A 57,671-nucleotide genomic window follows, 5' to 3' on the forward strand; every position below is an offset into this window, starting at 1 on the left:
CCTTGCCGGTCCCAAATTGGTTTCAAAAGACTCATGATAAAATTTATAAAGGTGGATCTATTGGTCAAACAATTAAAAACGATGGATTTTCATTGACCAAAGAAGATATCTATTTTGGTCTTACAAAATTGCCAGAATTTGCAAAAGAAAAAATGCAAACAGATCAAAAATCAGTTGCTGTTTATATATACCGATCGATTGTAAAAAATCAGGAAAACTCTGAATCTGTAGATTACTGCACGATCACTGAGATTTATAGTCCTTTATATCTAACTCTTGGGGACCTACAGCTGTTATCTCCAGAAGGAACTCAAAAACACCAAGTTATAACGGAATCAGCGCAGAAATATCTAGACGATTTAAGTTCTCTAGATCAACTGCTTATGCCAGAAAAGCATGGAGTAAAAGCATTTAATGAAGGTAATTATGAAAAAGCGGCTGCTATTCTTATATCTACACCTCAAATATTATTTGGAAATTCAAATTCTACTGCTCAAGGAATTGAAAATAATCCATCACAAGATACAAGTTTTCAATTTCATTGAAAATTACCTATGAGTAAAAATAAGAATTAAGTGTCACAGGGGTAAGACTCTACAGCCAGGAAAAAAAAGTTTAAGAATCTTTGCAAATTTGTTTTTCTATCTCTTTCACATGCTTGCTCCCATTGAGTATCGCTTTTCCTAACCAGAAAAAGCATACTTCATGCGTCATTTTTTCTGCATTTTTTTCTAAAATCCAAGATTCAACTTCCTGCAAAATATCACTATTTATATTTTTTTTGTCCCATTGTAGAAAAAAAGCAATGAGCCATTTCATCTCAATACTGCCTTGAGAAGGCAGTAGAATAGATGTTGTTTTAACCTCTTTTTCAAAAGGTATATTTAGGTCATGCAGTGCTGACTCTATATCATCTGCAGTATAAAATTGCTCATTGTGGTTGCCTATATAATCCTTGAAACGTGATTGAATTTCATAAATTCCAAGGCGTCCTCTTAAGACAATTAACCCTGACTCTCCAGCATCTGCTATTTTTTTAACGATATATGGTAAATCCAAAGACCAATAAAGGCATTGGGAGGCGATAACCCAATTGAAATACTCATTGCGGGGGTTTTTTAAAAAATAGCTTTCAGCAGTTCCAACAAAGGTGTTTGTTTGAACGGAAATGCTAAACTGGTTTTTGGAGTATTCTAATAAAGCATCTGCGCTTGGTTCTACTCCTGTTATGCTGACTTTCGCTGGCATTTTACTGGCATAAGCATCAATTATTCTTTTAATTAATTTGCCATCATGACAACCTAAATCCAAAATATTGAGCTCAGATGAGGAGGGAGAAAAGCGAGTACTTATTAAGTCAATAAGTATCGATTTTTCACTTGCATTAGCAAAATAGGTTTTGAAAAACTCATTGTTATCATACATAGACATTTTTTTAATCCTTATCTGTTTAGGTCAATATAAACATGGTTTGGCGGCTGTAACCAATTGCTCTTTGGATAATTCACTCCCAAGGTTTCAATGAATTGAAAAGATAGCGCTTTGCGCGAATAGCTTGAATTATTTATTGGGCTACAATGAACAAAATTGCCATGAAATAATAATGCGTCCCCAGCTTTAACCTCCAAAGGCGTATAACAATAATTCTCGCTAACAAAATCAGGAATATGGACATCATTGAGTGCCTCAAATTGTCTGGTTTTAAGTTGGTGATTTACCCGTGAAACCCATTTCAAGGGCCAACGATTACTGCCCATAACCCCATACATGCACCCATTTTCTATAGATGCATCTTCTAAAGCTAACCATAAAACAACTACCGAAGTTGGTTCAGTATAGGCAAAAGCTGATTCTTGATGTGGCCTGACTTCACTGCCTAAACCATGAGGGTGCTTAGGAATATAAACACTTAAATGACAAATTGGTTTTCTAAATCCTATACCTTTAAAAATCGATTTAAGCATGGAGTTTTTATAAACCGTGTTTTGCATCATTGAATATTTTTCTATGAGATGCATACCATGCCCAATTCTATTAACGACTCTTACATCATCTATCACTTCATAAAATACATGTGCTTTGTGACTGGATGATTGAAAATATGGTTTAGTGACATATTCTTTTGGTTCTGATTCTGGTTTCAACGGATTTTTAGAATAAAAGCAAACGATTTCATTATTCCAATTTTGCGCGATATCCAATTCCGCATCTTTTTGGATTTTTTCAATTTCATTCAATAACTCAGGTAGTTCCACCTGATTAAGGTACTTTTTAAGAACAATAATGCCATTTTGGTGATAACTGTTAATTGCGTGATTTAAATTGGATTGAAGATCAAAAAGAGTATATTCTTTTAATGCATTTGAATTGCTACTTGTTTTCATCGTTACCCCCTATTTGCAAGAGTAACAAATGGACGTATAACTTTTATGTCTAAATCAGGGTGTTTTTCCCGCTTTATGGTGTGATTCAACGGGATAATCGCAATCTCCGTGGATGCACTAGCTTCCGCACCAATGAGATGACCGCCAAAAATTTGGAAATTATTATCAGCAATAGCTGCATGAATGTGTACAAACAAATCCTCATTAGCCAAGGTTAGATTGCCCGTCAAGGAAGCAATTTCATAGGTTCCCTGAAACAATCTCTTGGTATGTTGTTGCGTATTGCGATGATAATAACCCAAAGTGATATTGGATATCGCACCAATAGCTGTAAAAATTGCGGATTTTAAATTAATAGAATGTGAATAATTGATGATGCTTTGAAATAAGTTTTCGCCTTCTTTTAAGCTTAATATAAAAGGCGAGTTTTCGAATTGAGACACGATGATGCTCCTATTGAGTTAACAATAAAGAGCCATCACCAAAAATCTAAGTGACGTGTTCGATCAGGACGGCTTAAAGAGTACCGAACACTAATGATTTTCTTAAGCCAGATTTAATCAACTCTAATTTCTTATGTCAAGAGCTAATTAAGCTTAAAGCAAGGCCTTTGCATGAAATACTTTCTTGATATTCTCAAAAAGTTGTGAGATGCCAGAAATCCTGCTCACTAACTTCAAGTTACTATTTGTTCAAAATTGGGTTTCTTGTGCTCTACTTCGCACCTTGTTGGTATAACTGATTGATTTACAAGGATTGTCCTTATTGAGACATAGGTAACAAAATATTCCGGAGACATAGGTAACATTTTTTTCTTTTAATGAAGCTCACAGCAAGAGCTGGCGTGCAAAAATTTTTGCCTTGGACGCATAACTTAATCATACTTGCGCAATGTAAAAGTAGAGAGGAGATTAGACGATGAAAACGAAAAAAAACTATAATAACAATTGGCTACCCCTAAATGGGTTTGGGGCACTGCGCCTCATGGCATCTGAACTTAATAGTTAATCGCTAATTGACAATAGGATTTGAAGGTTAGAGGCTTATTTTAATACGATATTTAAGATCCTCAGTTGGGAGCTCTGTAGTGTAAGCGAAACTTTCTTACAATGTAATGTTCTTTTATAGTTCACAGTATGGAAGTGAGTCAGATTGTATAATCTTTGCATCTTATTTGAGCATTATACTCTAATTGGAGAAGCTTATTTCTGGGAGATAGCTTTGAAATGTGAAGGCAATTGTCTAGTTGAGGTACTTAATTCCGATCTTACCAATGGAGCATTTGAAGTTCCTCAAGGGGGGGCGTCGATTGGTAATTGGGGCTTTTAAGGACGATGGCCAAGCTTCTTTTAATTGGTTAATGTTATATTACTTGGGTCAAGCGCAGCTTAATCCCGGATCGGTGTTTGGTAGTTCATCAGATTGTAGGAGACATTCAAATGAAAATAGTTAAAGCAGCACAATATACCGAAATAGAATTACTCAACCTTTTTAAAGAAATCCATGATGATGCTCTCAGTATGAATAAAGAAAATTTTATAAGAAAATATGAATCTTTTGAAATTCCTGAGCAATTAATCTCATTTCAATTTGAAAGTAAAAATCGAGAAACAATACTCCATATACTGATGAACGAAATAGCCTTGGCTTTAGTTCATTCTAAGGAGATTATGAACTTAGTATATTTTTTCAAATTCTTAATCAATAATGGGGCAGATATAAACAGAATGTCTGATACCAATGATGTCCCATTATCCTATCTCTTTAAGTATAAGGATATGTTTCAACTCTGGAACTTAAAGTACATAGAAGATTTTTTTAAAATAATTAACCAATCAGGGCTCACAATAAATAATCGTACTTTTGAGCGACTAGTAGGAAATGTCTTCAGAGCGGATAGTGCATCTGAGAACCAGAGAACCCGTGTACTTGACGTTCTCATTTCTTTTGGTGCTGAATTAACAGTGTTTCATGAGGCTGCAAGCAGTTACGATAATTTTTATAAGCAATATAAAATAAAATATAAGCAGTACAAATTATCCCAGGAGCAAGAAAAATTAACGGAGCAACTTGCTGAACATAAAGTGAGAATTCAGCGTTTAGAACAGCAAAATAGTCTTCTCTTAGATAACATAGCAAAACTGACTAAGAAAGTAGAATCTTTATTAAATAATTCAGAAAAAACTGAAATAGAAAATTCAACAAATGAATTCACTTTTTTTGGAAGTTAGGAAATAAAACTCTAATTATATTGCACCACATAAAATCATATAATAAGTCACAGATTTCCATTAATTCTAAATAATCTGACTCATCCAATACTCTCTTTGGGCGACATAAGACATCTTGTTGCCAAAAGAGCTAGAGCTACCAGCAGCTTACGAGATAGTTCAATGCCTGCCCCCTGAGGTATCTTAGTACTAAATTATAATGATCCCAAGAGTCCGGGGAGGGATAGATTCGTCGCTTACTTCGTTCGCTCCTCACCGTTTCTCGGCGCGCTGAAGCGCGTCCAAAATGCTGTGCCGCACTTTGTGCTCTTCGCTTCGCATTTTGTCGAACCTCTTTCGGTTCGAACACTTCCGGGCCAAAGACATTGAATGTCTTGGCAACTATTTCGGAGTGATTTTTGCTTTTTTGATTTTTAACTGGAAATGGCGCGCCCGGAAGGATTCGAACCTCCGACCCCCTGGTTCGTAGCCAGATACTCTATCCAACTGAGCTACGGGCGCGTTGACTGGCGGAGAGAGAGGGATTCGAACCCTCGATGGGATTTCTCCCATACTCCCTTAGCAGGGGAGCGCCTTCGACCACTCGGCCATCTCTCCAATCAATGGCTGGGGAGTATATCAGGTATTTTGATGCCGTCAATATGCATTATTTATAAATTGCAGCGGAAAGTTGATAGACTCAGTTTTAGGTTGCCCAGGATGAGCTATGATTAATCATTTTGCGCTTAATTTCTTTGGCGAACAAATGGTACATACTTATTCGAAAGTTAATTTAATAATTTTATATTTTAATGACTTATAAAAATTCCAAATTCTCATGTTTACTGCTAATCTTTATCATTCATAAATCGGAACCAATGTCAGTATAGAGTAATGGCGTTAAGTTAAAAGATTTTCGTTCTTTTTGTTATCTCCATGAGGACATGCAACTTGTTGAAAAGTGGCACTTTAAATAGAACTCGTTGCAGTGATGTGACCGCAATTAAAATAAGGAGGATCGATGAAACAGAAGTCGAATTTACACGGTCGAGAAGTGTATGTAGTTGATGGAAATCGAACACCGTTTCTCAAAGCCAAGGGAATAGGTCCTTTTTCTGGATCTGATTTAGCGGTAGCTGCAGGGATGACTTTATTAAACCGCCAGCCTTTTGCTCCAACTGAGTTGGATGAAGTGATTATTGGCTGTGCCATGCCTAGTCCAGATGAGGCGAATATCGCTCGAGTTGTCTCTTTGCGTTTGGGATGTGGTAACAACGTACCTGCTTTTACAGTGATGAGAAATTGCGCGTCTGGAATGCAGGCACTCGATAATGCAGCGATCCAAATTGCGAGTGGACGCAGTGACTTAGTGCTTGCAGGTGGTACGGATGCGATGAGTCATGCTCCTTTATTATTCAACCAAAAAATGGCATCTTGGTTAGCCAATTGGTATGCTGCCAAGAGTATGGGACAAAAATTAGGCCTTATCACCCAATTTAGACCCGCTTATCTTGCTCCTGTTATTGCTTTACTGCGTGGTCTTACTGATCCCATTGTTGGCATGAACATGGGACAAACAGCTGAAAAAGTCGCCTTCCGTTTTAATCTTACTCGCGAACAAATGGATGAGTTCGCCAATCAAAGTCATTTAAGACTGGCAAAAGCCTATAACGAAAATAGAATGACAGAGGTATCACCACTTATTGATTATAAAGGAAAAATTTATCCACAAGATGATGGCTTAAGAGCCGACTCAACCGTTGAAAAATTAGCTAAATTAAAGCCTTTTTTTGATAAAAAATATGGTATGGTGACAGCAGGTAATAGTTCGCAAATAACGGACGGAGCGTGCTTATTGCTATTAGCGAGTGCTGAGGCAGTTAAAAAACATGGATTAAAAGTAATGGGTAGGATTGTCGATTCACAATGGTCTGCACTTGATCCTTCTCAAATGGGGCTTGGTCCTGTTCATGCTGTGACACCAATCTTACAAAGACAAAAATTAAAAATGGAAGATATAGACAGTTGGGAAATCAATGAAGCGTTTGCTGCACAAGTTCTAGGTTGTGTTGCGGCTTGGAATGACGATGAGTATTGCCGCACTCAATTAGGATTAGAAAAAGCCCTAGGAGGTCCCTCTTTAGAAAAACTTAATCGTGATGGAGGAGCAATTGCAGCTGGGCATCCAATTGGTGCAAGCGGTGCACGTATTGTCTTGCACGTTTTAAAAGCATTGGAACAAAGAAATGAGTCGCGAGGTATGGCTTCTATCTGTATCGGTGGAGGACAGGGCGGGGCAATGTATCTTGAACGAGTGACTGAGGTGAAAGGACATGAATAATTACAAACATTGGGACTTGCAACGAGACAGTGACAATATTCTGTGGTTAGGTCTAGACAGAAAAGATACGACTGTGAACAGTATTAATGAAGAAGTATTGGATGAGCTGAATAGCCTGCTTCATGAAATTTCACAGGATAAAAACGCTATCGGTTTAATTGTTTATTCAGCCAAAGAAAAAGGGTTTATCGCGGGTGCGGATGTAAATGCTTTTTCAAAATTTGAAACTCCAGCCCAAGCCGTAGATTTCCTGCGTAAAGGTCAAGCAGTGTTTGCTCGATTACAGGCTCTAACAATTCCTAGCGTTGCCATGATAGATGGTTTCTGCATGGGCGGTGGTTATGAGTTGGCTTTGGCGTGTACCTATCGAGTCGCTACCGATGAAAAAGATACCCGTATCGGCTTACCTGAAGTGATGTTGGGCATACATCCAGGCTGGGGTGGCTCAGTACGTTTACCTCAGTTAATTGGTGGTTTTAACGCTTTGTCACAAATTATTTTGACTGGAAGTGCAGTACCGGCTGCAAAAGCTAAGAGCTTAGGAATGGTTGACGATGTAGTGCCAATACGTCAGTTAAAACGAGCCGCAGTCTATTTTATTAAGAATAAACCAGCGCAACATAAACCTTCATTGATACAGGGATTAACGAATAAAGCATGGCTGAGAAAGCCTATTGCTGCGTTAATGCGCCGTAATGTGGCTAAGCGAGTACGAAAAGAGCATTATCCAGCACCTTATGCCATTATTGATCTGTGGGAAAAAGAAGGTGGTATGGGTGATAGGGCTTATTTGAAGGAAATAGACTCTGTAGAGCATTTAGTATCAACTGGCATCACGTCAAAAAATTTAATTCGCGCTTTTTCATTACGCGAACGTTTAAAAGGTTTTGCAAAAGGGAGTAATTTTAAGGCACATCATATCCATGTTATTGGTGCTGGTGTAATGGGTGGGGATATTGCTGCTTGGTGCGCACTACGTGGCTTGCGAGTTACCTTACAAGATCAATCCTACGATAAAATTGCTCCTGCGATTGGCCGTGCCCATGCTCTATATAAGAAAAAATTACGTAAACCTCGACTTATTCAGGCTGCGATGGATAACTTAATCCCTGATCCTGAAGGACATGGAATCGCAAGAGCTGATGTCATTATTGAGGCGGTTTTCGAAAATCTTGCAGTAAAACAAGAAATTATGAAGAAAGTTGAAAAGCTTGCTAAAAAAGATGCCATTATCGCAACCAATACATCCAGCATACCTCTGGATGAAATGAGTAGTGTAATGAGTAATCCTAATCGCCTTGTCGGAATTCATTTCTTTAATCCGGTCGCTAAGATGGATTTAGTTGAGGTAGTGAGTAGTGCACAAACCTCTAAGAAAGTAGAAGTTAATTCGTGCGCTTTTGTTAATCAAATTGGTAAGCTACCATTACCCGTTAAATCCAGCCCAGGATTTTTAGTGAATCGAGTGTTAATGCCATATCTCATGGAATGTGTTCAATTATTGGATGAGGGGTATAGCGCTGAAACTATTGATGAAGCAGCCCTATCATTTGGCATGTTCATGGGACCTGTTGAGCTGGCAGATACTGTAGGACTAGATGTTGGTTTAGCTGTTGCAGAAAATCTAACGAGTCATTTTGGCGGAACTGTTCCCCAAAGACTGCGTGATATGGTTAAAGAAGGTAAACTGGGTCGTAAAACAGGCCAAGGGATTTATCAATATAAAAATGGTAAGCCAATTAAAAAACAGCCAAGTACACCAATTGATCCTCATATTGCAGATCGGTTAATTCTACGAATGGTAAATGAGTCAGCTGCCTGTTTGCGTGAGGGTGTTGTTGCTGATGCAGATTTACTTGATGCAGGCATGATTTTCGCTACAGGATTTGCTCCATTTCGTGGCGGCCCTATGAACTATGCTAAGGATTTTGGAACAAATAATTTAGAAAATTTATTTAAGACCCTTGAATCCAAGTATGGAAAGCGTTTTAAAGTAGATGAAAGTTTGTGATGCGGTTCTGCTGTTTTTTTAAAATATAATCGAAGTCATTACGAGGGCAACGAGGGATCCCCATGCTCTAGCATGGATAAATCAATGGGACAACCCTTGTTGCCCGCGAGATGACAGCAAAAATCTCGAATTATTCTGCATTAATCCGGATTACCAAGATGGATATAACATTGCAAAAGTTCTTAAACAAAAAAAGGTTATTTTTTTTAATTTTCTTACAACTCTTTTGCCTATCTTTTTCTCATGCAACAACCTTAGTTTTACCTGCAGCAGGAGACGTAGTTGGAGAAGTTCAATACACACTATCCGAAGCGAATGAAACAATTGATGAGATAGGAAAGCGTTTTGATGTTGGTTTTTATGAAATCCTCAGAGCAAATCCTCACCTCAATACCAAGCAATTGATCGTTAATTCTCGTCTTGTTATTCCAGCCCAGTACATCTTGCCTAGTGTACCTAGAAAAGGAATTGTTATTAATCTAGCTGAATATCGACTGTATTATTTTCCTGAACATGAGAATGTGGTGATTACTTTCCCTGTTGGCATTGGTCGAAAAGGTTGGAGTACTCCTTTGGGGTTAACCAAAATTATTGCAAAAGAAGCAAATCCTAAATGGCGTCCAACTGAAAATCTTCGCGCTGAAGCAGAAAAAAATGGTGATTTTCTTCCTGATGAGTTTCCTTCAGGGCCTTATAATCCACTCGGTCAATATGCTCTACGGCTGGAGTGGCCAACCTTTTTAATTCATGGTACAAACAGACTCGATGGAATTGGAATGCGTGTCAGTGCGGGATGCATTCGTATGTTTCCGGATGATATCGAATATCTTTTTCGTGTGGTGCCAATAGGAACACCAGTTCGGGTCATCAACGAACCAGTAAAAATTGGAAAAGATGAAGGAGCATGGGTAATACAAATGCATCCTCTTTTGAGTGAACAACGCAATGAATCCTTACAATCAGCACTACAAAATCAATTAAGAATTCACAATCTTCTCAGCGTCAGTAGCAACAAAGTAATTCAAAATGAGCTTGCATATCCTACGGGCTTGATACGAAAAATTTTGTAAAGGGGTTACCCTTGTATTTGGATCAGGTGCATTACACGATTTAAAATAATTTATTAGCTTTTTAAGGCATATGATGTAAAAGGCGATCTATCTCGAGTACAGTATTTCAATAGTAGATGGCTGATGAGCAAGATGATTAAGGCCGTCACAATATCGCTTATATAGTGCCATCCCAGTAGAACGCAGGATGCAATAAGTAATACATTGATTATCATCAGCATAAAATATGGAATTGACCATTCTCTAAGCAAGTTCACACATAATATGGCCCATATAGTATGAAAGGAAGGAAGAGCTATTAATCCACCCTCATTTGTAGTTGGATTAATATAATGGTGGATTTGTCTGAATTTAAGACCAGTATCTATTTGCTCGGGGGAAAATAAAGGACTGTTGATAATGCTTGCAGGAGCTGTTGTAGGAAAAAAGTAATAAATGACAAAACCAATTAAAACGGTAGACAACATATAAAAATAATACTCTCTGATCAGATGAAAACGGCATGTAATAATGATCAGCATAGGTAAAACGCTCATTTGATAAGGCAGGGTGTCATAAATTTTACCTAATACATATTTAAAGTGAGGATGGTTATCTGTCCAGATTAATATTTTTTCCATATGGATAGATAAGTGCTTTTCAAAGTCAACGATATATTGATCAATAGCAGGAAAGGGGGTTAACTGTACTGCATTGGTTGCGATGGCAACTACACTCATTACCATAAAAAGATAAATCAATTCTCTTCCAGCTTGTACAGATTTGTTTCCCTGGGGAAAATAAAGGATTAGTCCTAGATTCATGAGAATTAATGTTAATGCTAAATAAGGTATGCCAGCAGGAAAGTAGTTATTGCCGGGATAATTATAAAATAAATAGTTTATTAAAAAGGCAATAACAGATAATGCCAGAATCAATCCAGCAAAAAACGGTAGTGTTTAAATAACTGTGTCATCTCTTTTAATTTGTTTATAATTTAACACTTAAAAGAGGTAGATATGAATAAAAAGAAAATAGATTTATCGAATTTTGATTTCAATGAGTTCAAATTAGAGGCTTTGACCCAGTTAAAGTCTGGCCAATCTCTCACTGGAAAAGACGGCATACTGACCCCCTTAATAAAAGAGCTATTAGAGGCGGCATTAGAAGGTGAAATGGATTCTCATATGACTGATTGTCATGAGACAGGTATTTCAAACCGTCGCAACGGCAAAACGACTAAAACAATTAAATCAACAACTGGAGTTTTTGATTTAGAAACACCTCGAGATAGGGATGGCAGCTTTGAACCCGAGCTTGTAAAAAAACGTCAAACGGTACTCAACGAGTCACTGGATAATAAAGTCCTAGCCCTCTATGCGATAGGCATGAGTTACGAGGCGATAAGCGAGCATTTATCTGAGATGTATGGACTAGAAGTCTCGAGTGCTAAAATCAGCCTGATTACTGACAAACTATTACCCCTGATTACCGAGTGGCGTAATCGCTCCCTAGAATCTGTATACCCAATCGTTTTTCTTGATGCCATGCACTTTAAAGTACGTGTTGAAGGTAAGGTCATAAGTAGAGCATTTTACACCGTCCTTGCTGTAAATTCAGAAGGTAAAAAAGATATTCTAGGGCTCTATTTATCTGAGGCAGAGGGAGCTCGTTTTTGGCTTAGTGTATTAAATGACCTTAAAGCTCGTGGTGTAGAGGATATCCTTATAGCAAGCATCGATGGACTTAAGGGATTTCCTGATGCCATTGCTGAAGTTTTTCCTAACACCGAGATCCAGCTTTGTGTCGTTCATCAAATTCGCAACTCATTAAAGTATGTGGTTAGTAAGGACCAGAAAGCCTTTATGGCCGATTTAAAGCTGGTTTATAAGGCTTCAAGCAAAGATATGGCTTTGCATCATCTACTTGAGTTGGAAGAGAAATGGGGCAAAAAATACCCGGCGGTGATGAAATCCTGGAATAACAACTGGGAAGCTCTATCACAATACTTCAAATACCCAGAAGAGCTAAGACGCATCATTTACACTACCAATATTGTTGAAGGCTTTCATCGGCAAATTCGCAAGTACACTAAAAATAAAGGCGCTTTCACCAGTGAAAACGCCCTTATTAAGCTTATTTATTGTGCTTGCCAGAAAGTACTGGAAAAATGGAATCAGCCCATGCACAATTGGGCGCTTATCGTGTCCCAGTTACAAATCTATTTCGAAGACAGACTAACCCTGGGACTTAGATAATGACTGAGGTGACACAGTTGGATGAACACTCTCCAAAAAACATAATCGAGCGTGATGATACTTGACCCATTTAGTAGATTATTCGACCGTTTCTAAAAGCTGTTGCTTTTGCTTTATTGCATGAAAAATCTCTTCTCTATGCACATTCACCGATCTAGGTGCGTCAACACCAAACTTAATATTTCCATGTTCTTGTGTTTTAAAAGCTAAAATTTTAACAGTAGCATCACCAATATGAATTATTAAAGGTTCTTCGAACTGAAGAGAAATTATATCCATTAAAAACCTCTATGACTTTTAGATAAGTTGATTGTAAAATCAATAATATTTTCTTAATGCACGGTAACCTAATTCATAGATACTTGTCACTAAAAAATTAATACAAACCCATAAAAAATAAATTCATTCCCACTCTTCTTCGCTTTACATAGAAATTTCGCCACTTTTTAATCGATTGATAATTGTATGATGTACTTAAAATGGTTATAATTGGCAGCTTTTTTTATAAACCTTGCCTTACTGTTGTTTTCGATGACAGGAGGCTTCATCCATAAGGAGAAATCATGAGACATTATGAAATTATGTTTCTTGTGCACCCGGATCAAAGCGAACAAGTTCCAGCAATGGTTGAGCGCTATGAAGGGATCATAAGCAAGCACAGTGGTGTGATCCACCGAAAAGAGGACTTAGGTCGTCGTCAATTAGCTTATCCAATAAGTGATGTTCATAAAGCGCACTACATTCTTATGAATATTGAGTGCAGTCTTGAAGCTCTGGAAGAAATTAAAAATGCATTCAAATACAATGATGCAATCATTAGAAACTTAATTACTCGTCAAAAACAAGCGATCACTACTGAATCTGTTTTGATGAAGAAAGAAAAAGAAACCAGATCAGCTTAAGAGGAGTCTTATTTATGTCAGCTTATTTTCGTAGAAAAAAAATGTGCCGTTTTAGTGCTGAAGGCGGTAATGAGATTGATTATAAAGATATCAATTTATTGAAAAATTACATATCTGAAACCGGGAAAATTGTACCAAGTCGTATTACTGGTACACAAACTCGTTTTCAAAGACAATTAGCAAGAGCAATTATGCAAGCCAGATTCCTTGGTCTGTTGCCTTATTGTGATAGCCATAAATAAATAATAATGATGCGAGCAGGCAATTTTATAACAAGACAATGTAAGGTAATACTTGAAAGTAAGCAGCAAGCGATTCTTTATGCTGTTATTTTTTCAGTGTTACCCTTTGCCTCTTGGCTTTCAGTTGCTTTAGTTAGTTTAGTAACCTTAAGAAAGGGTGCAAAATCTGGTTTTGATGTTTTGTTGCCTGCACTTATTATTCATTCTGTTCCACTGATAATGTTAATTCCATTATCCGGAGCAATAATTAATACTCTGATTGCTTATTTGCCCTGTTATTTTGCAGCTTTGAGTTTGCGAAATACTGAAAAGTGGCAAGCAGTAGCTGGGGTATTTTTTGTGCTGGCCTTTTTGGGATGTTTGTTCCTTCAACTTTTAGCGCCTGGTTTTATTGTGGAACAATATAATCAATTTAAATTGATTTTGACACAATACCAGGAGGTGGTTGATTCTGCTTTGAGTGGCATAAGTTCATTAGTTTTGGCGCAATTATTCTTCGGCATTCAGATATTAAGCGTTATTGTTTCTGCAACAATGTCCTTGATGTTTGCACGAGCAATGCAAGCCAAATTATTTTTACCTGGTGGTTTCAGGAATGAGCTAATGGCATTTCGAAGTGGTAGACTTTCATTTTTAGTTTTTTTGGGTGTTTCGTTGGCAACTTTTTATGAAATTCCCTTGGCTATGAATGTCCTTCCAATAGTGCTGTGTTATTTCTTGGCTTCTGGATTTGGTCTGGTTTATTTTATTTTCTCTCGTAAGAGACAAGTTAAGGTATTCATTTTATTAATGTTATTAATGTTAGTGAAACCAACTTTTGTATTATGTGCCTGCATTGTCCTTGGTTCATTAGATAGTTTAGTTAATTTTAGATCGTATTTACCTTCAAGGGTTGGCGAATCAATTTAAGGGGTTATTAAGATGGAAGTTATCTTATTAGAAAAAGTGAGAAATTTAGGTAACCTGGGTGATAAAGTAAATGTAAAATCAGGTTATGGCCGTAATTTTTTGATACCACAAAATAAAGCGGTTTTTGCAACACCAAAAAATATCGAGATGTTCGAAAAACGTCGAGCTGAGCTTGAGAAAAAGGCGCAACAATCCTTTGCTACTGCTGAGCAACGCGCTGCCAAATTAAATGACACCAATTTAGTTATTAGCGCTATGGCGAGCGATGAAGGAAAATTATATGGTTCCGTTGGTATTAATGAAATCAAAGATGCTTTAACTGAGAAAGGCATTGATGTAGTTAAACGTGAAATCGTAATGCCTGAAGGTCCCCTTCACTCAATTGGTAGTTTCGTAGTTGAGATACATGTTCACAGCGATGTTGTTGCTAAATTGCATGTGGAAATTATTCCAGCTAAGTAAGCATCTATAGCATTGTAACCCGGGTGGAGCGACTGTCGTAACCCGGGTTTTCTCAATCCAATAATCGCTCAAGCAGACACCCTAAGCTATCCATTTCCTTTCAAATACTACATTAAAATAATTCTATAAAGTGCAAGTAAGGCAATTACTGTATTCAAAATAGCCCAAATATAAGAAGCATATAATCCTTTATACCCGCTGTAGTAGGCATAAATGGCAACAAGTGTACTTCCTGAAAAAAATATCCATTTATCATTGTAGGCAAAACCCATAGAAAGCAAGGCAATTCCAAAAATTCCCAAAATTAAAAATACACTACTTTCTTTTCCAAACATTAAATAAAATGTGAGCAGTTGGCAGCACAGTAATATAGGTAAGAAAAACTGAGTATAGGGCCCACTTCCTAATAAAATGGCTGCATGGCCTGCGATAAGAATTAATTGAAGTGCTATAAAAAAAAGCAATCTAAAATAGATTGCCGTTATAAGTAATGCAACACCGCCAATGAAATAATGCAATTGAGAATACAGTTTGGGGGGGGTCGTCCCAAAATACTTCAAAAGACCGTATACAATAATGAGGGAGCCAATGACTCCCAAAAAAATAAATATTTTTTTAGCCACATATCACCATTTTAAATAAATCCCTTTTGCTACTGACTCTTGTATAATTGTGCCTTGAGGTTTATTAAATGAAATCCAATAATTTCCCATATTACTTAGGGCAAACTTAACCCGTGGGTATTGACATACTTCTAATACATTTCGACAGTCAACGAGAGTCGTATTTTCATCGGTGCGTTTATAACACTTAAAGTTTAAATTTTTGACATCAGAAGCAAATGCACCCCAATTTAGTGGTTCTAATGTAGCATGTAATGGAGGGCTCATAAATGCCTCTTCAGTGTTTACACGCTCTAACTCGATTTTAGAGTCAGAATGATTTTGTATTAAATAATATGATTGATTTCCTGTCTCATTTAAAATGAGATAATTTTGACTGTAACCAAAACCTACAACTTCACAACCTCTTGGAAATGTACTTGCTGCTTGTGTAGAGCCAATAAGAATAACGGAGAAAAGAAACGATTTATTAAATTGATGAAATAAAGACATAACTACCTCAATAAGTAAAATTTGGGGGTTATTTTAATCATAAAAAATACAAAGTCTATCCTACAATAAAAAAATAGAAGCACTATTCCTTATGGGCGGAAATTTTGGCCTTAATCATCGGGTAATAAGTTCTATAAAAACTTAAAAAGAGATACATCCCGACATATGCCAAAGAAAGGCTAAGGCAAACAACATTTGTATTTGGATAGCTAATGAGTAAAAAAATCGAACTTACCGCATAAATGGCAGAGCAAACATGCATCAATATCTTTAATATTCTAGATTCTGTTAAATAATCAAGTCTTGAGGGATAAACATATTTTACAGGAACAAAAATAAGTATAGAAAGAATGGTTAATATAATGGCATTCGTTGTCGCTGACGTGTTAAAAATAAACATATATAAAATGGTAATATTCCAGTAGCAAGGAAAACCTTTAAAAAAATGATCTGGCGTTTTTGCATCAGACTGACAAAATTGATAGGCAGAAGTAATTGAAACTGCTGCAATTATAAAGACGGAGTAATTAGACGGAAGCATGCCGGGTTTGACGAGCAAGAAAAAGCAAGGGGTTATTACGTAATTCAAATAATCTACAATATTATCCAGAAGGGCGCCGTCGATTTGAGGTAAAATTTTCCTTATGTTAAACAAACGAGCAAGACTTCCATCAACAGCATCGATAACAACCGTGATAAGCATAAGCCATAAAGCAAAAATATATTCGTGTTGATACATTTTTACTAATGAAAAAATACCAATACAGGCTGCACTTGCAGTAAAGACGTGCACTGACCAAGCCGCTACGTATTGTAATGGATGGAATTGCTGTTTGCTTAAATTCATTAATTATCCTAGTGTTAATAAAAAAATATTGCCTAAAAGCATTCTCGCTTAAATTGGGTTTCTTAAAATAGTTAAATAATTGTATTCATATATTGAGTTAAACTAATATTCTTTTACAAAAAGCTGAAAAACATAAAAATAGTATCAATAATCAAAAGTAGTGTGCAAGGAGAGTTGATAACTTTAGTTAAATATACTTAATTTCTGTATGGAGAGATCATGAAAATTCAAACTGTAAATCCCGCAACGGAACAAATACTACAAAGCTATGATTGCCTTAATGAACAGGAAGTTCATAAAAGACTAAATAAAGGACATGAGGCCTTTTTGTCATGGAAAAAAACATCCTTTAGTCAAAGAAAAACTCTAATGTTACATCTTGCATCACTTTTAAAATCAAAATCAGATGAGTTGGCTCATTTAATGGCAACCGAAATGGGTAAGCCTATCACTGCGGGTAAAGCTGAAATTAATAAATGCGCTTGGTTGTGTGAGCATTACGCAGAACATGCAGAAGAGTACCTTGCACCAAAACTAATCCAAACAGAAATGAAAAAAGCGAAAGTATGTCATTTGCCGCTTGGGATCGTTTTTGCGATCATGCCATGGAACTTTCCATTTTGGCAGGTTTTTCGTTTTGCTGTACCTACGCTTATGGCTGGAAATGTAGCGGTTTTGAAGCATGCACCTATTTCAACGGGAACAGGGAACAAAATAGAAGAGTTATTTTTGGAAGCAGGTTTTCCAGAGTATGTATTCCAACATTTAATTGTTGATAATGATGGGGCAGCTAAGATTATTGAAAATCCTCATGTAATTGCAGTTACTTTGACAGGTAGCGAACGGGCAGGTAGTGCTGTAGCGAGTCATGCTGGAAAATATTTAAAAAAATCTGTGTTGGAACTGGGGGGAAGCGATCCTTATCTTGTCCTTGAGGACGCTGATCTTGATTTGGCAGCCGAGTGTATCGTTAATTCAAGACTTAATAACTCAGGTCAAGTCTGTATTGCTGCTAAGCGCATCATTGTTTTAAAATCAGTTGAAAAAGAGTTAGTACAAAAAATTATTGAGCATATGTCTGCATTTAAAATGGGTGATCCACTTGATTCGGAAATTAAACTTGGTCCATTAGCTCGTTCAGATTTACGTGAAAACTTGAATATTCAAGTAGAAAAATCACTGAAACAAGGTGCTAAATTATTGGTAGGTGGTATAATTCCCGAAGGAAAAGGTTTTTATTATCCGCCAACATTGCTGACTCAGGTTACACCTGGCATGCCTGCTTTTGATGAAGAATTATTTGGCCCTGTTATTGCGATCATCACAGCCGATAATGAGAAAGAAGGTATTGCTTATGCAAATCAAAGCCAATATGGTTTAGGGGCGGCAGTGTTTACCCGTGATTTGGAGAAAGGAGAGCATATAGCTACTCATGAAATAGAGGCTGGGGCATGTTTTGTTAATGCTTTTGTAGCTTCAGATCCCAGATTACCATTTGGCGGAATAAAAGAGTCAGGCTATGGTCGTGAACTATCCAGGGAAGGTATATTAGAATTTGTAAATACTAAAACCGTAGCGATTAGTGATTCATGATATTAAGGCTAGTTGACTTTTACATCTGAGGTGGATGCCAACAGTACTTAATACGATATAAATTTTTGAGCCACTCCCAACTATCTAGTACATCAAGCTGGTTAGGTGAGAGCGGCTGGTTATTTTTTTAAACAATAATTCTCGCTGTAGGGCTGAGGCAAAATCGACGAGGTAAAACAACAATGTCTTATAAATTTGAAGAGGGTAAAGATGTATTAATTGAAGCCATTGTAGATAGGATTAGAAGCTCTATGGTTGGTGAGCAAACCGAGTTTTGCGCCGAATTTGCGAAACAGCTCTATGGTACTGTAGCTATGGAAGATCTTAACGCATGGACTGTCGATGATCTTTATGGCGCTGTAGTAAATTTTTGGTCATTGATTAATGAGCGTGCACCACATGAGACGAAAATTAGAATCTATAATCCAGATTATGAGCGTCATGGATGGCAAACCACGCATACCGTAATTGAAGTAATTTGTGATGATATGCCATTTTTGGTTGATTCAATCCGTTTAGTAATACATAGAATGGGATTATCTTCTCATCTAACGATCCATATGGGTGGCATTCGCGTTAAAAGAGATAAAAATAATCGAGTTTGTGAAATCTTACCCCGCAATCAAATGTTAGATGAAAAAGGGGTGATTCATGAAGCACCTATATTTCTTGAAATTGATCGACAAACAGATCCTAAGATTCTTGAAGAGCTACACCAAGGATGTGAACGAGCCCTCGAAGATAATCGAGTTGTTTATGAAGATTGGGAAAAAATGCGAGCTGAAGTTCGGGAAGCAATTTCAGAAATTGATAAAGTATCTTCTGTACTTGATTTGGATGAGGTCGAAGAGACCAAGGCATTTTTACATTGGATTGAAGACCATCATTTTACTTTTTTAGGGATGAGGGATTATGAATTAGTAGAAAAAGGTAAAGAAACAGTGTTACAAGCTGTTCCTAAAACCGGATTAGGACTTCTACGTGAAAACGTTACTAAATCAATGGCACGTAGCATTACTGCGATGACACCTGAGGCCCGTGAGTTCACCTTATCTCCTCGTATTTTAGTTACCTCAAAAACAAATACCTTAGCAAGCGTCCATCGAGATGCATACACTGACTATATAGGAATTAAACGATTTAATGCACAAGGAAATGTGATTGGTGAAAGAAGAATTATCGGCCTTTATACTTCTGCTGCCTATCATACCAACCCCAAACAAATTCCATTTTTGAGACGTAAGGTAGCGCTCATTATGGAAAATTCTAAATTAAATCCACGAAGTCACGCGGGTAAGGTTTTGTTAAACATTCTTGAAACGTTGCCACGAGATGATTTGATTCAAGGAACAGAAGACGAGCTTCTGGAAATTGCAATGGGTATTTTTTACATGCAAGACAGAAAGCGTATTCGATTATTCGCACGTGTTGATGTTTATCGCCGCTTCGTCTCCTGTTTGGTATATGTTCCTAAGGATAGAATTAATACTGAATTAAGAATGGCGATGAAGAAAATTCTTGATGAGAGTTTTAACTCGATTGAGACCACATATTCAACTCAATTTACCGAGTCTGTTCTTGCGCGTGTTCATTTTATCATCAAAATTAACCCCAATTTGCCTTTTGAGTACGATTTAAAAGAAATTGAAAAGAAATTGATTGATGCAGGACGTTCTTGGACAGATGATTTGCAAACTCATTTATATGAGGCTTATGGAGAGGAGCAGGCAAATAGTCTCTATGCTCGTTATAAAAATGCATTTCCTCTTGCTTATAGTGATACGTTTCCAGCAAGAACAGCGGTCTATGATATTAAACATATTGAATTACTCACATCGGAGCAGCCATTAGGTATTAATTTTTATAAGCCATTGGATGAATCAGAAAATAGTTTTAGATTAAAAGTGTATCAACATGATACCACTATTCCTTTATCTGATGTTTTGCCTATATTGGAAAAGTTGGGTTTACGTGCGATTAGTGAACGTCCTTACCCATTAAAATTTGAGGATGGCAAGGTAGCGTGGATTAATGAATTTGCCATGCAATACAATAAGCCAATTGAGTTTGATCTGGATGAAATTAAAGAATTATTCCAAAATGCGTTTGCCAAGGTTTGGTTTGGACAAGCTGAGAATGATGGATTTAATCAACTCGTTTTAGCAGCAGGACTTAATTGGCGAGAAGTTGCTGTTTTACGTACTTATGCTAAGTACTTTAAGCAAATTGGAATTACTTTTAGCCAAGACTATATGGAAACGGCATTAAATAATAATGTTGCTATCGCTAAAAAGTTAGTGAGACTCTTTGAAATTCGTTGTAATCCTGCTCATGATCCTAATCGAGAAGATCGCTTTACCGATTTATCCATTGAAATATTAGCTGATCTGGATAGCGTATCCAACCTTGACGAAGATAAAATAATTAGACAGTACATTCATGCGATTAGTGCAACTTTACGCACTAACTTTTACCAATTGAATACCGATGGACATCATAAGCCTTATATTTCGCTTAAGTTAAACAGTAAGATTATTCCAGGTGTGCCAAAACCACATCCTATGTTTGAAATCTTTGTTTATTCCCCACGTTTTGAAGGGGTACATTTACGTTGTGGTAAGGTCGCTCGTGGTGGCTTGCGTTGGTCTGATCGCAGAGAAGATTTCCGTACCGAAATACTTGGTTTGATGAAGGCACAACAAGTTAAAAATTCTGTCATTGTACCTAGCGGCGCTAAAGGTGGTTTTGTACCTAAGTTGTTGCCAGTAAATGGTACACGTGAAGAAATAATGGCTGAAGGAATAGGTTGTTATCAATTATTTATTCGTGGGCTTTTGGATATTACTGATAATTATGTTGAAGGCAAGGTTGTCAAGCCTGAGAGTGTTATCTGTTATGATGAGGATGATCCTTATCTTGTTGTTGCTGCAGATAAAGGTACCGCAACTTTCTCTGATCTAGCTAATGCCATTTCATTAGAATATGGTTTTTGGCTAGGTGACGCTTTTGCATCAGGTGGCTCAATAGGTTATGACCATAAGAAAATGGGAATTACTGCCAAAGGAGCATGGGAATCAGTGAAGCGTCATTTCTATGAATTGAATATAGACATAGAGAATAATGATTTTACTGTTGTTGGTATTGGCGATATGGCTGGAGATGTCTTTGGCAATGGTATGTTGTTATCAAAACACATCAAATTAGTCGGTGCTTTTAACCACATTCATATTTTTATCGATCCCAATCCTGATGCTGAGGCCAGTTTTAAAGAACGTGAACGTTTGTTTCATTTACCTCGATCAAACTGGACAGATTACGATAAAAAGCTTATTTCCAAGGGAGGCGGTGTATTTAATCGTAATGCTAAATCAGTTCCAGTTAGTAAGGAAATGCAAGCGGTTTTTGGAATTAAACAAAATGAAATTGAGCCAAATGAGTTAATCAAAGCGATTTTGAAAGCGAAGGTAGACTTACTTTGGAGTGCAGGAATTGGAACTTATGTTAAAGCCAGCACTGAATCAAATGCGAATGTTGGTGATCGAACCAACGATGCGACACGAGTTAACGCAAAACAATTACGATGCAAAGTTGTGGGTGAGGGCGGTAACCTGGGTCTAACCCAACTGGCACGAGTTGAATACTCGCTCAATGGCGGAATGGTCTATACCGATTTCATTGACAACGCGGGTGGTGTTAATTGCTCTGATAAAGAAGTGAATATTAAGATTCTACTTAATGGTATTGTTGCAGTAGGTGATTTGACTCCAAAACAACGCAATGAACTGTTAGTTGAGATGACCGATGAAGTAAGTAAACTGGTACTTCGTGACAATTTCTTACAAACACGGGCAATTAGCTTATCTGCATCACAGCCTCTACAAGCATTGGATTTGCAAAGCCGTTATATAAGCGAATTAGAGCGTACAGGAAAAATCGACCGTAATCTCGAGTATTTACCAGATGATAAAGTCATCCTTGAGCGTAAACTGATGGGTAAAGGTTTGATGCGTCCTAGTATTGCTGTATTAATGTGTTACAGCAAAACAATTCTGAAGGAGCAAATTTTGGCTTCCGGCGTTCCTGAAGAAAGTTATATGACGCAATTCTTAATTAGTTCGTTTCCTAAGCCTTTGCAAGAACGATTTAGCAAACAAATGCAATCGCATCCGCTAAGAAGAGAAATTATTGCAACCCGATTAAGCAATATTATCGTGAACGAAATGGGCTTTACTTACGTTTACAGATTGCAGGATGAAACAGGTGCACCAGTATCGGCAATTGTAAGAGCTTATATGATTACTCGCTCTGTGCTTAATTTAGAATCTGTTTGGAAACAAATCGAGGAATTGGGTAACAAGGTCAGCGCTAAAAAACAAATAGAAATGATGATGCTTTATTCCAGATTAGCTCGACGTATTACACGCTGGTTCTTACGTAGTCAACGTAGGTCTGTCGACATTTCTGAAGTTGTAAAACTTTATGCACAAGGGGTTGTTGAGCTTAAAATGTCTGCCCCAGCTGTCTTAAATGAAGAGCGGCGAGCACGATATGAAGAGCATAAACAAGAGCTTATTGATGAAGGTATTCCTCCAGCTCTAGCTCACGAGTTAACTGTTACACGCGGCTTGTTTGCGGCGACAGACATTATAGAAATTGCTCACAAGAAAAATATGAAAGTAGCCCAGGTTGCTGAAATTTATTTTGGAATTGGTGAGTTTCTGGATCTTGCCTGGATAAGAAAACAAATTATTATGCATCCAAGTGAGAATCATTGGGAGTCATTATCTCGTGAAGCTTTGCGAGATGATCTGGATTGGCAACAACGCCAACTTACAGCTGGCTTGATCAACTACGATGGAGATAATCCTGATTTCCAAGCACGCCTTGCTGCTTGGGGAGAGTCTCACCGTGCATTAATTCAGCGTTGGCGCTATATTTTGGCCGATCTGAAAGCAAGTACAGTGCTGAACTATACTATGTTTTTTGTTGCAATCAGGGAATTGTTGGATTTAACTCAAACTACCATGCAATCTTATGCTTTAGCAGAGCAAGAAGCATAAATAGTACTGTAGCCTGGCTGCTTGCAGCCAGGAATTTTAGTTATTACCGCTCCTATAAGGAGTAGGTCGGGTCTTGGCTTAACCTACTTGATTCGCAAGCAAACTTGGCTAAGTTAATGGAAGGGACTTGACGTCTGTCAATTCTATTGATTGATGACATCCCTCAAGAAATACAGTTCGATCTGCCTCTTTTAATATACTTACTGCGACTAAATAATGATCCGGACCAATAATAGAAAAATCAATCAATTCCCCGAGTTCTGATCCTTCATGTTGATTTAGCATTTTTTGTCCAGAATAGATTTTTTGTTCCGTTTTCATTTCATAAATTTTCATTTGATGTTTTAAAGTTGCTTTATAATGCATTCGAGCAATAATTTCTTGTCCCTTATAGCAACCTTTATTGAAACTAATGTATGGAGTTTGTTGTAAATCAAGTCGATGAGGTAAAAATAGACCTCGAGATTCCGGATATATTTGTATTTGTTTTTGGTAGAGCCTTAGAGTGTGCCAGGTTAAAGAACCAAGAAACTGCTCTTTGTTCGCAAAGCGTTGCTGTATCTCTTGTGCATTATCGGCTAAGGTCAACAAAATGTAGAAGCCATTACCTAAATGATAAAAACAAGAATGAGCATTATATGTCTGGGAATAAGGTGTACTTGGGAAAAAATCCGAGTCAGGAATAATATCTTTTTGATTTTGTAAATAAAATCCAAAAACCTTAAAAAATGGGCTGGTCTTGAGCGAAACACGAGACAGTAACGCATATTTATTTAGTGAATTGATTGTTGCTTCTTCTAGATCGTTAGGGAGGATTAACTTAATTCCTTGCCAATTGATAATGTCCATTAAGGCAAGAATTCGTCCTTTAAGATTACACTGAGCACCTTGAATCATTTGTATATCGGATACGGACTGCACGTCGCATGTTAGTTGTCCTTGAAGAAAATCAATGGCTTTATCCCCGATAACATCAATAACCCCAAGATAGGATAAATCAAATAAATAATTCTGTTGAGGCAAAAGGATTAATTCCTTTTCCAAATCTTTAAAAGTGGTTAATGTTCTACTATTAACCTGGTTTGTAAATATATTACTCATTGTGATTAACCTGAAAATAACGCCTAGTTTTAATAACTAATAACCGGCTAATGGAAATGTTGGAGAGTTTAGCTGATTTTTTAAACTCGCCATAGGGGCTGTTTGCAATTCTACTCTCTTAGGCAAAATGGCGAATTGTAAAAGACTCTCGTAGTGATTTGTTAATATCAGGTTAATGATTGCTGTTTATAAAGCCAGTAGTGTATCATTTGCTCGTAACCTCATTCGTAAGAGATATATCATGTTGGATACCAAAGAAAAAGCAAGACTAGAATGGCACTGCCGTCGCGGTATGCTGGAATTGGATCTTATTTTACAACGTTTTCTTGAACAAAAACTTGATGTTTTGTCTCCACAAGAACTCGATGCGTTTAACTCATTATTAAGCTGTACTGACCCAGAGCTATTTGCTTGGCTGATGGGACATGAAGAGCCTCAAGATATAGAGCTAAAAAAAATTGTTACTATTATCCGAACTAGTAATTGAACCAGGAAAGTCAAAGACTTATTTGCGTTTAACTTTAGTAATTTATCTTATTACAGTTGCTTTAATCTTTTATTCCTCTATTTATCTATTTATTAAAGCAATTTTGCTTGGTTTTATTATTGTTTTAGTAAAAATAGATTGTGCTATGCAAAGTCCATGTACCTCAATAAAAAAAATACAATTTATAGGCAACGGATGGATTTTGGAGCCTTATAGGGGCAACAAAAAAACTTATGTTCAGGCCACCATTCTTATTCACAATCCTTTTTTTATGCTCATTGAGTTTAAAAACAAGAGACAAAAAAAATGTATTGTTCTATTTAACGACCAAATTACAAACAATCAATTACGTTTATTACATCTTAAAACACATCAAAAATAGTATATAATTATACATATGGCGCAAATAATAATCAGTCATTCATATAATGGAATTGAGGAATTAATGAATAAAAAAGCTTCTTATAGTGATGAAGACTTAATTAATTTAGCAAGACAGGGGAACATGGAAGCTTATAATCTGTTGTTGTCACGGTATAATAATAAAATACAACAAATTATTCACTTACATATTCAAGACCGAGCAAATGTTAGTGATTTGGCGCAAGAAGTATTAATTAAAGTTTATCGCTACTTACATTATTTTAAAGAGAAAAGCCAATTTTCTACCTGGTTGTATCGTATTACTCAAAATACAATCAAAAATCATTATCGTACTGCCAATTTAAGAATGGATATGGAAGCTGAATACGCAGACAACTGCAATCCGTCGGTACAATTATCACCTGAATATTTATTAATTAATATTGAATTTGGTGAGCAATTGGAAACCATTCTTTCTACTCTATCTGAAGAGTTACGCCTTTGTTATGGAATGCACATCCTTGATGGTCAATCTTATGAGGACATTGCAAAAAAAATGGATTGTCCTATTGGAACTGTGCGATCTCGTATTTTTAGAGCTCGAAAAATAGTCATGGCATCAATAGATCAATTGTAGTCATTTTTTTCTTTTCACGGTTATGATATAAAACAAGTGCTTACTTACTAATCAATATAACTGTTTTCCTTTTAAAAATTAAGGGATGAATTATGTCTAAACATGAAGAGCGCTTGGAACTATGTAATAAAAAAATAGATGCATTATTTCAAGGATTGAAATTAAGTGCTGAAATTGAAAAAGAATTGGAAGCAATTAAAAATTATTACTACGCATTGTATCAGGAAGCAGATTTTGAGGAAGATGAAGAAGAATGCATACAAATTTACGAGCTTTTGGTTACAGGACTTGAAGAGATAAAAAGTGGCGTCTCAAAACCTGATGAGGTATTAAAGACTATAGAAGAAATAAAGTCTCTTAGAAAAAATGGCGTTGTTCTTGAGAATATTTGCAATGCGATAGAGCTATTATTCTGGGCTGGGTTTGCATGTACCTTTTTCTCATATAGCATTGTAATGGCCGCACCTCTAGCAGCTGCTAATCCTTTCTTTGCTCTTGCTGTAATAGCAATTGCTAGTTTGGCTGCAATATACTCAATGGTAAACCTTCTTAGTTGCATTGATGAATTTAAATCGTGTGCACCTCTTGAGGAGGAATATAACCGAGAAAAAAATTTAATCTCGTTTTTTAAACCTGCTTTAACATCTTCTGAAATATCTTCTAAAGAATCTGACGAAATAACCTACCCAACTGGGAGCTTCTATCCTCAAGTCATGAACATGAGAACCAATTAATTTAGAACAGATATATTTTAAAGTAAGTCCCGAATGTAGCTACCGCCTCATTTGGGACTAGTTATTATTAATCCTCGGTTATTGCTGTCTGTTGATGGTTTATCAAAATTTTTAATTTTCGCTTTATAAATTCAACAAATAAGCTGCGATAAAAAAAACATATGATAAAATACCCTAATTCGTTTGAACTCTTAAATAAGAACTTATGCTGGAAAGTGATCGCTTAATCAGTACTCAAAATATCTCCTCAGAAGAGGCGATTGATCGTGCTATCAGACCCTTGAGTCTTAGTGAGTACATAGGGCAGGATGCAGTGAGCTCTCAAATGCAGATTTTTATTGATGCCGCTAAAAAACGAAAGGATGCTTTGGATCATGTCCTAATATTTGGTCCTCCTGGCCTGGGTAAAACGACTTTAGCTAATATTATTGCTCACGAAATGGGTGTTAATTTGCGACAAACCTCTGGACCGGTAATTGAACGTGCAGGTGATATCGCAGCAATACTCACCAATTTACAAACAAATGATGTTCTATTCATCGATGAAATTCATCGACTTAGTCCGGTAATTGAGGAAATACTCTATCCGGCAATGGAAGATTATAAATTGGATATCATGATCGGGGAGGGACCAGCAGCAAGGTCTATCAAACTCGAATTACCACCGTTCACTCTGATTGGTGCGACAACACGAGCTGGGTTACTTACTTCTCCACTTAGAGATCGATTTGGTATTGTACAACGTCTTGAATATTATTCTGTTGATTCATTAACACAGATTGTTGCACGTTCTGCGCAATTACTTAATGTAAAAACGAAACACGAAGGAGCGAGAGAAATCGCATTGCGTTCAAGAGGAACTCCACGTATTGCGAATCGATTGCTCCGTCGTGTTAGAGATTATGCCGAAGTTAAAGGAAGTGGGGTTATTAGTCTTGATATTGCACAAAAAGCATTAGAAATGTTGGATGTGGATAAGCATGGTTTTGATCTCATGGATAGAAAATTACTTTTAGCTGTGATTGAACAATTTAATGGAGGTCCTGTAGGTATTGACAGTATTGCGGCAGCAATCGGCGAAGAAAAAGGCACAATTGAGGATGTTTTGGAGCCATTTTTAATACAACAAGGATTCCTTATGCGCACGCCAAGAGGTAGAATAGCCACGCCAAAGGCATATCAGCATTTTGGTATAACCACAGTAGAGCAGGATTAATTCTATGGATGACGCAACCACGTATCAACATGTCTTTCGAGTGTATGCTGAAGACGTAGACTACATGGGCATTGTGTATCATGCAAATTATCTTTGTTATTTTGAGCGAGCTCGAACAGAGATGTTACGACAAAATAATTTGATCCTTTCTGATTTGATGAAGCAAGATACTCTTTTTGCGATATATGATGTACATGTTCGTTATAAAGCACCAGCACGGTTGGATGATTTACTAACAGTCAACACTCAAGTGCAGCAATTAGGCGCTTGTAGTTTTTTATTTGAGCAAGGCATGCAAAATCAACAAGGAAAAGTAATTTGTGACGCTAAAATTCAAGTGGTATGCGTGAATAGTAGTTTGAAACCAAAACGATTTCCACTTGAATAGAAGAATTATCGTAGCTTAAGTAAGAGCTAATCTTGGGTGCAGTGCAGTATGCCGCTGTACTACACCCAGACTACGATGAAGAGATAAGATCTTGGTACTGGAGATAATATAGATGGGTAATCAAGCAAATGTATTAATGTATTTTATGCAAGCAGGTTTAGTTGTTAAATCAGTCATGATTTTATTAACTGCTGCATCCATTACTTCTTGGACATTAATATTTCAGCGTGCCTGGTTTTTTAACCGGAAAAAACAGTTTACAGAGGCTTTTAGTCGAAGATTTTGGGATAGTGGTGACTTGAGCAGACTTTATGCTGATATTGATAGTAATTTAGATGAGCGACATGGCATGGCAGCTATTTTTCATGCTGGCTTTAAAGAGTTTGTACGCGCCAGAAAGCAGGGTAATGTAATCATTGAACCGATACAGCGAGTCATGCAAATTACTCATGCAAAAGAAGCAGAGAAGTTGGAAAAACATTTACCCTTTTTTGCTTCTGTAGGTTCTATTGCACCTTATGTAGGACTATTTGGTACTGTTTGGGGTATAATGACATCCTTCCAGGCATTGGGACATGCCCAACAGGCTACTATTGCTATGGTGGCTCCTGGTATCTCCGAAGCACTTGTGGCTACCGCTTTGGGATTATTTACAGCAATACCAGCGGTGATTGCATACAACCGATATACCACGCGTGCTAATGACTTATTAAATCGATTTGATTTATTTCAGGAAGAATTAATATCGCTTATAGAACAACAAAACAGTGACACTGTAAGAGGGTAGAATTTGAAATGATCCGAGCAAAAACCAAACGTGAGCGCCCCATATCAGAAATTAATGTCGTACCCTATATCGATGTGATGTTGGTTTTACTTGTTATTTTTATGATCACAGCGCCAATGCTGAGTCAGGGGGTCACTGTTGACCTTCCGAAGGCTGCAAGTCAGACTTTGGCTCCTACAGATAGAGAACCTATTATTGTTTCAGTAAATCAGCAAGGTACTTATTTCCTTAACATCAGCAGTACACCTGCTGAACCTATAGAATCACAAGCATTGGTGGTGCGCGTTGCTGCAGAATTGGAGTTAGCAAAGCAATCCAATCAAAAGCTGAATGTACTGGTTAAGGGAGACCAGGGAGTTGCATATGGAAAAGTCGTTCAGGCAATGGCACTACTCAAGCAAGCGGGTGCAGAACAAGTAGGATTGCTGACTGATTCAGAAGCAGAAAAAACAGAGGGGCAAGCATGATAAGCAATCCCAGTTATCGCAAGGCCTTTTTTGCCGCGCTTGGATTACATCTTTTTTTAATCGTGATGTTGTTCACTGACAATTCAAGTCAACGACCTGTTTTAACCGCAGAAACTAAGAATACTCCAGGAATAGAACAGCCCATCGCAGTGACGCCACAAACTGAGGTAGTGAAAGCAGTCAGTGTCGATAATAAACAAGTCATGGAAACAGTGAATCGTTTAAAGCAGGAACGTGAGCAACAAAAACGAGCTGAAATCAATCGACAAAATGAACTTAAACGACAAGCAGAAGCAGCAAGACAGCAACGAATAAAGGAGCAACAACAAATCGCACGACTCAAGGAAGAGGCCAATAAAATAGCGATTGCACGTAAAAAGCAGGTAGAGGAAGAAAAAAAGCGATTAAAGAAACTTGCCGAACAAAAAGCATTGGAGGCAAAGCGTGTTGAAGAGTTAAAAAAGCAAAAAGAGGAATTGGTAAAACAACAGCAACTGGAAGCTAAAAAGCTCGACGATCTGAATAAGAAAAAGTTGGCAGAGAAAGCTCAAGCTGAAAAAGAGAAAGCAGAGAAAGAAAAAGCTGAGCTGGCAAAAAAAGCAGAAATGGAGCGAAAAAAGCAAGCAGCAGCTGATGCAGCTGCAAAACAAGCACAAGCAGCTCAAAATGCTGAAAGACAAGCACGTATCGCAGGTGAAGTTGACAAGTATAAGGCTCTGATTGTAAATGCCATTGGAAGAAATTGGATATTGCCTGAAAATGTGGACAGCAGCCTATCCAGTCAATTCAGAATACGTCTTGCTCCTGATGGTATGGTGTTGGAGGTTACTTTAACCCGAAGCAGCGGCGATCCGTTACTTGACCGATCAGCACAAACAGCAATTTATAAGGCTTCGCCGTTACCTGTGCCTGCGGATGCAGAAACATTTAATCTGTTTCGCGATATAAGTTTAACCGTTCGACCAGAACAAGTGAGGGGGTAAAACTCGTGATTAACCGAATTATTACACTATTTGTATTGTTTTTGACACAGCAAACTTTTGCTCTTGATTTGGAGTTAACCCAAGGGATTAACTCTGCTTTACCCATTGCAATTAATTCTTTTGGCTCAGATAGTACTGGTAAAGAAATTGGACAAATTATCGAAAATGATCTGAATTTATCAGGGCAGTTTCGAATTGTTTCTGGCCCACAAGGAGCTAACTCCCAATCATCAGTTAGCACATTGAAACAATTGGGAGCCGACAGTGTTGTAACCGGCCGAGTAAGTCAGGTAGGGGGGCATTATGAAGTTAGCTTTACACTAACTGATGCTGTGGCTAATGGTGCAACATTATTGACGAAAACTTATCAAATTAATGCGAATCAAGTGAGACCGCTAGCGCATCATATTAGCGATGAAGTATACCAAAAATTAACAGGGGAGAAGGGGATATTTTCTACTCGTATCGCCTATATTTCTGTGCAAAGGATGGTAGGCAGTACTCGTTACTCACTCGAGGTTGCTGATGCTGATGGACATAATCCTCAAAGTTTGTTGGTTTCATCCGAACCTATTATGTCTCCAGCTTGGGCACCTGATGGTAAAAGCATCTCTTATGTCTCTTTTGAGAAAAAAAGAGCACAAATATTTACGGTTTCAGTTGAGACAGGTCAAAGACGCTTAATTACCAGTTTCCCTGGAATTAACGGTGCTCCTGCATGGTCGCCCGATGGCAGAGAACTTGCTGTAGTATTGTCTAAAAGTGGAACACCTAAAATTTACAGCATAGACATTAACTCGGGTAATATGAAGCAATTGACCTTTGGTGATGCGATTGATACGGAACCACGCTATGCTCCAGACGGTAAAAGCATTTTATTTACCTCAGGTAGAGGCGGGTCGCCACAAATATATCGTCTATCTTTAGCAAATGGCCAAGTATCTCGTTTAACTTTTGAAGGCAACTATAATGCACGCGCCTCTTATACTCCAGATATGAAAAATATTGTTATGTTGCATCGAGATGATAAGCAATTTAACATTGGCTTACAAAGTGCAACCGGCGGACCTGTTGTCAGCCTAACTTTCTCTGGCCGGGATGAGTCTCCATCTGTTGCACCCAATGGTCGTTTGATTCTTTATGCGACTCATAATCAGGATAAAGGTGTATTGGGTATCGTTTCTCTTGACGGTAGAATAAGAATGAGACTACCTGCACGTGAAGGAGATGTACAAGAACCTGCGTGGTCTCCCTATTTAGGTTAATTATGTCACGAATTATATATGGACTTATTTTTTGTTTGGCCGCTTTCAATGCTTATCCTTGGAATGCTGCAGGCCACAGGGTAGTGGCACAAATTGCTTATGATAATTTATCACCAAAAGCTAAGGAAATGTGTTACAAGTACCTTCGTTCGCGGACACACAACACGCCCAACTCAAGTTTTGTTAGCGCTTCGACTTGGATGGATGAAATAAGATGGAGGGAAGTGTATTGGTATGATGTAATGCATTATATTGATACCCCTTTTTCCAGTGACGGAACCCCTACGCCTGCCATTGAAAGTACTAATGCAGTAAAGACAATTAAACTGGCTAGTTCTGCACTCGCTTCTAAAAAGACAACCCCATCGGACAAAAAACTCGCATTACGCATGTTAATTCATATAACAGGTGATATTCATCAGCCTTTACATGCCATAACTAGAGTTAGCGCACAACATCCCATGGGAGACTTAGGTGGTAATTTATTCTTACTCGGAACCAATCCAGTAGGTAGTAATTTACATCAATACTGGGATAATGGAGCCGGTTTTTTTCTGGGCCAATATGACGAGATACGAGTAAAAAATACAGCCCAGCAATTGGAACAAAAACTCCCCTGTTCGGTTATTGGTAAACAAACAAGACCAGCCAAATGGGCAAAAATGTCTTATAAGTTGGCTTTAAAGAATGTTTATCAAATGAACCCTAATGAAACTCCTAGTATTAAATATCAAGAAAATGCCCAGCAATTAGTGCAAAAGCAAGTCACTTATGCAGGATGCAGGCTCGCTGCGTTACTTAATAAAATTGCCCAAACATAGCATGACTTAGCACATTTTTATAATGAAAGTAGTGCATATTTTAAAAAGAGTGTTTATTGTATTGTTAGTATTACCCTGATCTTTTTATCTTTATTTTGTGCTGCTTCGTCCAACAATTCAGAACAGTATTTAGTACGACTACAGCAAGAGCTGAACAAAATTGACCCGATTTTGAAAGATAGTGTTATTACTGTTTCAAGTAGATATGGTACTTTTTCATATTCAGGCCAGAATGTAACTGATCAATCCCAATTTTATATTGGATCACTTACCAAACATATGACAGCTTATATGTTGCTGAGTTCATTGAAAAAAAAATATGCTCATCGCGATTTAACGCAGATGTTAGAGCAAAAAATTACCTTATTATTTCCGGACTCTACATTTTTAAAAAATGTTAATAGACCTTGGGTATCCGAAATTACTTTACTGGATTTATTAACTCATCGATCCGGTCTTTCTGATTATATTGATTATTATCAAAGTGAACTGATGCAGCCCCAAGCTTTGAATAATCCAATCAACCCTGTAGAAATCATGCAGTCGGTACATTTTAATTCTGAGAAAAGATATCATTATTCCAATACAAATTATCTGTTATTGGCAAATCTGCTTGAAGAATTAGAACAATCATCTTTTGAGGATATTTTCCATAAACTGATTAAAGAACCTAGTGATATGACCTTTTCATCGGCGCCAGTTAAAGATAATTACACTGCTTTAAAAGAAGATAGTCGATTTTCTAAATTAGTTACAAATTTGAATAGCGAAATCTTCATAGATATGAATAATGCTGTTGGAATTGGAAATATCATTTCATCCAGCGCTGATTTAGTTAAATGGAATAATTATTTTTATGCCAAGGCGGAGTCTGTACTTCGCTCAATTATGCTAAAAAATTATTTTAAGGACCAAGACGGAAACTGGGAACATCTTAGTTTGTCGACGGAGTTAACTTCTTTAGGTCCATTAATTGCATTCCAAGGTGGACAAGACAGCTATCATAGTTTTCTTGGATACTTGCCTCATTATCAGATAACGATAGTAATACTAAGTAATAACGTGGAAGATTTTAAGAAATTAATGAAGATCTTAGATGATTTTTTATTAATTAAATTTGATTAATAAAGCAAAGTATAAATATTGTGCTATATTTTAGAGGCAATTGTAAAAATAGGATTTTTATCCTCAATTTAAAAGGAATTATTAATATGAACAAATTTATTGCAAAGCTTGGTATATTGAGCTTATTAATGAGTGTGACATTCTTTGGCTGGGCAGGATCTTGTAAAGCTATTGCAATTTCTTGTATGCAAAATGGTTACTATAAAGGCGGTGAAAAAGCCGGTAAAGGATTAATCAAAGACTGTGTTTTACCCGTAGCGATGGGTAACAAAAGATTACCAAATACCAATTTTAGTCCAGAACAACTGCAAAAATGCAAAACGAAGTTAGCTGAAAAATTAAAAAGTAAAGTGCAAGAAAAAGTGCAACAACAATAACTGGCTTTCTTGTTATTAAGTGGGAAAAACCCCTTCTCGCCAATAGGGAGAAGGGGGTGTAACTTATTCCTTCTGCAATGACTCCATCACAGCCCCCAAGAAACGAGTTGCCTCGCCTCCAGTAACTGCTCGGTGATCAAAACTTAGTGATAATGGAAGTATATTATGTGCTTCTATGACACCTTCCGTATTAACAACAGCCCCTTGATAGAGTCTACCCACTGCCAAGATGGCAACCATGGGGGGAACAATAATCGGACTTGCAAAGCGACCTGCGAATTTTCCAAAATTGGAAAGAGTGATGGTAGCTCCTTTCAATTTATCGGCGGTAATTTCTCGATTACTCACTGAGTGTTTAAATTCATTGATCATTTTTCGTAGTTCGGTATCGGAATGTTTTCCCGCATCATGAATTACAGGTACAAATAATCCTTCTTCATTGTCCATAGCTAATCCAAGATGGACTTGCTTAAAACATTGACGAGCACTATGTTTTGTATCAAACCATGCATTTAATGCAGGCTCTTTTTTAGCAGCGTAGATCATTGCGTGGATTAAACGAACGGTGATGTCAGTACCTGGTTTCCAAGCACTAATATCTGCTTCATCAAAAATACTAACCGGGACTACTTCTGTATGAGATTGAATCATACTGTTGAGCATGGCTCGTCTAACTCCGCGTAACGGTTCAAAACCAGCAGGAACTTCAGCATTTTTATCTGCTTGTGCTTGAACATCATTACGAGTAATGACACCAAACTCTCCAGTTCCTTTAAGCGTAGCTAAATCAATACCCAGTTTTTTAGCAAGCATTTTCACCGCCGGGGTGGCTTTGATACGATTTCTAGCAGAGTGTTGTGCCCCTATAGTAAAATTGTCTTCTGAAACTTCACTACTTTCTTCTAAATTACCTACTACTGTTCCTTTGTCTGCTGGCTTGGCACTGGTTGATTCAAAAGCTACCAAAGGTTCCCCTGTTTTAATGACATCACCAGGTTTTCCATATAATTTGCTTATAGTGCCAGACTGAGGACAAGGTACATCCACTACTGCTTTTGCGGTTTCCATAGAAACTAAAGGTTGATCTGCTACCACAGTATCGCCTTCTTTGACAAACCATTCATGTATCTCAGCATCTGGTAGGCCTTCACCCAAATCAGGTAGATTGAAAATATTCATTATTACTCCATTAAGCTCATAACGCTGTTTTTAATACGTGTAATACTGGGTATGTATTGTTTTTCCAATTGGAAATAAGGCATTACAGTATCATATCCAGTTACCCGCTGAACTGGGGCCATTAAATCAGCCATACAATTTTCCATAATTTGTGCTGAAATTTCGGCGCCAACCCCACAAGTTTTTGCTCCCTCATGAACGATAACACAACGTCCTGTTTTTTCTACAGAGGCTAAAATTGTTTCTATGTCCAGTGGTTTGATGGTTGCAACATCGATTACTTCGCAGGAAACTCCTTCCTCACCCAATTGTTTCGCTGCTTGTTGTGTTTCGTGAATACTGGCACCCCAGCTTATTAAGGTAACGTCGTCACCTTCTTGCAAAGTAAAACATTTACCTATAGGCAGTGCCTGGCCATTATCTTCTACAGGTTGCTTGACCAAACGATAAATGCGTTTCGGTTCAAGAAAAATGACTGGATCAGGATTACGCATAGCGGCTAAGAGCAAGCCATAAGCTCTCTTTGGGGAGGAGGGAATTACCACTTGTAACCCTGGAATATGAGCAAATAAAGCTTCAGTACTTTCTGAATGGTGTTCTGGAGCGCGGATACCCCCACCAAAAGGAGCTCGAAAAACAAGAGGACAATGGAGTCGTCCGCGTGTTCTATTCCGCATACGAGCAGCATGAGAAATAATTTGGTTCATGGCAGGATAAATAAATCCCATAAATTGAAATTCAGCGACTGGTTTTAGTCCTTGGATTGACATACCAATGGCCAAACCTGCAATCATGGATTCGGCAAGAGGAGTATCAAATACTCGCTTTTCACCAAAGCGTTCTTGTAATCCCACTGTGGCGCGGAATACACCTCCGTTTTTGCCAACATCTTCACCAAAAACCACAACATTTTCATCATGAGCTAACTCATAAGCCAAAGCCTGAGTCACTGCCTCAATCAAAGTAATATCAGGCATGAGTTGCTTCCTCCATAGCTATTGCGCGTTGTTCCACTAAATACTCGGGTAATTCAGCATAATGATAATCAAAAATACTGCTAATAGGCTGCATTTTCATACTCAGGTATTCATTAACTGCTTTTTCTACTTCTTCAGCACAATGGATTACTAATTTTTCTTCATCATTGGCATTCCAGATTTTTTGCTCCATAAGGAACTCTTTGAATCGAGAGATTGGCTCCCTCGGCTTGGCCTTTTCAACTTCATCACAAGGTTGATAGCGAGTGGCATCGTCGGCTGTTGTATGATCAGATAAACGGTAAGATATCGCTTCAATTAAAGTAGGTCCTTCACCACGTCGTGCCTTTTCAATTGCATCGCCAATAACCTGTCTTGTTGCCAATATGTCATTGCCATCGATTTGTATGCCTTTAAAACCTGCAGCTATTGCTTTTTGTGCAATAGTTTTTGAACCTGTCTGTTGGTCTCTGGGAACAGAAATAGCCCATTGATTGTTGTTCACAACAAAAACGACAGGTAAGTTCCAAGTACCTGCAACATTCATCGCTTCATAGAAATCACCTTCTGAAGTGCCACCTTCTCCAAGACAAACTACAGCAACGCGTGGTTGATTTCTATATTGGAAAGCAAATGCAACACCAGTTGCATGCAAGCATTGTGAGGCAATTGGAACACATATTGGTAGGTCTTCTGAATTACAAGAAAACTGGCTTCCTCGTTCGTCACCACCCCAAAATGCTAAAATTTCAGACATTTTTACACCACGTTGAAATTGAGCAGCATAATCACGGTAATATGGAATCAACACATCCTCAGGACGCATCGCATGGCCTATGGCTGTGGAAATTGCCTCCTGTCCGTTAATAGGAGCATAAGTTCCCATTTTACCCGTTCTTTGCAAAGCAATGGCTTTTTTATCAAAGGTGCGTGTAAGAACCATGATTCTATAAAGCTCTTTTAGTGCAGAATGATCATGGGCAAAAGCGGGGAGTTGGCCGACTAATTTTCCATGTTCATTTAAAAATTGAATATATGTAATATCAAATTGAGCAACTGTTGACATATGAGGCTCCTTGTCAATAAAGCGTTTGCATAGCATACTCACAAATTAATTTAAAAACCAGAGAATTAGTGTTGGAATGATATTAAAAAAGAAGTAATTTTGTAGCGCTGGGAATGGTGTGGCGGGGGTCGTCCTTCGGCCCCGCTGCGCTGTACTCGGGCTATCTAAGTTTTATAATAATTACCTAAGAGGGTCTATTTTGAGTCAATTTGTATTTCATTCATTGGACTATCATCATTCGCTGCATGATTATTACCAAAAATTACGGCATCTACCTGGTTTTGTTCTTCTAGAAAGTACAGACCGCATTCATGGGCGTTATGATATTCTTAGTGCCTACCCTTATGATTCCATCCAAATTGCTCACAGCTCTTCCGATTTATCGTATTTATTAAAGGAAATAAATCACATTTTATCTCCATTACCCTCTGTGTCCGATCTTCCTTTTCAAGGCGGGGCTTTGGGATATGTATCTTATGATCTTGGTGCAAAGTTATTTGGAATAAACTCCCAGATACAACCCACATTAGAGAATATGCCTTTATTGGATCTTGGTTTGTATGATTGGGCAATAATTGTAGATCATCATAAAAAAATTATTACATTGTTTGCAGCAAATACGCATCCATCAACCCCTAGAATAGTTGATGAAGTCATCGAATTATGGAGTAACTCTATTGGACAACCTGGCACCGCATTAATTAAAAGCAATTTTACTCCATTGGTATCAAAGCAGAATTACCAGGAGGCATTTTTCTCTATCCATCAATTCTTAAACGAAGGAAGAAGTTATCAGGTCAATCTTACTCAGCCTTTTCATGCTGCTTATGAAGGAGACAGTTGGTTTTTTTACGATAAAATTTGCAGAGAAAATCCTGTTCCTTTTGCTGCCTTTATGAAAACAAAGCATGCAGATATTTTAAGTTTCTCTCCAGAGCGTTTTCTATTTCATGAGGCAGGTAAATTGGTCGCATCTCCTATTAAAGGAACAATAGGGCGTTCTAATAATCTCCTCGGTGATGAGCAGTTAAAAAACAAATTAAGTTCTTGTGAAAAAAATCGGGCTGAGAATGTCATGATTGTTGATTTGTTGAGGAATGATTTAGGTAAAATTGCTCTGCCTGGTTCAGTACACGTAACCCATTTATGTGAAGTACAAAGTTATAATTCAGTGCATCATTTAGTAAGTACAATTGAAGCGCAATGCATACCAACAATTCTACCTTTTGAGACATTTTTATCCTGCTTTCCTGGGGGATCTATTACAGGTGCACCGAAAATTGAGTCCATGCGAATTATTCATGAGCAAGAATCGTATGCACGAGGAATTTACTGTGGGTCGATAGGCTATTTTTCACGACATGGACGATTTGATACAAATATTGCTATTCGTACAGTCACCGCAAAAGAAAATATTTTGCATTTAGCTGCTGGTGGTGGAATTGTTATTGACTCTGACTGTGAAGATGAATATCGTGAATGTTTCATCAAAATAGCAGCGGTCATTAATGGACTTAACTGAATCTAAAAATAAAAAAATTGTGCATTCGGCAGTGGTTGTTTTGTATGAAAAATTATCCGATTCGTTAATTTTGACAAAACGTAGTGATCAACTGCGAACACATCCCGGTGAAATATGTTTCCCTGGTGGCTCATGGGAGGAAGGGGATGAAAATTACTATGCTACAGCGCTTCGAGAATTGAAGGAAGAGTTGGGTATTGCTCCAGACCGTATTACACTGATAAGAGAATTGGACATACAGAATACTCTTCTAGGAAGTATTATTCATCCTTGGTTTGCGAGTGTTGAGTCTGTTCATCCCTATGAGTTAAATTCTCATGAAGTAGTTCGCCTTATCCCTATCCCAATGACATTAGTTCAAGATGCAAAAAATTATAAAGATTTTATGATTGAGCGAGGCGGACGTCGTTATGTCACCTGTGAATTTACCGCGAATAAGGATTGGGTATGGGGTGCAACAGCCCGCATAATGAGGCAATTAGCTAAATAGGAGTATAGGAGAATTAGCAGTGCAGGTCATTTCGAGTGTAGCGATGGACCTCCTCGCCTAGGATGGCGGTGTCAGCTCCCGGATTAGTTGCGCTAATCCGGGCTGCAAATGCTACCATCATTAAATGGCCACAGCGGGTTTTGTTTCTGGATGGCTAGGAGAAGTAGTCGCATGACTGTCTTTAAGTGCCCGACGAAGAATTTTTCCCACATTTGTTTTGGGAAGCTCATTGTAAAATTCAACTACTTTAGGGACTTTATAAGCGGTTAGATGTTCGCGACAATAAGCAATAATTTGTTCCGCAGTTAAACTAGGATCTCTTTTCACAATACAGGCTTTAACACGCTCACCAGATTCTTTATCAACAATGCCAACAACCCCAACCTCTAAAACACCGGGGTGCATTGCAATCACTTGTTCTACTTCATTTGGATAAACATTAAATCCGGAGACGAGTAACATATCTTTTTTACGATCAACTAAATAAATAAAACCTTCTTCATCCATTTTGCCAATGTCACCAGTTTTTAAATAGCCATTTTTAGTAAATACCAATGCAGTTTCATCAGGTCGTTTCCAATATCCAGGAGTTACCTGAGGTCCTTTAATACATATTTCGCCACTTGTACCTATTGGTACTTCATGTTCCTCATCATCGAGAATAATCACATCTGTAGAAGGAAGCGGTAGTCCTACACTTCCGTTATATTCAACAAGGTTCATCGGATTTATGATGGCAGCAGGACTGGTTTCAGTTAAGCCATAAGCTTCTAATACGGGAGTTTTAGTAACTTCCAACCATTTAAGGGCTACGCTTTTTTGCAAAGCCATTCCACCAGCAAGTGAAATTTTCAGTTTACTGAAATCAACTTCTTTAAATTTGGGATGATTTAATAATACATTAAACAGTGTATTAACACCTGTAATTGCTGAAAAATGCGCTTTTTTTAATTCTTTAATAAAGTGCCCTACATCACGGGGATTGGTGATCAAGATGTTTTTTGCACCTAGTTTTAAAAAAGTTAAACAATTCGCAGTAAGAGAAAAAATATGATAAAGAGGAATTGCCGTAACAATGATTTCATCACCATCTAAACCTATTGGTTTAATCCATGAATCGGCTTGAAGGACATTGGAGACCATATTCCCATGAGTTAAAACAGCACCTTTTGCCACACCGGTTGTTCCTCCGGTATATTGTAAAAATGCAATGTCATCATGATCCAATTCGACATGATGAAGGGGCGACTGTTTTCCTTCAAGCAATGCGTAATTAAAAGCTACTGCGTGAGGAATGTTATAAGCAGGCACCATTTTTTTTACATATTTAATTATTGAATTGATAATAATTCGTTTTGTCGTCGGAAACAGATCGGCTATCTCAGTGACAATGACATGTTTTAATGTGGGCATGGAATTTAATGCTTTTTCAACGGTTTTTGCAAAATTAGCGAGTACAATAATTGCTTCAGCACCAGAGTCATTAATCTGATGAATCAGCTCGTCAGAAGTATAAAGAGGATTGGTATTAACAACTACATATCCTGCTCGTAAGATGGCAAATAGAGCTACCGGATATTGAATTACGTTAGGGAGCATGATTGCTACTCGAGTCCCTTTATCCAATTTAAGTTGTTGAAGATAAGCAGCTAAATCTCTGCTCAATTCATCCAGTTCACTAAAAGTAATACTGCTCCCCAAATTGGTATATGAGGTTTTCTTAGCATAACGCGTGCAGGATTCTTTAAACAAATCTACGAGGGAAGAATATTGACTTGCGTCAATTTCGTGCGGAACTCCTTTCTGATATTGTTCAAACCACCGTTTATCCACCTTAATATCCTTCTGTTATTGGTTTTCACATGTTAGTATAAACAAAAATATTGGTTATGGATATCATACTCATGGGTGAACATATAACGCAAACTCAAGCATTTAAGCTTAAAGGTCGTCTTTATACATTTACTGTATTGCATGTATTAAATACGGACCCAGATTTTTTTTCGCAACAACTAGCTGATACTGTTGCTAAAGCCCCGAAGTTATTTGAGCATACTCCCGTTGTTTTTGATTTGTCTTCGGTGCAACAGTTGGAGTTTGATTTGCAGACTTTACTGCAGGCGGCGCGTACTCAAGGGATGATTCCTGTTGCGATTCAAGGAGGAAGTGTATTACACAACACGTTAGCTCAATGTCATGGGTTAGCGGTATTACATGCATCTTCGACGCAAGATAAGCCGATTATTGAACGACCAATTGAAAACAATCATCACGATGCAGCAAAATCAATAACAAAATTAATTACCACACCGGTTCGTTCAGGACAGCAAGTCGTAGCAAAAGGTGCCGATCTTGTGGTTGCTGCTTCAGTGAGTCATGGTGCTGAATTATTGGCAGATGGCTGTATTCATGTATATGGCGCTTTAAGAGGCAGAGCTTTAGCGGGTATCTCGGGTGATAAGGAAGCACGAATTTTTTGTCAGTCACTTGAGGCCGAGTTGGTATCAATTGCTGGATTTTATCGCTTAAGTGATGCGATTCAACCTTATAATGGACCTTGTCAAATTTACCTAATGGATGAACACATACATATTGAGCCTTTATGATAGAAGTTGCTTTTATTTCTGATCTTCATTTGCATCCAGAAGATCAGGCCATCGAGGAGCGTTTTGATCAATTTGTGGAATGGGCAAAAATTTCAGTTAAAAATGTTTATATCCTCGGTGATTTTTTCCATGCCTGGGCTGGTGATGATACTATCGATGAATGGAGCAGAAATATTGCCAATCAGCTATTTTCTTTAAAAAAACAGGGCATTAACCTGTTTTATATGCATGGAAATCGTGACTTTTTATTGGGGAAAACTTTTGCAAAGCTTGCGGGATGGACTATTTTAGCGGAGCCGACAGTAATCCAATTAGGGCAGGAAAAAATACTCCTAGTCCATGGTGATCGATATTGTACTAAAGACTTAGCGCATCAGCGCTTTAGACTGATAACTCGAAATAGAATATTTTCAATTTTATTTTTAAGTTTACCAATTAAATATCGTCAACGGTTAGTGAAGCAAATACGTTATCGAAGTCAGATGAATCAGAACAAATCTGTAGAAGAAATGGATGTTGTTGCTGATGAAGTAATTAAGCATATGTCACGTTATCGAGTAACTCAATTAATTCATGGTCATACACATAAACCCGGCATCACCTTGTATCAAAATAATTCGCAAGAATTAAGGCGTTATGTACTCAGTGATTGGGATGACAAACCCCATGTGTTGTGTTATGATCATACAAAAGGGCTCTATTTTGCCCACATGTAATTTTGGAGTGTTAGGTTATGACCCGAAATAAAACAGAGCTTGAAGAGCAAAAGCAAGAAGCGAATAAAACTTCTCTGGAGGGAGCGGAAAAACTCCGAAAAGAACAAAGAGATAAAGAGTACAATGCAGCGCTAGAGACCGAACAAGCCAAACAGCGACAGCAGTGGGCCAAGGTTATGGATGAGTTGAGAAGCAAACATAAACTCAAAAATCGAAAAGAGGGCGGCCCTGAAACTTATTGGGAAGAAGTAGATCAATTGGCTGAACATCTGATTAACTCAGACCAAAACTCCACCATTGACTGGCGTTCTAATATGATGTCCTTGCTTAATTTATTAACAAAATTGAATAAAGCGATAAACATATCGTCAGAACAAGTTGCCGGTGAGGGATTAGACCTCGTGAAGCAGGCTACTAGACCTATTCCCGTGCTTGGACATCTATTTCATCCTAATGAAAAGATATATCAGTCGCTTAAAACAGCGATAGTTCATAAAGCGATTAGAGGCAAAAGCGGTATAGATTTCCCCGTCTTAGAGCAAAAGGTTTCATTTAAAGATGGAAAAGTTAACATAGCCGACTTAACTCGTGCCGATGATGGTTCTTCCTTAGCTGCAGATATCCAGCGTGGAAAAGAAGAAAATCCAGCGAATAAAGCGTTTAAAAAATTTGTTGATATTTGGTTAGAAGAACAGGGTTATCTACCGGTTCCACACGCCAATAAAGGTGTGTATCGACATCATGCAACTGGTGTATTATTGAATGAGGATAAATTTAAAGAATTAAATGATAATAGAAATACTAGCTTTGCTACATTCCTCAAAGACAATGCCACCTTGAAATATGATGAACAAAAAGAGGAGCAGAGTACTCCCACTCCTCCTTAATCACTCTCTATCAGGATTGCGGTATTCCGCTATGAAAACGGAATACTGTATCCGTTGATAAAATAAAATCATTTTCTAATGATAAAAACAATTGTAAACGCTGTTCTATATTTCCACCGTATAATTTTGCCAGTCGCAGATAATCCTCAAAATGACGCGCTTCTGATTTAATTAAAGTTCCATAGAATTTGATCAAGTCCTTATCTTCAAGATAAGGGATAATCGCATGAAAACGCTCACAGGAACGGGCTTCAATAATGGCACCAATAATCAGCTGATCACATAGACGTTGAAGGACATTTCGGCTGGTAACCTGTTTATGCATTTGGGTCGCATAGCCTGAAGGTTGCAAAGGACAAAATTGAATTCCTCTTTGGGCCATAAAATGAATTACTTTTTCAAAATGAAGTAACTCTTCCCGAGCTAAAGGAGACATCACGTCAACCAGTTCCTTTTTTTCTGGATATTTGCTCATAAAATTAATGGCAGTTGCTGCTGCTTTGCGTTCACAATGGGCATGGTCGATCAACAGCAAAGGAATATGAGTTGCTGCGAAATCCAACCATACTTGTGGTGTTTTTACCTGAAGAAAATCATTTAATAATTGTAAATCATTGTCTAAACGTTTTAACATCTGCGAGATACACTATACTTATAAAAATAAACTGTCTTATATCATATACCTTAATGAAATTGAATTGGATGAAAAATGAACGGGGAAGAAATTGATAATGAATTAAACCAATGGTTTTCAACTTATGGTGCAATAACAGCTGAACGTATATTAGGAAGATACAACGTTAATTTAGCTCAAACGGACCTAGTTGCAGCAATTAAAAGTCCATTTAGTTTTTACCATCGATTAATACAAGTTCCATTAAAAAGCGTACTCAATGGTATCGTCTTACAGCAGGCGAATGATTATCATGTTTATGTCCAGAAATTATTTATTGATTATTTACTTTCTGGTGAAAATTCTAAAGGTGAAGAGGCTCAAGGCGCCGCAACACGTGAAATTATAGAAAATGAGCGGCAACAATTAGTTGCACTGGGTGATGCGTTTCAAAAGGTGCAGGGGGATCAGGATTATTTGATTGCTAACAGTCAACGTATTTTGATTCAAATGACTCAACAATTTAATGCCGAACTTGAAAAAGCACTCAGCTCGCTTAACAAACTACTAAAAGCTACTGGTCTCACCGTGAAAAAGAGTCAAATTCGGCATGCTATTAATCATGCACTGATTTATTGTAATGCAACGGAAATTCAAACTAATGGTTCTCTTTTTATAGAGAAAATGAATGAAGTGCTGAAGGTTTCCCTAACAGAAGACTTAAAAGGTAAAATGTTAACTGCATTATCAGAAATATTGCAAATGAACATCGATTTTGATGAGCAAATCATGGATTATGTTCAGCAAACCGACGAAATTAATCGGTCAGCCAATTCGTATCGAAATCAGTTTTTTGATACGATTATTCGTGTTATTGATTTAATGAAATCCTTGCCTGAATACAAAATTGATCCCGAGCAAGATGCGATTAACAGAGAGCCTTTATATTTTGATAAAAGTATAGGGTCCCTATAATTTCTCAATCGATATAGGAAAGCAAAACAACTTCGGTATCTGTTTTGCTTTTATCATCAAGACCATAATCATATAAAAATGAATTTATATTAGCCATGTAGCCAGTATTTCGTGTATAATATGGCACTTTAACTAACCCCCTTATGGAGTCCCTGATGGCAAAAGAAACAACATTGTCAATTATTAAGCCCGACGCAGTTGCTAAATCGGTTATAGGTCAAATTTATACTCGTTTTGAAAGTGCTGGCTTAAACATAGTCGCTGCAAAAATGATGCAACTTTCACGTGAACAAGCAGAAAGTTTTTATGACATTCACCGCGCACGTCCTTTCTTTAAAGATTTGGTAGAATTCATGATTTCAGGTCCTGTGATGATTCAGGCATTACAAGGCGAGAATGCGGTAATGAAAAACAGAGACATCATGGGTGCAACAAATCCTAAAGAAGCTGCTCCTGGAACCATACGTGCTGATTTTGCTGATAGCATTGATGCCAATGCAGTTCATGGTTCAGATAGCCTAGAAAATGCTGCTCGTGAAATTGCATTCTTCTTTGAACCTCATGAAATTTGTGAACGATAAAAATTAGGTTTTAGATATTTAATGACAGTAGTAATGTAGCGCTGAGCAGCGCTATAACCCTGTCATCCCGGCGTCGCGAAATATCTCCTACTATAGCACAGTGTTACGAGGGGAGATCCCTCGTTGCACTCGGGATGACGGCAGCTTCACTGCGTTGCTCAAGAACTACATTTATCTTGTCTAATGTCATTAAATTTGGAGTAAAAATGACTGTGCAAAAAGTAAATCTGCTGGATTATAATTACCAACAAATGCGTGAACTGCTGGATAGCTGGGGCGAACAACCTTATCGTGCCCAACAAATAATCCAGTGGATTCATCAAGCAGGTTTATCTGACTTCACTAAAATGACGAATCTTAGCAAGTCATTAAGAGAAAAGCTTACGCAACTTTCATATATTAAATTACCTGAAATCGTTGCTTGTCAAAAATCGAATGATGGTACCCACAAATGGCTTTTAAAACTGGATTGTGGTAATTGCATTGAGACAGTATTTATTCCTGAAGCTAATCGTGGAACTTTATGTGTTTCCTCACAAGTAGGCTGCGCTTTAAATTGTTCTTTTTGTTCCACGGCAAAACAAGGTTTTAATCGCAATTTATCCACTGGTGAAATCATTGGTCAGGTTTGGTTAGCAGTACGTGAATTATCATTACAACAAGGTGCCCATGACAAAAGAGTCACAAATGTGGTGATGATGGGTATGGGGGAACCTTTACTCAATTTTGATAATGTAGTGTCAGCAATGAATATTATGATGGATGATTTTGCTTATGGATTATCAAAACGTCGCGTTACTTTAAGTACTTCTGGCGTATTGCCTGACTTGGAGCGTTTAAGAGAGGTAAGTCCTGTAGCTCTTGCTGTTTCATTACATGCACCTAATGATGAATTAAGAAATGAGTTGGTTCCTATAAATAAAAAATATCCATTGGCTCAGCTAATGGCCTTGTGTAAAACTTATTTTAAAAATGAACCGCGAAGAAAAGTGACTTTTGAATACGTAATGCTTAAGGGTGTTAACGACCAACCATTGCATGCAAAGCAATTGATAAAGTTGTTGCGTAATGTTCCAGCCAAAGTCAATTTAATTCCTTTTAATCCTTTCCCGATGACACAGTATGAGCGTTCATCTCAGGAAGCAATTGATGCCTTTAGAGATATGTTAATCGCCCAAGGTATTAATACAATTACTCGAAAAACACGCGGTGATGATATCGATGCGGCATGTGGTCAATTGGCGGGTGAGGTAAAAGACAGGACAAGTCGTTCTCAAAGATGGCAAAAACTACACTTTATGCCTAAAGCAAATCAAGAGCTGAAGACTGTAGAATAATTGCTGCAAGGTGAATGTCTGTTCGCTTTGATTAAGTAGCATAAATCCGAGATCTTTTTGACGTAATCCCAGTATAGCGAAGGACTTCACATCGTAACACGGTGCTAGTGGTGGGCATCTGTCGCTATTCTAGTGATGATGGAAGTGTCGTTTCATTGTCTCTAGGCCCCAATTTTGTTATGTGAATTACAGTAAAAGTCATTATTTGTGACAAATCATTTTTAATTTATTTGTAAGCGGTTATAATGCGCAATCATTTCTAACCTTAGTGTGAAATATTGTGTTTAAAAAGTTTTATCTCTTGTTGATTGTAACCTGTCTGTTTTTGCAGGCATGTGCGCATGATGAAGAAAGTGAAACACAGAATTTAAAAAAACCGGATCTCAGTAAGGCTGCGTCATATAATGTTCAGTTGGGATTAGGTTATTTAAAACAAGGTGATAGACCGAGGGCGAAGAAAAAGCTGATTACAGCATTAGAGCAAGAACCGAATTCACCTGATGTTAATTCGGCGATGGCTTACTATTTTGAACAAACAAAAGAGTTGGATCAAGCAGAGAAATATTATTTAAAAGCACTGTCGGTAGCAGGAAACGGCGGCCCCCAGCTTAATAATTACGGGGCTTTTCTATGCAGACAAGGTGATTATAAAAAAGCTGAAGCTTACTTTTTAAAAGCGGTTAATGATTTAAAATATTTGAATACTGCAGGAGCTTATGAAAATGCAGGTCTTTGTGCGCTATCAGCTCCCAATGAAGATAAAGCCAAGAGCTATTTCGCAAAAGCATTAAATCAGGACCCCTCTCGAAAAGTGTCTTTTTACGAATTACTAAAACTTGAACTTAAAATGGGACATGATTCAGAGGCATTTGCTCTGGTACAGAAGCATCCTGAGCTCGTTTTGAATGATAAGGCATTATTAATTTTGGCCAAAGAAGCCTCTGATAAAGTTGGGCAACATGCTATAGCTGCAGCATATGAACAAAGCATAAATAATTTGAATTCCAATATCGATAATAGTGGAGTAAATAATGAATACAACAACCACGCTGGATGAAAATATAATAGAGCATGATAAGAATCCAGGCGAGCAACTTGCTAGTATACGCCAACAAAAAGGATATACAGTTGAGTATGTTGCCAATAAATTGCATTTAAGGGCTCGTATAATTGAATTAATTGAAAACAATGAATTTCATTTGTTACCAGAACCTGTTTTTGTTAAAGGTTACTTGCGTGCCTATGCTAAATTACTAGGTACTTCCCCTGAGCCTTATTTAGCCATATTTAATGAGCAGTTTGTTGTTGAGAAAAAATCGGATCGCGCGCTCTTATGGCAGCAAAGTAAACGTGAATCTCATAAGGCAGAACACGTTATTCGATGGTTTACAATTTTATTTGCTTTAGGTGTGATCGTTGCTGTAGGTGTTTGGTGGCAAAAAAATAGGGATACCCAACAGGTATTTCCTGCCAAAAATGCTCCTGCTGATTTATCGTTAAATCAAACACCAGCAATGGAAACTACGGAGCTGAAGCTTACTGATATATCAAAAATGCAATCATTATTAAATCCTAAACAGGAAATGTCTCCTTTGGAGAAAATAGGTGGCTGAGCGAATTCAAGCAATACGAGGAATGAATGATATTTTGCCTGATGCAACGGCATCTTGGCGAACTATTGAGCAAATCTTTGTGAGGGTGTTGTCTAGTTTTGGTTATCAGGAAATCCGTTTTCCACTTGTTGAAAGTACCCAATTATTCAAACGGACTATAGGTGAAGTAACCGATATAGTCGAAAAAGAAATGTATACTTTTAATGACTTAAATGGGGACAGTATTACCTTAAGACCCGAAGGTACTGCAGGCTGTGTTCGTGCTTGCTTGCAAAACGGGCTTTTGCATAATCAACAGCAAAAATTGTGGTATCTAGGCCCTATGTTTCGTCATGAAAGACCTCAGAAAGGACGATATCGACAATTCAATCAATTAGGTGTGGAGGTTTTTGGAATACCCGGTGCAATGGTTGAATTGGAGTTAATTTCAATTTGTCGTAAATTTTGGGAGCAATTAGGATTTGCCGATTCGGTGCAGTTACAGGTGAATACCTTGGGTGAGTTAGAGGAACGCCAGCGTTATAAAAAAATTCTTGTCGAGTATTTGACAGATCATGAAAATCAGTTGGATGAGGACAGCAAGCGCCGATTAACTCGCAACCCATTAAGGATTTTGGACAGTAAAAACCCTGAAATGCAGCAGTTATTGGCTAACGCACCAAAATTAATGGATGTTCTTGATGGAAAAAGTCGTGAGCATTTTCAGTCATTTTGTGAGGGTTTGGAGGAATTAAAGGTACCTTATGTAGTCAATCCTGTTTTAGTCAGGGGGCTCGATTATTATGGACATACCGTCTTTGAGTGGGTAACTGATAAATTAGGTAGCCAGGCTACTGTCTGTGCCGGAGGACGATATGATATATTGGTGGAACAATTAGGCGGTAATCCAACGTCTGCTGTAGGTTTTGCATTAGGTATAGAGAGAATATACTTGTTGATGGAAACATTGACTCTTCTGAAGGAAGAGAGAAAAAAGAATGCATTGTATATTATTACTGACAATGATCAGGCGGTGATAAAAGGACTTGTAATTTCTGAATTGATACGTAGCGCTTATCCAGAAATTGAAGTATCCGTAAATACTGCGGGTGGTAGTTTCAAAAGCCAATTCAAAAAAGCAGATAAAAGTGGTGCACGACTCGCTTTAATTTTAGGTGAAAATGAATTAGCAAATCAACAAATCAGTATTAAAGATTTACGTAATGAAGCGGAGCAAATTACTGTGGATCAAAATATGATCAATCAAGTATTAAAAGATTATTTCGAGTGAGGTAGGAGAACGCTATGTCAGTTTATATGACTGAAGAGGAACAATTAGAATCGATAAAAAAATGGTGGAAGCAATACGGTAATCTTGTCACCGTAGTATTATCGCTTATCCTCTTTGGTATTGCAGGATATCGATATTTGCATTGGCATCAGGAAAAGCTGACACAACAGGCATCAATTGCCTATGAACAAATGATGGTTGCTCTGTCGAATCAAAATATTAAATCGGTACGAGCCTATGCGAATGAATTGATTCATGAACACAGTAATACAGTCTATGCTGATGCAGCACATATGACTCTTGCGAAAATTTACGTATCGAAAAATAAACTGGATAAGGCAACAGAAGAGCTACAAGCTGTTGCAGCAAACAGTAAGATGATGTCTTTAAAGCAGATCGCCAAGATCCGTTTGGCACGAATTTTGGCCGCAGAAAAATCTTATACAAATGCCCTTAAGGAACTGAGCAGTGTCGATGATAATACTTATTTACCAGTCATTAATGAATTAAAAGGTGATATTTATGGAGCTACTGGTCAATATCAGGAAGCCATGACTTCCTACAAACTGGCTTTGGATGAAGTGAAAAATAATGGAATGGGTAATTTATTTTTAGAAATGAAAACTAATGCGATAGCAAGTAAATCACATTCAATGATTTCTGAGAATAAAAAGGTCGAGTCTGCATAACTATTAAATAGGTGCCTGTAAGCAGTGGCGTGAAACGTCTAATTTTCCTTGTTTTTCGCGTTTGCTCAGGATGTAAATTCAAAGCGGATATCACAATTATTGATATATTTTGTATAGCACAAATTTGAGGTTTAATTTTCATGAAAATGAAATTATTTATTTTAATTCTCTGTACCTTAATTCAGGGATGTTCAAAACTTGATGATTACATGTTAGGTAAAGACAATACGCCACAACCTAAAGAGCTGAAGCAAGTTAAAGATAAAATTAAAGTGGAGCAAAATTGGACTACTGCTGCAGGTAAGGCTTCTAAAAATAAAGAATATCTAAGGATAAAACCTGTAGTCAGTGGCGGTGTTATTTATACTGCAGACACTAGTGGTTTAGTACAAGCAATTAATAAACATAATGGTAAAGTAAAATGGGCTACAGAGCTGAAGCATGGTTTAGTTAGTGGTCCTGCTGTAGCTCATGGATATATTGCTGTAGGCACTAATAACTCATCATTAGTAGTGCTAAATCAAAATGATGGTAGAAAATTGTGGCACGCCAAGGTTACTGGAGAAATTTTATCGCCCCCTACTATTCTAGGTAAAAAAGTAATCGTTAAGACAATCGATGGTAGAGTTTATGCATTTAATGCCGCAGACGGTAAGCAGTCGTGGATGGCAGAGCATGGAGCACCGAGCTTAATTCTTAAGGCCGGCTCGTCTCCTGTTGCTATGGGAAATCTAGTGTTAATTGGTTTTTCTGATGGTAAATTGGATGCATACGATCGAGAAACAGGGCGATTAGTATGGCAACGAAGTATTGCATATGCCTCGGGCTCCAGTGATGTAGAGCGCTTAGTCGATATCGACGCTGATCCAATTATCGACAATAATGTAGTGTATCTTGCGAGTTATCAGGGATATATTGGTGCACTTTCTTTGACTGATGGACAATTTATTTGGAGAAAGCCAGGTTCTGTCTATAAAAATATGGTATTAAATGGTAGTACCTTGTATATAACGGATAGTCATGATGTCTTATGGTCTATTGATAAGCGCAATGGCCAAGTTAATTGGAAACAAACCAGTCTGAAAGCAAGAGGATTGACTGAACCAGCGCTGGTGAAAAATGATTTGGTTGTAGGGGATAAAACGGGCTATCTCCATTTTATTGATGCTCAGACTGGTGAAATTATAGCTCGTTCAAAAGTTTCAGGTGGTGTCAGTATTTCTCCAAGCGTGGTTGGAAGAAAGTTATATGTATTAACAGACAATGGAATGCTTAATCAATTATCTGTGAGTTAATAAATGATCCCTGTGATTGCACTTGTTGGGCGTCCTAATGTTGGTAAGTCTACCTTATTTAATAGGTTAACGAAGACGCAAGATGCCCTCGTTGCTGATTTTCCTGGCTTAACTCGCGATAGGCAGTATGGCCAAGCCCAGCATGATAATAAACACTATATCGTTGTTGATACTGGTGGTATTGGTGTTGACGATATTGCTGTTGATAATTTAATGTCGAAACAATCAGAGATAGCACTGAATGAAGCGGATGTTGTTCTTTTTTTAGTTGATGGACGCTCAGGCCTGACTGGTATAGATGAAAAAATTGCCAATAATTTGCGTAAATTAAGTAAAAAGATACATCTCGTGGTTAATAAAACGGAACAGATGGATGATGATGTGGCTTGTGCTGATTTCCATGCCTTGGGTATTGTAGATATTCATTCCATTTCATCATCCCATGGTAGCGGTATTAGAGAGCTCCTTGATAATGTATTAGCACCATTTGCATCGCAAGATGAGGCAACTGAAGAAGATAATGCAATTAAAATTGCCTTTGCTGGTCGTCCTAATGTTGGGAAGTCAACTTTGATTAACCGCATTTTGGGTGAAGAGCGGGTTGTAGTTTATGATATGCCTGGTACAACCAGAGACAGTATCGCAATTCCTTTTGTTCGTGATGAGCAGAAATATGTTCTGATTGATACAGCGGGTGTACGCAGAAAATCTCGAATTGATGAAAAAATAGAAAAGTTCTCAGTAATTAAAACATTGAAAGCCATTGAAGAATCTAATGTGTGTCTACAACTTCTTGATGCAAGGGAAGGAATTACTGATCAAGACATGAATTTGATTGGTTTTATTATTGAATCCGGTAAGGCTTTAGTTATTGCAGTAAATAAGTGGGACGGTCTGGATGAGGAACATAAGGAAAAGGTAAAAAGTGAATTATCCAGAAGATTGCATTTTGCAAATTTTGCAAAAATTCGATTTATATCTGCTTTACATGGCAGCGGAGTGGGTAGCTTATTTAAAGACATAAATGAAGCTTATGCTTCAGCAGTCCAATCTTTTTCTACGCCCAGATTAACACGCTTACTTCAGGATCTTAGCACCAAACATACTCCTCCTTGCGTGAGTGGGCGCAGAATAAAATTGAGATATGCTCATCTTGGTGGTCACAATCCTCCTGTGATTGTAATTCATGGAAATCAATTGGCTGATTTACCTGATAGCTATAAGCGTTATTTAAATAATGAATTTATTAAACATTTGGGATTGGTAGGAACTCCTTTAAAACTTGAATTTAAAGGTGGAACAAATCCTTTTGCGGATAAAAAAGTTAAATTATCACAACGCCAAGTGAATAAAAAAAGAAGATTAATGAAGCATGTCAAAAAGAGAGAAAAAAGTAAGAAATAATAACACTATAATCGGAGGTTACACTCCTTCATATTTTCTAGATTTATAGAGCGCTTTGCATTGTGAAATAATCTGTTTCATTCGTGTTGCACCAATATTTAATTTATTAAGAAGTGCAGGATTTTCAGCAATTGTTTTGCATAAGAGTATATTTTCCGCAAGTAATGTTTCGATTTCTGCTTTTGTAAAGTTGGTAATGCAGGTGATAGGATATAAACCTGAAAACTCAATTAACTCTTTTAAACTGCCTTTTTCTGGAAAATCCCAGCTAATTAAATGTAAGCCAGCGCACTGACCATATTGTATTGCGTCGTTGGTGAATCGAGTATTAGTAACAAGCCAGCCTTGGATCGTCTCTCCAGGCTTTTTGTTATACGCCTGCTCGATATCAAGAAAGCGAGCTTTGATATACAAAGTAATTTTTACATCACATGCAAGACCTAAACGATTATGGTATTTGCACTCGACAAAAACATGTTCGTTTTGACGTTCACCAACTACATCAACTTCATGGTTGACACAATATCCCTTGGTAATTTGATTATTAAGCACCTTATAGCCTTGATGTCGCATGAGCTCGGCGACGTATTTTTCAAAAGGATATCCAGAAAATCCGAGCTGCATAATCGCGCGTTTTAGATGATACTTACCCGCCAAGGCTTTTGACTGATTTCGTAGAAGCCGAAATGCAATGCGATAAATTTCATGTGTAGTCATTCCATCAACTACAGATTGTGTCACTTCATTAACAATTTTATTAATGAGTGATTCGTCCGCACCAACCCGTTTTAACGAGCGGTAGATGCGATGAGGATTGAAGGGAACTTTTTCACCGGTAGATTTAATGATACTAATAGGATTTGTAGGTGTAACGCTTCTATTCATTTATAGGTTCCACTTGAGTAGCAAATCAATGATATCTTGACTTATATTAATGTGATTTGAGGGATGAGGAATAGTGTTACAACTAATAATTTTGGATACATGAGAAACTAAAAGTTTTTGATACGCAGCGCCGGCAAAAATAGCATGAACACCGATACAAATAGCGGGTTGCATCATTAAGGAATGAATATGCTTCAATGTTTCTATCATTGTCATTCCACTAGATATAATATCATCAATGAGTATGGGGGTTGCTTGAATATATTGATTTATCCCGGGAATGGAAATTTCAACCTCGGTATCGCTCTTCCTGTTTTTCTCCAATATGGTGAAAGGAGCACTGGATTTTAATGCAATTGTTTCAACCCATTGCGCGCTTTCTGAATCAGGACCAATAAGAATTGGATTGGGTACATGCTGATGGATCCAGGAGGCAATCGCATTGGTCGCATGCAACACGGTAGTTGGTATTTCATAAATTTCATTTAAATTTTTCCAACGATGCAAGTGCGGATCAATCGTGATTAAGCCGTCAAAATATGAGGAAATCAATTGTGCAAAATAGGTGGAAGTAATGCCTTGACCTGATTCAAATACTTTATCTTGACGCATATAAGTAAGATAAGGAGCTATTAATATTATTTTGGATGCACCTAAAGATTTCACTGTTTGTGCAGCAAATAAAAGTGGAAGAATTTTCGGGTTGGGGTGCACCAGATTGATTACAAATATGACTATTCGCTGAGCCACATCAGAGTCAACTTGTACCACAGTTTCTTCATCCGGAAATTGATGAAAGCTCATTTCCCCAAACTCATAATTGCATTTTTTTTGGATTGTGTGCGCCAGTTCATCATGTCCAAATAATGTAAAAAGTATGGGTTTTTTCATGTACTGGCCTCAATTTGAAATATTTCATGCCCTTGCTTTAGGAAATTAAGAGCATAATTGAGTTCACTACGAGTTTCTGCGTAGATTCTAAAAAGGGGCTGAGATTTTTTGACTACCGAATGCAGTTCTGTTAATAACTCAACACCTGCTGCTTTTGATTTTGGTGCTCCAGCTAATTTTGCCATTTGAGAGATGTGACGATTATCAATGTTAATCACGATCCCTGAGCGTGTGGATTCAATTGTGTGAACAACCGGTGCTTTTTTTATCTCTCTTAGACCACCTTGAGCCCGGCAAATTGCTTCAAATTTAGCTAAAGCCTTGCCACTATTAAGTAAATGAGTTGCGATATTTAGTCCTTGACCTGGCAAGACCTGAGGGGAAAACTCTATGATATGACCTGCCAATACTAAAGCATGATCACGTAAATCTTGTGGCGCATTTTTATCGCAATTTAAAACGGATAATACATCCAATGCCTCTAAAACAGGCCCAATCCCACGACCTACTGGTTGTGATCCATCGCTGAATATTACTTTTATTTTGAGGTCAAATTCTTCGGCAACACACTCTAATAATTTTTTTAAAGATTCCGCCCTTTCAATGGAACGAACCTTAGCTGTGGTTCCTATAGGCATGTCAATAACTAGATGATTTGAGCCAGCAGCAATTTTTTTTGACAAAATAGAGGCAACCATTTGTCCCTCGCTATCAATGTTTGCAGTTCGTTCAATGCGGATTAGTAAATCGTCAGCAGGGCTTAATGACATGGATCCTCCCCAAACCAAGCAGCCGTTTTCTTGCTCCACAACTTTTTTCATTTCATTGAGTGTTAAATTAACCCTGGTGAATACTTCCATTGTATCTGCTGTTCCTGCTGGGGATGTGATGGCCCGTGAGGAGGTCTTGGGAATTACTAAGCCAAATGCAGCGACAATTGAAACAACAATAGGTGTTGTGCGATTTCCTGGTAAGCCACCCACAGAATGTTTATCCACGACAAACGGAAGATCCCAAGATAATTGTTGGCCAGAATGGATCATTGCTCGAGTAAGATCAATAATTTCTTTCTGTGAGAGTCTGTCACCACCGATCGCTGCGATATACATTGCTATATTAATGTCCGAAAGTTGTCCAGATACAATGTCTTTGATGATGTGGCTTGTCTGTTCAGCAGTTAATTCATTACCATAAATTTTGGAGCGAATGTAACTAAGAGAATCTAGTGGTTGAGGATGAATTACTGCAATCTCATCGCCTTCGTTTGCAGAGAGTAGTTCCCATGCGTAATTTGAAAGACTGGCTTCATTGTGTCTTAATAAATCAGTTTCTACCGTGTTTAATGTAGCAATAATAGAGCGCTTATTGAGTATAACCCGAACACGCGTTTGGGCAGTGAATCCTTCGGATATACAAATATAACAATCTTCTCGCATATAAATAACAGGTTCTTTATGCGTATTAATTCCTAAGTATTTAAGCGTCAAAGTTGTGTGCTTTTTACTCATAATTGCTCTTTTTGTTCATACTCAGGAATAGTACATTCCCAACCGAGTTGTGTTTCAATTTTGTTCTTTAAAGAAAGTGCAGCCTCTGGTTCTCCATGAGTTACAAAAGTTTTTTTAGGTGGTTGTTGGAATTGTTTAAGCCAACCGAGTATTTCACCATAATCGGCATGGGCTGAGGTACTTCGCATCGCTTCTACTTGAGCATTTATGGGGATGATTTTGCCATGGGCTTCAATAAACCTTTTACCTGCAAGAATTTCTGCACCTAGTGTTTCCTCTGCTTGGAACCCAGTAAACAATAGAGTATTACGTGGATCCGAAGCGTAGGATCTAATATGAAATACAATACGACCACCAGATGCCATGCCGCTTGCAGAGAGAATAATCTTGGGTGTTTTATCTAAATCCAATTCAATCGACTCATCCATGGCCCTCACGTAGGTAGCAACATCACAGAGCTCCTGACATTGGCTTTCGGTTAACCGAAGATCTTCTAGATGGTTATATAAAATTTGCGTTGCATTAATCGCCATAGGGCTATCTAAATAAATGGGAACATCTGGAATCGCATTTTCTTTCCTTAACTCAGAAAGATAATGCAATAATACTTGCGAACGACCCACAGCAAATGCAGGAATAATAACTGAGCCGCCTCGCCGAATGGTTTTATTAATAATCGTTTTTAATGTCTGCTTAGGTGGTTCTTTTTCATGCAGACGATCACCGTAGGTTGATTCAATGACAAGGTAATCAACCTGTTGAACTTCTGTAGGTTTCTTCATTACCGGATCATGCATTCTTCCTAAATCTCCACTAAAAAGAAGCGATGTATCCTGATATTGGATTCGTACAAACGATGAACCAACAATGTGCCCGGCAGGAATTAATTGAACACTTAGGTTATTATTCAGTTGTATCACTTTATTGTAGGCATGTGGCTGAAACAGCTTTAATGCATTTTCAGCATCTTCAAGCGTATAAAGAGGAAGAGCAGGGTGATGTTTTGAATAGTGGTACTCATTGGCGTGTTTGG

57 protein-coding genes and 2 tRNA genes (1 of these 59 running past the window's edge) are annotated in these 57,671 nt (G+C 37.7%); 39 read left to right on the forward strand and 20 right to left on the reverse strand.

Annotated features, from left to right (window positions below; genetic code table 11):
- The coding region (locus OQJ26_RS16435) for a hypothetical protein (RefSeq protein ID WP_265704811.1) at nt 1-545 on the forward strand (545 nt) is incomplete at its 5' end.
- Nucleotides 546-615: 70 nt separating this feature from the next.
- Here OQJ26_RS16435 and OQJ26_RS16440 read toward each other — a convergent pair.
- Genes OQJ26_RS16440 through OQJ26_RS16450 form a run of 3 tightly spaced genes read right to left on the reverse strand, consistent with a single transcriptional unit; the run spans nt 616 to nt 2,827 of the window.
- Complete coding sequence (locus tag OQJ26_RS16440) at nt 616-1,431, reverse strand: methyltransferase domain-containing protein (RefSeq protein ID WP_265704812.1); 816 nt, start codon at nt 1,429-1,431, stop codon at nt 616-618.
- A gap of 11 nt (nt 1,432-1,442) precedes the next feature.
- A complete protein-coding gene (locus tag OQJ26_RS16445) occupies nt 1,443-2,384 on the reverse strand; it encodes a phytanoyl-CoA dioxygenase family protein (protein ID WP_265704813.1) in 942 nt (313 codons plus the stop codon).
- Between the two features lie 2 nt (nt 2,385-2,386).
- The gene (locus tag OQJ26_RS16450) at nt 2,387-2,827 is read right to left on the reverse strand and encodes a PPC domain-containing DNA-binding protein (protein ID WP_265704814.1); all 441 of its coding nucleotides are present in this window, start codon (nt 2,825-2,827) and stop codon (nt 2,387-2,389) included.
- Between the two features lie 996 nt (nt 2,828-3,823).
- Here OQJ26_RS16450 and OQJ26_RS16455 point away from each other — a divergent pair.
- Nucleotides 3,824-4,615: a hypothetical protein gene (locus tag OQJ26_RS16455; protein WP_265704815.1), complete on the forward strand. Its 792-nt coding sequence runs from the start codon at nt 3,824-3,826 to the stop codon at nt 4,613-4,615.
- Nucleotides 4,616-5,039: 424 nt separating this feature from the next.
- Here the strand turns inward: OQJ26_RS16455 and OQJ26_RS16460 are convergent.
- Both OQJ26_RS16460 and OQJ26_RS16465 read right to left on the reverse strand, forming a co-directional pair.
- A tRNA-Arg gene (locus tag OQJ26_RS16460) sits at nt 5,040-5,116 on the reverse strand.
- A gap of 6 nt (nt 5,117-5,122) precedes the next feature.
- Nucleotides 5,123-5,212: transfer RNA gene (locus OQJ26_RS16465), tRNA-Ser, on the reverse strand.
- A 403-nt stretch (nt 5,213-5,615) separates the two neighbouring features.
- On the opposite strand from OQJ26_RS16465, the gene OQJ26_RS16470 reads away from it, so the two are divergent.
- From OQJ26_RS16470 to OQJ26_RS16480, 3 genes are all read left to right on the forward strand, one after another.
- The gene (locus OQJ26_RS16470; protein WP_265704816.1) at nt 5,616-6,935 is read left to right on the forward strand and encodes an acetyl-CoA C-acetyltransferase; all 1,320 of its coding nucleotides are present in this window, start codon (nt 5,616-5,618) and stop codon (nt 6,933-6,935) included.
- The gene (locus OQJ26_RS16475; RefSeq protein WP_265704817.1) at nt 6,928-8,946 is read left to right on the forward strand and encodes a 3-hydroxyacyl-CoA dehydrogenase NAD-binding domain-containing protein; all 2,019 of its coding nucleotides are present in this window, start codon (nt 6,928-6,930) and stop codon (nt 8,944-8,946) included. The genes OQJ26_RS16470 and OQJ26_RS16475 overlap by 8 nt, the downstream gene beginning before the upstream one ends.
- Nucleotides 8,947-9,104: 158 nt before the next feature.
- Nucleotides 9,105-10,016, forward strand: a complete 912-nt coding sequence (locus OQJ26_RS16480; protein WP_265704818.1) for a L,D-transpeptidase family protein — start codon at nt 9,105-9,107, stop codon at nt 10,014-10,016.
- A gap of 53 nt (nt 10,017-10,069) precedes the next feature.
- Here OQJ26_RS16480 and OQJ26_RS16485 read toward each other — a convergent pair whose 3' ends face one another.
- A complete protein-coding gene (locus tag OQJ26_RS16485) occupies nt 10,070-10,933 on the reverse strand; it encodes a phosphatase PAP2 family protein (protein ID WP_265704819.1) in 864 nt (287 codons plus the stop codon).
- An 81-nt stretch (nt 10,934-11,014) separates the two neighbouring features.
- On the opposite strand from OQJ26_RS16485, the gene OQJ26_RS16490 reads away from it, so the two are divergent.
- Nucleotides 11,015-12,253: an IS256 family transposase gene (locus OQJ26_RS16490; protein ID WP_265701939.1), complete on the forward strand. Its 1,239-nt coding sequence runs from the start codon at nt 11,015-11,017 to the stop codon at nt 12,251-12,253.
- Nucleotides 12,254-12,331: 78 nt separating this feature from the next.
- On the opposite strand, the gene OQJ26_RS16495 is transcribed toward OQJ26_RS16490, so the two are convergent.
- The gene (locus tag OQJ26_RS16495; protein WP_028380671.1) at nt 12,332-12,532 is read right to left on the reverse strand and encodes a carbon storage regulator; all 201 of its coding nucleotides are present in this window, start codon (nt 12,530-12,532) and stop codon (nt 12,332-12,334) included.
- Nucleotides 12,533-12,816: 284 nt separating this feature from the next.
- Between OQJ26_RS16495 and rpsF the strand changes: the two genes are divergently transcribed.
- The 4 genes from rpsF to rplI are packed head-to-tail and all read left to right on the forward strand — an operon-like array spanning nt 12,817 to nt 14,768.
- On the forward strand, nt 12,817-13,155 hold the full coding sequence (gene rpsF, locus OQJ26_RS16500; protein ID WP_028380670.1) for a 30S ribosomal protein S6: 339 nt from the start codon (nt 12,817-12,819) through the stop codon (nt 13,153-13,155).
- Between the two features lie 14 nt (nt 13,156-13,169).
- The gene (rpsR, locus tag OQJ26_RS16505; protein WP_010653600.1) at nt 13,170-13,397 is read left to right on the forward strand and encodes a 30S ribosomal protein S18; all 228 of its coding nucleotides are present in this window, start codon (nt 13,170-13,172) and stop codon (nt 13,395-13,397) included.
- Nucleotides 13,398-13,403: 6 nt separating this feature from the next.
- Entirely contained in the window at nt 13,404-14,306 is a 903-nt protein-coding gene (locus tag OQJ26_RS16510; RefSeq protein ID WP_265704820.1) for a hypothetical protein, read from the forward strand.
- A gap of 12 nt (nt 14,307-14,318) precedes the next feature.
- Nucleotides 14,319-14,768 (forward strand): 50S ribosomal protein L9, encoded by a 450-nt coding sequence (gene rplI / locus OQJ26_RS16515; RefSeq protein WP_028380668.1) that lies wholly within the window; start codon nt 14,319-14,321, stop codon nt 14,766-14,768.
- Between the two features lie 107 nt (nt 14,769-14,875).
- Here the strand turns inward: rplI and OQJ26_RS16520 are convergent, their stop codons facing one another.
- From OQJ26_RS16520 to pcsA, 3 genes are all read right to left on the reverse strand, one after another.
- Entirely contained in the window at nt 14,876-15,391 is a 516-nt protein-coding gene (locus OQJ26_RS16520) for a hypothetical protein (RefSeq protein ID WP_265704821.1), read from the reverse strand.
- Between the two features lie 3 nt (nt 15,392-15,394).
- Nucleotides 15,395-15,883: an enhanced entry protein EnhB gene (locus OQJ26_RS16525; protein ID WP_265704822.1), complete on the reverse strand. Its 489-nt coding sequence runs from the start codon at nt 15,881-15,883 to the stop codon at nt 15,395-15,397.
- 82 nt (nt 15,884-15,965) lie between these two features.
- Nucleotides 15,966-16,730: a phosphatidylcholine synthase gene (gene pcsA / locus OQJ26_RS16530; protein ID WP_265704823.1), complete on the reverse strand. Its 765-nt coding sequence runs from the start codon at nt 16,728-16,730 to the stop codon at nt 15,966-15,968.
- A 219-nt stretch (nt 16,731-16,949) separates the two neighbouring features.
- On the opposite strand from pcsA, the gene OQJ26_RS16535 reads away from it, so the two are divergent.
- Nucleotides 16,950-18,323, forward strand: a complete 1,374-nt coding sequence (locus OQJ26_RS16535) for an NAD-dependent succinate-semialdehyde dehydrogenase (RefSeq protein WP_265704824.1) — start codon at nt 16,950-16,952, stop codon at nt 18,321-18,323.
- Nucleotides 18,324-18,505: 182 nt separating this feature from the next.
- A complete protein-coding gene (locus OQJ26_RS16540) occupies nt 18,506-23,383 on the forward strand; it encodes an NAD-glutamate dehydrogenase (protein ID WP_265704825.1) in 4,878 nt (1,625 codons plus the stop codon).
- 108 nt (nt 23,384-23,491) lie between these two features.
- Here the strand turns inward: OQJ26_RS16540 and ygfZ are convergent, their stop codons facing one another.
- On the reverse strand, nt 23,492-24,484 hold the full coding sequence (gene ygfZ, locus OQJ26_RS16545) for a CAF17-like 4Fe-4S cluster assembly/insertion protein YgfZ (RefSeq protein ID WP_265704826.1): 993 nt from the start codon (nt 24,482-24,484) through the stop codon (nt 23,492-23,494).
- Nucleotides 24,485-24,725: 241 nt separating this feature from the next.
- Here ygfZ and OQJ26_RS16550 point away from each other — a divergent pair, with 241 nt between their 5' ends.
- From OQJ26_RS16550 to OQJ26_RS16610, 13 genes are all read left to right on the forward strand, one after another.
- Nucleotides 24,726-24,971, forward strand: a complete 246-nt coding sequence (locus tag OQJ26_RS16550; RefSeq protein WP_265704827.1) for an FAD assembly factor SdhE — start codon at nt 24,726-24,728, stop codon at nt 24,969-24,971.
- On the forward strand, nt 24,943-25,353 hold the full coding sequence (locus OQJ26_RS16555; RefSeq protein WP_265704828.1) for a hypothetical protein: 411 nt from the start codon (nt 24,943-24,945) through the stop codon (nt 25,351-25,353). The genes OQJ26_RS16550 and OQJ26_RS16555 overlap by 29 nt, the downstream gene beginning before the upstream one ends.
- A 63-nt stretch (nt 25,354-25,416) precedes the next feature.
- Complete coding sequence (locus tag OQJ26_RS16560) at nt 25,417-25,971, forward strand: sigma-70 family RNA polymerase sigma factor (protein ID WP_265704829.1); 555 nt, start codon at nt 25,417-25,419, stop codon at nt 25,969-25,971.
- Nucleotides 25,972-26,063: 92 nt separating this feature from the next.
- The gene (locus OQJ26_RS16565; protein ID WP_265704830.1) at nt 26,064-26,705 is read left to right on the forward strand and encodes a DUF5638 domain-containing protein; all 642 of its coding nucleotides are present in this window, start codon (nt 26,064-26,066) and stop codon (nt 26,703-26,705) included.
- 205 nt (nt 26,706-26,910) lie between these two features.
- Complete coding sequence (gene ruvB / locus OQJ26_RS16570) at nt 26,911-27,921, forward strand: Holliday junction branch migration DNA helicase RuvB (RefSeq protein ID WP_265704831.1); 1,011 nt, start codon at nt 26,911-26,913, stop codon at nt 27,919-27,921.
- A 4-nt stretch (nt 27,922-27,925) separates the two neighbouring features.
- Entirely contained in the window at nt 27,926-28,309 is a 384-nt protein-coding gene (locus OQJ26_RS16575; RefSeq protein ID WP_265704832.1) for a YbgC/FadM family acyl-CoA thioesterase, read from the forward strand.
- Between the two features lie 112 nt (nt 28,310-28,421).
- Entirely contained in the window at nt 28,422-29,096 is a 675-nt protein-coding gene (tolQ, locus tag OQJ26_RS16580) for a protein TolQ (RefSeq protein ID WP_028380655.1), read from the forward strand.
- 8 nt (nt 29,097-29,104) lie between these two features.
- Nucleotides 29,105-29,563, forward strand: coding sequence for a protein TolR (gene tolR, locus OQJ26_RS16585; RefSeq protein ID WP_265704833.1), 459 nt, complete (start codon nt 29,105-29,107; stop codon nt 29,561-29,563).
- A complete protein-coding gene (gene tolA / locus OQJ26_RS16590; RefSeq protein ID WP_265704834.1) occupies nt 29,560-30,546 on the forward strand; it encodes a cell envelope integrity protein TolA in 987 nt (328 codons plus the stop codon). Before tolR ends, tolA begins: the two co-directional genes overlap by 4 nt.
- A 5-nt stretch (nt 30,547-30,551) precedes the next feature.
- Nucleotides 30,552-31,811, forward strand: coding sequence for a Tol-Pal system beta propeller repeat protein TolB (gene tolB, locus OQJ26_RS16595; protein ID WP_265704835.1), 1,260 nt, complete (start codon nt 30,552-30,554; stop codon nt 31,809-31,811).
- Between the two features lie 2 nt (nt 31,812-31,813).
- Nucleotides 31,814-32,632, forward strand: coding sequence for a S1/P1 nuclease (locus tag OQJ26_RS16600; RefSeq protein WP_265704836.1), 819 nt, complete (start codon nt 31,814-31,816; stop codon nt 32,630-32,632).
- 171 nt (nt 32,633-32,803) lie between these two features.
- Nucleotides 32,804-33,757 (forward strand): serine hydrolase domain-containing protein, encoded by a 954-nt coding sequence (locus tag OQJ26_RS16605; RefSeq protein ID WP_265704837.1) that lies wholly within the window; start codon nt 32,804-32,806, stop codon nt 33,755-33,757.
- Between the two features lie 86 nt (nt 33,758-33,843).
- Nucleotides 33,844-34,134, forward strand: coding sequence for a hypothetical protein (locus OQJ26_RS16610; protein ID WP_265704838.1), 291 nt, complete (start codon nt 33,844-33,846; stop codon nt 34,132-34,134).
- Between the two features lie 63 nt (nt 34,135-34,197).
- Here OQJ26_RS16610 and OQJ26_RS16615 read toward each other — a convergent pair whose 3' ends face one another.
- The 3 genes from OQJ26_RS16615 to pdhA are packed head-to-tail and all read right to left on the reverse strand — an operon-like array spanning nt 34,198 to nt 37,356.
- Nucleotides 34,198-35,313, reverse strand: coding sequence for a dihydrolipoamide acetyltransferase family protein (locus tag OQJ26_RS16615; protein WP_265704839.1), 1,116 nt, complete (start codon nt 35,311-35,313; stop codon nt 34,198-34,200).
- Nucleotides 35,314-35,315: 2 nt separating this feature from the next.
- Nucleotides 35,316-36,290: an alpha-ketoacid dehydrogenase subunit beta gene (locus OQJ26_RS16620; protein WP_265704840.1), complete on the reverse strand. Its 975-nt coding sequence runs from the start codon at nt 36,288-36,290 to the stop codon at nt 35,316-35,318.
- Nucleotides 36,283-37,356 carry a pyruvate dehydrogenase (acetyl-transferring) E1 component subunit alpha gene (pdhA, locus tag OQJ26_RS16625; RefSeq protein WP_265704841.1) on the reverse strand — a complete coding sequence of 358 codons (1,074 nt, stop codon included), beginning with the start codon at nt 37,354-37,356 and terminating at the stop codon, nt 36,283-36,285. The genes OQJ26_RS16620 and pdhA overlap by 8 nt, the downstream gene beginning before the upstream one ends.
- A gap of 199 nt (nt 37,357-37,555) precedes the next feature.
- Here pdhA and pabB point away from each other — a divergent pair, with 199 nt between their 5' ends.
- Together pabB and OQJ26_RS16635 are read left to right on the forward strand one after the other, a co-directional pair.
- Complete coding sequence (gene pabB, locus OQJ26_RS16630) at nt 37,556-38,878, forward strand: aminodeoxychorismate synthase component I (RefSeq protein ID WP_265704842.1); 1,323 nt, start codon at nt 37,556-37,558, stop codon at nt 38,876-38,878.
- Nucleotides 38,865-39,368 carry an NUDIX hydrolase gene (locus OQJ26_RS16635; RefSeq protein WP_265704843.1) on the forward strand — a complete coding sequence of 168 codons (504 nt, stop codon included), beginning with the start codon at nt 38,865-38,867 and terminating at the stop codon, nt 39,366-39,368. Before pabB ends, OQJ26_RS16635 begins: the two co-directional genes overlap by 14 nt.
- A 120-nt stretch (nt 39,369-39,488) precedes the next feature.
- On the opposite strand, the gene OQJ26_RS16640 is transcribed toward OQJ26_RS16635, so the two are convergent.
- Nucleotides 39,489-41,201, reverse strand: coding sequence for an AMP-binding protein (locus OQJ26_RS16640; RefSeq protein WP_265704844.1), 1,713 nt, complete (start codon nt 41,199-41,201; stop codon nt 39,489-39,491).
- Nucleotides 41,202-41,272: 71 nt separating this feature from the next.
- Here OQJ26_RS16640 and minC point away from each other — a divergent pair, with 71 nt between their 5' ends.
- From minC to OQJ26_RS16655, 3 genes are read left to right on the forward strand one after another with little or no spacing between them, the layout of a single operon-like run.
- Complete coding sequence (gene minC, locus OQJ26_RS16645; RefSeq protein ID WP_265704845.1) at nt 41,273-41,974, forward strand: septum site-determining protein MinC; 702 nt, start codon at nt 41,273-41,275, stop codon at nt 41,972-41,974.
- Entirely contained in the window at nt 41,971-42,690 is a 720-nt protein-coding gene (locus tag OQJ26_RS16650) for a UDP-2,3-diacylglucosamine diphosphatase (RefSeq protein ID WP_265704846.1), read from the forward strand. Before minC ends, OQJ26_RS16650 begins: the two co-directional genes overlap by 4 nt.
- A gap of 17 nt (nt 42,691-42,707) precedes the next feature.
- Nucleotides 42,708-43,577 (forward strand): hypothetical protein, encoded by an 870-nt coding sequence (locus OQJ26_RS16655; RefSeq protein WP_265704847.1) that lies wholly within the window; start codon nt 42,708-42,710, stop codon nt 43,575-43,577.
- Between the two features lie 10 nt (nt 43,578-43,587).
- Here OQJ26_RS16655 and OQJ26_RS16660 read toward each other — a convergent pair whose 3' ends face one another.
- Complete coding sequence (locus tag OQJ26_RS16660) at nt 43,588-44,211, reverse strand: MiaE family protein (RefSeq protein WP_265704848.1); 624 nt, start codon at nt 44,209-44,211, stop codon at nt 43,588-43,590.
- Between the two features lie 75 nt (nt 44,212-44,286).
- Between OQJ26_RS16660 and OQJ26_RS16665 the strand changes: the two genes are divergently transcribed.
- The 9 genes from OQJ26_RS16665 to der all read left to right on the forward strand — a co-directional run bounded on the left by OQJ26_RS16665 (nt 44,287) and on the right by der (nt 53,354).
- A complete protein-coding gene (locus tag OQJ26_RS16665) occupies nt 44,287-45,165 on the forward strand; it encodes a hypothetical protein (protein ID WP_265704849.1) in 879 nt (292 codons plus the stop codon).
- 155 nt (nt 45,166-45,320) lie between these two features.
- Nucleotides 45,321-45,746: a nucleoside-diphosphate kinase gene (ndk, locus tag OQJ26_RS16670; protein ID WP_265704850.1), complete on the forward strand. Its 426-nt coding sequence runs from the start codon at nt 45,321-45,323 to the stop codon at nt 45,744-45,746.
- A 206-nt stretch (nt 45,747-45,952) separates the two neighbouring features.
- The gene (rlmN, locus tag OQJ26_RS16675) at nt 45,953-47,083 is read left to right on the forward strand and encodes a dual-specificity RNA methyltransferase RlmN (RefSeq protein ID WP_265704851.1); all 1,131 of its coding nucleotides are present in this window, start codon (nt 45,953-45,955) and stop codon (nt 47,081-47,083) included.
- Between the two features lie 280 nt (nt 47,084-47,363).
- Complete coding sequence (pilW, locus tag OQJ26_RS16680) at nt 47,364-48,140, forward strand: type IV pilus biogenesis/stability protein PilW (RefSeq protein ID WP_265704852.1); 777 nt, start codon at nt 47,364-47,366, stop codon at nt 48,138-48,140.
- Nucleotides 48,115-48,696 (forward strand): helix-turn-helix domain-containing protein, encoded by a 582-nt coding sequence (locus OQJ26_RS16685; RefSeq protein WP_265704853.1) that lies wholly within the window; start codon nt 48,115-48,117, stop codon nt 48,694-48,696. Before pilW ends, OQJ26_RS16685 begins: the two co-directional genes overlap by 26 nt.
- On the forward strand, nt 48,689-49,966 hold the full coding sequence (gene hisS, locus OQJ26_RS16690; protein WP_265704854.1) for a histidine--tRNA ligase: 1,278 nt from the start codon (nt 48,689-48,691) through the stop codon (nt 49,964-49,966). Before OQJ26_RS16685 ends, hisS begins: the two co-directional genes overlap by 8 nt.
- 14 nt (nt 49,967-49,980) lie before the next feature.
- Complete coding sequence (locus tag OQJ26_RS16695) at nt 49,981-50,655, forward strand: YfgM family protein (protein WP_265704855.1); 675 nt, start codon at nt 49,981-49,983, stop codon at nt 50,653-50,655.
- A 140-nt stretch (nt 50,656-50,795) separates the two neighbouring features.
- The gene (gene bamB / locus OQJ26_RS16700; protein ID WP_265704856.1) at nt 50,796-51,950 is read left to right on the forward strand and encodes an outer membrane protein assembly factor BamB; all 1,155 of its coding nucleotides are present in this window, start codon (nt 50,796-50,798) and stop codon (nt 51,948-51,950) included.
- A gap of 3 nt (nt 51,951-51,953) precedes the next feature.
- Nucleotides 51,954-53,354 (forward strand): ribosome biogenesis GTPase Der, encoded by a 1,401-nt coding sequence (gene der / locus OQJ26_RS16705; RefSeq protein WP_265704857.1) that lies wholly within the window; start codon nt 51,954-51,956, stop codon nt 53,352-53,354.
- Nucleotides 53,355-53,372: 18 nt separating this feature from the next.
- Here der and OQJ26_RS16710 read toward each other — a convergent pair whose 3' ends face one another.
- The 4 genes in view from OQJ26_RS16710 to OQJ26_RS16725 are tightly spaced (each overlapping or abutting the next) and all read right to left on the reverse strand, a layout consistent with a single transcriptional unit that may run on beyond the window.
- Nucleotides 53,373-54,239 carry an ATP cone domain-containing protein gene (locus OQJ26_RS16710; RefSeq protein ID WP_265704858.1) on the reverse strand — a complete coding sequence of 289 codons (867 nt, stop codon included), beginning with the start codon at nt 54,237-54,239 and terminating at the stop codon, nt 53,373-53,375.
- Complete coding sequence (locus OQJ26_RS16715) at nt 54,240-55,130, reverse strand: ribose-phosphate diphosphokinase (protein WP_265704859.1); 891 nt, start codon at nt 55,128-55,130, stop codon at nt 54,240-54,242.
- Complete coding sequence (locus OQJ26_RS16720) at nt 55,127-56,638, reverse strand: thymidine phosphorylase family protein (RefSeq protein ID WP_265704860.1); 1,512 nt, start codon at nt 56,636-56,638, stop codon at nt 55,127-55,129. The genes OQJ26_RS16715 and OQJ26_RS16720 overlap by 4 nt, the downstream gene beginning before the upstream one ends.
- Nucleotides 56,635-57,671, reverse strand: the 3' portion of a protein-coding gene (locus tag OQJ26_RS16725; RefSeq protein WP_265704861.1) for an MBL fold metallo-hydrolase RNA specificity domain-containing protein. Its footprint extends 319 nt past the window's final position; the window shows 1,037 of its 1,356 coding nt (coding positions 320-1,356); its start codon lies beyond the right edge, outside the window; the stop codon is at nt 56,635-56,637. Before OQJ26_RS16725 ends, OQJ26_RS16720 begins: the two co-directional genes overlap by 4 nt.

The organism is Legionella sheltonii (genome assembly GCF_026191355.1).
Lineage (GTDB): Bacteria > Pseudomonadota > Gammaproteobacteria > Legionellales > Legionellaceae > Legionella > Legionella sheltonii.

What these genes read in the sequence shown, in the direction of transcription:
- OQJ26_RS16610 (WP_265704838.1), top strand. Translation starts at nt 33,844, where the DNA reads ATGAACAAATTTATTGCAAAGCTTGGTATATTGAGCTTATTAATGAGT.
- OQJ26_RS16535 (WP_265704824.1), top strand. Translation starts at nt 16,950, where the DNA reads ATGAAAATTCAAACTGTAAATCCCGCAACGGAACAAATACTACAAAGC.
- OQJ26_RS16615 (WP_265704839.1), bottom strand. Translation starts at nt 35,313, where the DNA reads ATGAATATTTTCAATCTACCTGATTTGGGTGAAGGCCTACCAGATGCT.
- OQJ26_RS16575 (WP_265704832.1), top strand. Translation starts at nt 27,926, where the DNA reads ATGGATGACGCAACCACGTATCAACATGTCTTTCGAGTGTATGCTGAA.
- OQJ26_RS16620 (WP_265704840.1), bottom strand. Translation starts at nt 36,290, where the DNA reads ATGCCTGATATTACTTTGATTGAGGCAGTGACTCAGGCTTTGGCTTAT.
- tolR (WP_265704833.1), top strand. Translation starts at nt 29,105, where the DNA reads ATGATCCGAGCAAAAACCAAACGTGAGCGCCCCATATCAGAAATTAAT.
- OQJ26_RS16480 (WP_265704818.1), top strand. Translation starts at nt 9,105, where the DNA reads ATGGATATAACATTGCAAAAGTTCTTAAACAAAAAAAGGTTATTTTTT.
- rpsR (WP_010653600.1), top strand. Translation starts at nt 13,170, where the DNA reads ATGTCAGCTTATTTTCGTAGAAAAAAAATGTGCCGTTTTAGTGCTGAA.
- OQJ26_RS16655 (WP_265704847.1), top strand. Translation starts at nt 42,708, where the DNA reads ATGACCCGAAATAAAACAGAGCTTGAAGAGCAAAAGCAAGAAGCGAAT.
- OQJ26_RS16495 (WP_028380671.1), bottom strand. Translation starts at nt 12,532, where the DNA reads ATGGATATAATTTCTCTTCAGTTCGAAGAACCTTTAATAATTCATATT.
- ruvB (WP_265704831.1), top strand. Translation starts at nt 26,911, where the DNA reads ATGCTGGAAAGTGATCGCTTAATCAGTACTCAAAATATCTCCTCAGAA.
- OQJ26_RS16710 (WP_265704858.1), bottom strand. Translation starts at nt 54,239, where the DNA reads ATGAATAGAAGCGTTACACCTACAAATCCTATTAGTATCATTAAATCT.
- rpsF (WP_028380670.1), top strand. Translation starts at nt 12,817, where the DNA reads ATGAGACATTATGAAATTATGTTTCTTGTGCACCCGGATCAAAGCGAA.
- OQJ26_RS16525 (WP_265704822.1), bottom strand. Translation starts at nt 15,883, where the DNA reads ATGTCTTTATTTCATCAATTTAATAAATCGTTTCTTTTCTCCGTTATT.
- OQJ26_RS16665 (WP_265704849.1), top strand. Translation starts at nt 44,287, where the DNA reads ATGAACGGGGAAGAAATTGATAATGAATTAAACCAATGGTTTTCAACT.
- OQJ26_RS16510 (WP_265704820.1), top strand. Translation starts at nt 13,404, where the DNA reads ATGATGCGAGCAGGCAATTTTATAACAAGACAATGTAAGGTAATACTT.
- OQJ26_RS16660 (WP_265704848.1), bottom strand. Translation starts at nt 44,211, where the DNA reads ATGTTAAAACGTTTAGACAATGATTTACAATTATTAAATGATTTTCTT.
- bamB (WP_265704856.1), top strand. Translation starts at nt 50,796, where the DNA reads ATGAAAATGAAATTATTTATTTTAATTCTCTGTACCTTAATTCAGGGA.
- pdhA (WP_265704841.1), bottom strand. Translation starts at nt 37,356, where the DNA reads ATGTCAACAGTTGCTCAATTTGATATTACATATATTCAATTTTTAAAT.
- OQJ26_RS16685 (WP_265704853.1), top strand. Translation starts at nt 48,115, where the DNA reads ATGAATACAACAACCACGCTGGATGAAAATATAATAGAGCATGATAAG.
- ygfZ (WP_265704826.1), bottom strand. Translation starts at nt 24,484, where the DNA reads ATGAGTAATATATTTACAAACCAGGTTAATAGTAGAACATTAACCACT.
- OQJ26_RS16470 (WP_265704816.1), top strand. Translation starts at nt 5,616, where the DNA reads ATGAAACAGAAGTCGAATTTACACGGTCGAGAAGTGTATGTAGTTGAT.
- OQJ26_RS16550 (WP_265704827.1), top strand. Translation starts at nt 24,726, where the DNA reads ATGTTGGATACCAAAGAAAAAGCAAGACTAGAATGGCACTGCCGTCGC.
- rlmN (WP_265704851.1), top strand. Translation starts at nt 45,953, where the DNA reads ATGACTGTGCAAAAAGTAAATCTGCTGGATTATAATTACCAACAAATG.
- OQJ26_RS16540 (WP_265704825.1), top strand. Translation starts at nt 18,506, where the DNA reads ATGTCTTATAAATTTGAAGAGGGTAAAGATGTATTAATTGAAGCCATT.
- der (WP_265704857.1), top strand. Translation starts at nt 51,954, where the DNA reads ATGATCCCTGTGATTGCACTTGTTGGGCGTCCTAATGTTGGTAAGTCT.
- OQJ26_RS16715 (WP_265704859.1), bottom strand. Translation starts at nt 55,130, where the DNA reads ATGAAAAAACCCATACTTTTTACATTATTTGGACATGATGAACTGGCG.
- ndk (WP_265704850.1), top strand. Translation starts at nt 45,321, where the DNA reads ATGGCAAAAGAAACAACATTGTCAATTATTAAGCCCGACGCAGTTGCT.
- OQJ26_RS16600 (WP_265704836.1), top strand. Translation starts at nt 31,814, where the DNA reads ATGTCACGAATTATATATGGACTTATTTTTTGTTTGGCCGCTTTCAAT.
- OQJ26_RS16720 (WP_265704860.1), bottom strand. Translation starts at nt 56,638, where the DNA reads ATGAGTAAAAAGCACACAACTTTGACGCTTAAATACTTAGGAATTAAT.
- OQJ26_RS16635 (WP_265704843.1), top strand. Translation starts at nt 38,865, where the DNA reads ATGGACTTAACTGAATCTAAAAATAAAAAAATTGTGCATTCGGCAGTG.
- pcsA (WP_265704823.1), bottom strand. Translation starts at nt 16,730, where the DNA reads ATGAATTTAAGCAAACAGCAATTCCATCCATTACAATACGTAGCGGCT.
- tolA (WP_265704834.1), top strand. Translation starts at nt 29,560, where the DNA reads ATGATAAGCAATCCCAGTTATCGCAAGGCCTTTTTTGCCGCGCTTGGA.
- minC (WP_265704845.1), top strand. Translation starts at nt 41,273, where the DNA reads ATGGGTGAACATATAACGCAAACTCAAGCATTTAAGCTTAAAGGTCGT.
- tolQ (WP_028380655.1), top strand. Translation starts at nt 28,422, where the DNA reads ATGGGTAATCAAGCAAATGTATTAATGTATTTTATGCAAGCAGGTTTA.
- OQJ26_RS16695 (WP_265704855.1), top strand. Translation starts at nt 49,981, where the DNA reads ATGTCAGTTTATATGACTGAAGAGGAACAATTAGAATCGATAAAAAAA.
- rplI (WP_028380668.1), top strand. Translation starts at nt 14,319, where the DNA reads ATGGAAGTTATCTTATTAGAAAAAGTGAGAAATTTAGGTAACCTGGGT.
- OQJ26_RS16440 (WP_265704812.1), bottom strand. Translation starts at nt 1,431, where the DNA reads ATGTCTATGTATGATAACAATGAGTTTTTCAAAACCTATTTTGCTAAT.
- OQJ26_RS16445 (WP_265704813.1), bottom strand. Translation starts at nt 2,384, where the DNA reads ATGAAAACAAGTAGCAATTCAAATGCATTAAAAGAATATACTCTTTTT.
- OQJ26_RS16565 (WP_265704830.1), top strand. Translation starts at nt 26,064, where the DNA reads ATGTCTAAACATGAAGAGCGCTTGGAACTATGTAATAAAAAAATAGAT.
- OQJ26_RS16650 (WP_265704846.1), top strand. Translation starts at nt 41,971, where the DNA reads ATGATAGAAGTTGCTTTTATTTCTGATCTTCATTTGCATCCAGAAGAT.
- OQJ26_RS16490 (WP_265701939.1), top strand. Translation starts at nt 11,015, where the DNA reads ATGAATAAAAAGAAAATAGATTTATCGAATTTTGATTTCAATGAGTTC.
- OQJ26_RS16455 (WP_265704815.1), top strand. Translation starts at nt 3,824, where the DNA reads ATGAAAATAGTTAAAGCAGCACAATATACCGAAATAGAATTACTCAAC.
- OQJ26_RS16560 (WP_265704829.1), top strand. Translation starts at nt 25,417, where the DNA reads ATGAATAAAAAAGCTTCTTATAGTGATGAAGACTTAATTAATTTAGCA.
- OQJ26_RS16475 (WP_265704817.1), top strand. Translation starts at nt 6,928, where the DNA reads ATGAATAATTACAAACATTGGGACTTGCAACGAGACAGTGACAATATT.